This window comes from Frigoribacterium sp. CFBP9029 (assembly GCF_034045305.1).
In the GTDB taxonomy this organism is placed as follows: domain Bacteria; phylum Actinomycetota; class Actinomycetes; order Actinomycetales; family Microbacteriaceae; genus Frigoribacterium.
In genome coordinates, this window is record NZ_JAXCWB010000005.1 from 1 (window position 1) to 56,533 (window position 56,533).

General features: G+C 72.0%; 53 protein-coding genes (1 of these 53 cut by a window edge). 32 read left to right on the forward strand and 21 right to left on the reverse strand.

From position 1 onward, the window contains the following. Nucleotides 1–2,051, forward strand: a 2,051-nt coding sequence (locus tag SOM11_RS08065) for a hypothetical protein (protein WP_320477716.1), incomplete at its 5' end; no start/stop codon positions are given. Nucleotides 2,052–2,120: 69 nt separating this feature from the next. Here SOM11_RS08065 and SOM11_RS08070 read toward each other — a convergent pair. Continuing rightward, nucleotides 2,121–3,407, reverse strand: a complete 1,287-nt coding sequence (locus SOM11_RS08070) for an Nramp family divalent metal transporter (protein ID WP_192059170.1) — start codon at nt 3,405–3,407, stop codon at nt 2,121–2,123. A 155-nt stretch (nt 3,408–3,562) separates the two neighbouring features. Further along, nucleotides 3,563–4,279 (reverse strand): hypothetical protein, encoded by a 717-nt coding sequence (locus SOM11_RS08075; RefSeq protein WP_320477717.1) that lies wholly within the window; start codon nt 4,277–4,279, stop codon nt 3,563–3,565. Between the two features lie 249 nt (nt 4,280–4,528). Here SOM11_RS08075 and nadE point away from each other — a divergent pair, with 249 nt between their 5' ends. Beyond that, nucleotides 4,529–5,353 (forward strand): ammonia-dependent NAD(+) synthetase, encoded by an 825-nt coding sequence (nadE, locus tag SOM11_RS08080; RefSeq protein ID WP_320477718.1) that lies wholly within the window; start codon nt 4,529–4,531, stop codon nt 5,351–5,353. A gap of 3 nt (nt 5,354–5,356) precedes the next feature. Here the strand turns inward: nadE and SOM11_RS08085 are convergent, their stop codons facing one another. From SOM11_RS08085 to SOM11_RS08100, 4 genes are all read right to left on the reverse strand, one after another. Beyond that, nucleotides 5,357–5,926, reverse strand: coding sequence for a manganese efflux pump MntP family protein (locus SOM11_RS08085; RefSeq protein ID WP_320477719.1), 570 nt, complete (start codon nt 5,924–5,926; stop codon nt 5,357–5,359). A gap of 210 nt (nt 5,927–6,136) precedes the next feature. Then, nucleotides 6,137–6,952 carry a hypothetical protein gene (locus SOM11_RS08090; RefSeq protein WP_320477720.1) on the reverse strand — a complete coding sequence of 272 codons (816 nt, stop codon included), beginning with the start codon at nt 6,950–6,952 and terminating at the stop codon, nt 6,137–6,139. A 92-nt stretch (nt 6,953–7,044) separates the two neighbouring features. Continuing rightward, nucleotides 7,045–7,704, reverse strand: coding sequence for a GntR family transcriptional regulator (locus SOM11_RS08095; RefSeq protein ID WP_192059158.1), 660 nt, complete (start codon nt 7,702–7,704; stop codon nt 7,045–7,047). Between the two features lie 155 nt (nt 7,705–7,859). Further along, a complete protein-coding gene (locus SOM11_RS08100) occupies nt 7,860–9,611 on the reverse strand; it encodes a glycerol-3-phosphate dehydrogenase/oxidase (RefSeq protein ID WP_320477721.1) in 1,752 nt (583 codons plus the stop codon). 188 nt (nt 9,612–9,799) lie between these two features. Here SOM11_RS08100 and SOM11_RS08105 point away from each other — a divergent pair, with 188 nt between their 5' ends. From SOM11_RS08105 to SOM11_RS08120, 4 genes are all read left to right on the forward strand, one after another. After that, nucleotides 9,800–10,699 (forward strand): sugar-binding transcriptional regulator, encoded by a 900-nt coding sequence (locus SOM11_RS08105; RefSeq protein ID WP_192059324.1) that lies wholly within the window; start codon nt 9,800–9,802, stop codon nt 10,697–10,699. Nucleotides 10,700–10,843: 144 nt separating this feature from the next. Further along, complete coding sequence (locus SOM11_RS08110) at nt 10,844–11,422, forward strand: type 1 glutamine amidotransferase domain-containing protein (protein WP_320477722.1); 579 nt, start codon at nt 10,844–10,846, stop codon at nt 11,420–11,422. 148 nt (nt 11,423–11,570) lie between these two features. Next, nucleotides 11,571–12,170: a hypothetical protein gene (locus SOM11_RS08115; protein WP_320477723.1), complete on the forward strand. Its 600-nt coding sequence runs from the start codon at nt 11,571–11,573 to the stop codon at nt 12,168–12,170. 103 nt (nt 12,171–12,273) lie between these two features. Continuing rightward, a complete protein-coding gene (locus tag SOM11_RS08120; RefSeq protein WP_320477724.1) occupies nt 12,274–13,476 on the forward strand; it encodes a GAF domain-containing protein in 1,203 nt (400 codons plus the stop codon). Here the strand turns inward: SOM11_RS08120 and SOM11_RS08125 are convergent. From SOM11_RS08125 to SOM11_RS08140, 4 genes are read right to left on the reverse strand one after another with little or no spacing between them, the layout of a single operon-like run. Beyond that, complete coding sequence (locus SOM11_RS08125) at nt 13,454–13,801, reverse strand: helix-turn-helix domain-containing protein (protein WP_192059148.1); 348 nt, start codon at nt 13,799–13,801, stop codon at nt 13,454–13,456. The genes SOM11_RS08120 and SOM11_RS08125 overlap by 23 nt on opposite strands. Beyond that, on the reverse strand, nt 13,798–14,634 hold the full coding sequence (locus tag SOM11_RS08130) for a ferritin-like domain-containing protein (RefSeq protein ID WP_192059146.1): 837 nt from the start codon (nt 14,632–14,634) through the stop codon (nt 13,798–13,800). Before SOM11_RS08130 ends, SOM11_RS08125 begins: the two co-directional genes overlap by 4 nt. Before the next feature lie 23 nt (nt 14,635–14,657). After that, entirely contained in the window at nt 14,658–16,994 is a 2,337-nt protein-coding gene (locus tag SOM11_RS08135) for an SDR family oxidoreductase (RefSeq protein ID WP_192059143.1), read from the reverse strand. Next, nucleotides 16,991–17,812, reverse strand: a complete 822-nt coding sequence (locus SOM11_RS08140; RefSeq protein ID WP_320477725.1) for a hypothetical protein — start codon at nt 17,810–17,812, stop codon at nt 16,991–16,993. The genes SOM11_RS08135 and SOM11_RS08140 overlap by 4 nt, the downstream gene beginning before the upstream one ends. Nucleotides 17,813–17,897: 85 nt before the next feature. On the opposite strand from SOM11_RS08140, the gene SOM11_RS08145 reads away from it, so the two are divergent. The 6 genes from SOM11_RS08145 (at nt 17,898) to epsC (ending at nt 24,177) form a co-directional block, all read left to right on the forward strand. Further along, nucleotides 17,898–18,677 (forward strand): SDR family NAD(P)-dependent oxidoreductase, encoded by a 780-nt coding sequence (locus tag SOM11_RS08145; RefSeq protein ID WP_192059139.1) that lies wholly within the window; start codon nt 17,898–17,900, stop codon nt 18,675–18,677. Continuing rightward, the gene (locus SOM11_RS08150) at nt 18,674–19,648 is read left to right on the forward strand and encodes a lysophospholipid acyltransferase family protein (RefSeq protein ID WP_320477726.1); all 975 of its coding nucleotides are present in this window, start codon (nt 18,674–18,676) and stop codon (nt 19,646–19,648) included. The genes SOM11_RS08145 and SOM11_RS08150 overlap by 4 nt, the downstream gene beginning before the upstream one ends. Beyond that, on the forward strand, nt 19,645–21,342 hold the full coding sequence (locus SOM11_RS08155; protein WP_308196191.1) for an FAD-binding oxidoreductase: 1,698 nt from the start codon (nt 19,645–19,647) through the stop codon (nt 21,340–21,342). The genes SOM11_RS08150 and SOM11_RS08155 overlap by 4 nt, the downstream gene beginning before the upstream one ends. 499 nt (nt 21,343–21,841) lie before the next feature. Next, on the forward strand, nt 21,842–22,576 hold the full coding sequence (locus tag SOM11_RS08160; protein WP_320477727.1) for a hypothetical protein: 735 nt from the start codon (nt 21,842–21,844) through the stop codon (nt 22,574–22,576). A 112-nt stretch (nt 22,577–22,688) separates the two neighbouring features. Next, the gene (gene cysK / locus SOM11_RS08165; protein ID WP_320477728.1) at nt 22,689–23,627 is read left to right on the forward strand and encodes a cysteine synthase A; all 939 of its coding nucleotides are present in this window, start codon (nt 22,689–22,691) and stop codon (nt 23,625–23,627) included. A 1-nt stretch (nt 23,628) separates the two neighbouring features. After that, nucleotides 23,629–24,177, forward strand: a complete 549-nt coding sequence (epsC, locus tag SOM11_RS08170; RefSeq protein ID WP_192059131.1) for a serine O-acetyltransferase EpsC — start codon at nt 23,629–23,631, stop codon at nt 24,175–24,177. Between the two features lie 117 nt (nt 24,178–24,294). Here the strand turns inward: epsC and SOM11_RS08175 are convergent, their stop codons facing one another. Further along, nucleotides 24,295–25,059, reverse strand: coding sequence for an ABC transporter permease (locus SOM11_RS08175; protein WP_320477729.1), 765 nt, complete (start codon nt 25,057–25,059; stop codon nt 24,295–24,297). A 35-nt stretch (nt 25,060–25,094) separates the two neighbouring features. Beyond that, a complete protein-coding gene (locus SOM11_RS08180) occupies nt 25,095–26,036 on the reverse strand; it encodes an ABC transporter ATP-binding protein (protein ID WP_192059129.1) in 942 nt (313 codons plus the stop codon). Between the two features lie 131 nt (nt 26,037–26,167). Here SOM11_RS08180 and SOM11_RS08185 point away from each other — a divergent pair, with 131 nt between their 5' ends. Both SOM11_RS08185 and SOM11_RS08190 read left to right on the forward strand, forming a co-directional pair. Further along, the gene (locus SOM11_RS08185; RefSeq protein ID WP_320477730.1) at nt 26,168–27,349 is read left to right on the forward strand and encodes a sensor histidine kinase; all 1,182 of its coding nucleotides are present in this window, start codon (nt 26,168–26,170) and stop codon (nt 27,347–27,349) included. Beyond that, the gene (locus SOM11_RS08190) at nt 27,346–27,948 is read left to right on the forward strand and encodes a response regulator transcription factor (RefSeq protein ID WP_192059124.1); all 603 of its coding nucleotides are present in this window, start codon (nt 27,346–27,348) and stop codon (nt 27,946–27,948) included. Before SOM11_RS08185 ends, SOM11_RS08190 begins: the two co-directional genes overlap by 4 nt. 102 nt (nt 27,949–28,050) lie before the next feature. On the opposite strand, the gene SOM11_RS08195 is transcribed toward SOM11_RS08190, so the two are convergent. Then, nucleotides 28,051–28,800, reverse strand: coding sequence for a FadR/GntR family transcriptional regulator (locus SOM11_RS08195; protein ID WP_320477731.1), 750 nt, complete (start codon nt 28,798–28,800; stop codon nt 28,051–28,053). Between the two features lie 161 nt (nt 28,801–28,961). Here SOM11_RS08195 and SOM11_RS08200 point away from each other — a divergent pair, with 161 nt between their 5' ends. The 6 genes from SOM11_RS08200 to SOM11_RS08225 are packed head-to-tail and all read left to right on the forward strand — an operon-like array spanning nt 28,962 to nt 35,121. After that, entirely contained in the window at nt 28,962–30,341 is a 1,380-nt protein-coding gene (locus tag SOM11_RS08200) for an MFS transporter (protein WP_320477732.1), read from the forward strand. Beyond that, nucleotides 30,338–32,080, forward strand: coding sequence for a dihydroxyacetone kinase family protein (locus SOM11_RS08205; protein WP_320477733.1), 1,743 nt, complete (start codon nt 30,338–30,340; stop codon nt 32,078–32,080). Before SOM11_RS08200 ends, SOM11_RS08205 begins: the two co-directional genes overlap by 4 nt. 39 nt (nt 32,081–32,119) lie before the next feature. Next, nucleotides 32,120–32,611 (forward strand): ribose-5-phosphate isomerase, encoded by a 492-nt coding sequence (locus SOM11_RS08210; RefSeq protein WP_192059116.1) that lies wholly within the window; start codon nt 32,120–32,122, stop codon nt 32,609–32,611. Next, nucleotides 32,608–33,423, forward strand: a complete 816-nt coding sequence (locus SOM11_RS08215; protein WP_320477734.1) for a triose-phosphate isomerase family protein — start codon at nt 32,608–32,610, stop codon at nt 33,421–33,423. Before SOM11_RS08210 ends, SOM11_RS08215 begins: the two co-directional genes overlap by 4 nt. Next, nucleotides 33,420–34,223, forward strand: a complete 804-nt coding sequence (locus SOM11_RS08220) for a sugar phosphate isomerase/epimerase family protein (RefSeq protein ID WP_320477735.1) — start codon at nt 33,420–33,422, stop codon at nt 34,221–34,223. Before SOM11_RS08215 ends, SOM11_RS08220 begins: the two co-directional genes overlap by 4 nt. Beyond that, on the forward strand, nt 34,216–35,121 hold the full coding sequence (locus SOM11_RS08225) for a phosphogluconate dehydrogenase C-terminal domain-containing protein (protein ID WP_320477736.1): 906 nt from the start codon (nt 34,216–34,218) through the stop codon (nt 35,119–35,121). Before SOM11_RS08220 ends, SOM11_RS08225 begins: the two co-directional genes overlap by 8 nt. Nucleotides 35,122–35,223: 102 nt before the next feature. On the opposite strand, the gene SOM11_RS08230 is transcribed toward SOM11_RS08225, so the two are convergent. After that, nucleotides 35,224–36,729, reverse strand: coding sequence for a DHA2 family efflux MFS transporter permease subunit (locus tag SOM11_RS08230; RefSeq protein WP_192059107.1), 1,506 nt, complete (start codon nt 36,727–36,729; stop codon nt 35,224–35,226). 190 nt (nt 36,730–36,919) lie between these two features. Here SOM11_RS08230 and SOM11_RS08235 point away from each other — a divergent pair, with 190 nt between their 5' ends. Both SOM11_RS08235 and SOM11_RS08240 read left to right on the forward strand, forming a co-directional pair. Next, nucleotides 36,920–37,081 (forward strand): hypothetical protein, encoded by a 162-nt coding sequence (locus SOM11_RS08235; RefSeq protein ID WP_192059105.1) that lies wholly within the window; start codon nt 36,920–36,922, stop codon nt 37,079–37,081. A 150-nt stretch (nt 37,082–37,231) separates the two neighbouring features. After that, entirely contained in the window at nt 37,232–38,368 is a 1,137-nt protein-coding gene (locus tag SOM11_RS08240) for an AI-2E family transporter (protein WP_192059103.1), read from the forward strand. A gap of 32 nt (nt 38,369–38,400) precedes the next feature. Here SOM11_RS08240 and SOM11_RS08245 read toward each other — a convergent pair whose 3' ends face one another. The 3 genes from SOM11_RS08245 to SOM11_RS08255 all read right to left on the reverse strand — a co-directional run bounded on the left by SOM11_RS08245 (nt 38,401) and on the right by SOM11_RS08255 (nt 40,857). After that, entirely contained in the window at nt 38,401–39,045 is a 645-nt protein-coding gene (locus tag SOM11_RS08245) for an MOSC domain-containing protein (RefSeq protein WP_320477737.1), read from the reverse strand. A gap of 64 nt (nt 39,046–39,109) precedes the next feature. Then, entirely contained in the window at nt 39,110–39,835 is a 726-nt protein-coding gene (locus tag SOM11_RS08250; RefSeq protein WP_192059099.1) for a TSUP family transporter, read from the reverse strand. Next, the gene (locus SOM11_RS08255) at nt 39,832–40,857 is read right to left on the reverse strand and encodes a DMT family transporter (RefSeq protein ID WP_320477738.1); all 1,026 of its coding nucleotides are present in this window, start codon (nt 40,855–40,857) and stop codon (nt 39,832–39,834) included. Before SOM11_RS08255 ends, SOM11_RS08250 begins: the two co-directional genes overlap by 4 nt. Nucleotides 40,858–40,930: 73 nt before the next feature. Between SOM11_RS08255 and SOM11_RS08260 the strand changes: the two genes are divergently transcribed. Next, complete coding sequence (locus SOM11_RS08260) at nt 40,931–41,488, forward strand: CGNR zinc finger domain-containing protein (protein WP_320477739.1); 558 nt, start codon at nt 40,931–40,933, stop codon at nt 41,486–41,488. Between the two features lie 69 nt (nt 41,489–41,557). Here SOM11_RS08260 and SOM11_RS08265 read toward each other — a convergent pair whose 3' ends face one another. Beyond that, nucleotides 41,558–41,890, reverse strand: a complete 333-nt coding sequence (locus SOM11_RS08265) for a DUF3140 domain-containing protein (RefSeq protein ID WP_192059093.1) — start codon at nt 41,888–41,890, stop codon at nt 41,558–41,560. Nucleotides 41,891–41,924: 34 nt separating this feature from the next. After that, nucleotides 41,925–42,707: a type I methionyl aminopeptidase gene (gene map / locus SOM11_RS08270; protein ID WP_243213927.1), complete on the reverse strand. Its 783-nt coding sequence runs from the start codon at nt 42,705–42,707 to the stop codon at nt 41,925–41,927. Between the two features lie 145 nt (nt 42,708–42,852). On the opposite strand from map, the gene SOM11_RS08275 reads away from it, so the two are divergent. From SOM11_RS08275 to SOM11_RS08300, 6 genes are all read left to right on the forward strand, one after another. Next, nucleotides 42,853–43,131 (forward strand): helix-turn-helix transcriptional regulator, encoded by a 279-nt coding sequence (locus SOM11_RS08275; RefSeq protein WP_320477740.1) that lies wholly within the window; start codon nt 42,853–42,855, stop codon nt 43,129–43,131. Between the two features lie 270 nt (nt 43,132–43,401). Then, on the forward strand, nt 43,402–44,355 hold the full coding sequence (locus SOM11_RS08280; RefSeq protein ID WP_320477741.1) for an NAD(P)-dependent oxidoreductase: 954 nt from the start codon (nt 43,402–43,404) through the stop codon (nt 44,353–44,355). Between the two features lie 108 nt (nt 44,356–44,463). Further along, on the forward strand, nt 44,464–45,072 hold the full coding sequence (locus SOM11_RS08285; RefSeq protein WP_320477742.1) for a hypothetical protein: 609 nt from the start codon (nt 44,464–44,466) through the stop codon (nt 45,070–45,072). Between the two features lie 257 nt (nt 45,073–45,329). Next, nucleotides 45,330–47,096, forward strand: a complete 1,767-nt coding sequence (locus SOM11_RS08290; RefSeq protein WP_320477743.1) for a lipopolysaccharide biosynthesis protein — start codon at nt 45,330–45,332, stop codon at nt 47,094–47,096. Then, nucleotides 47,093–48,451, forward strand: a complete 1,359-nt coding sequence (locus tag SOM11_RS08295) for a glycosyltransferase family 2 protein (RefSeq protein WP_192059082.1) — start codon at nt 47,093–47,095, stop codon at nt 48,449–48,451. Before SOM11_RS08290 ends, SOM11_RS08295 begins: the two co-directional genes overlap by 4 nt. Then, a complete protein-coding gene (locus tag SOM11_RS08300; RefSeq protein ID WP_320477744.1) occupies nt 48,448–49,686 on the forward strand; it encodes a glycosyltransferase family 4 protein in 1,239 nt (412 codons plus the stop codon). Before SOM11_RS08295 ends, SOM11_RS08300 begins: the two co-directional genes overlap by 4 nt. Here SOM11_RS08300 and SOM11_RS08305 read toward each other — a convergent pair. Then, nucleotides 49,674–50,696 carry a family 16 glycosylhydrolase gene (locus SOM11_RS08305; RefSeq protein ID WP_192059078.1) on the reverse strand — a complete coding sequence of 341 codons (1,023 nt, stop codon included), beginning with the start codon at nt 50,694–50,696 and terminating at the stop codon, nt 49,674–49,676. The two genes, SOM11_RS08300 and SOM11_RS08305, sit on opposite strands and share 13 nt — an antisense overlap. 407 nt (nt 50,697–51,103) lie before the next feature. On the opposite strand from SOM11_RS08305, the gene SOM11_RS08310 reads away from it, so the two are divergent. Continuing rightward, nucleotides 51,104–53,413, forward strand: coding sequence for a hypothetical protein (locus SOM11_RS08310; protein ID WP_320477745.1), 2,310 nt, complete (start codon nt 51,104–51,106; stop codon nt 53,411–53,413). Beyond that, on the forward strand, nt 53,406–55,268 hold the full coding sequence (locus SOM11_RS08315; RefSeq protein WP_320477746.1) for a PIG-L family deacetylase: 1,863 nt from the start codon (nt 53,406–53,408) through the stop codon (nt 55,266–55,268). Before SOM11_RS08310 ends, SOM11_RS08315 begins: the two co-directional genes overlap by 8 nt. Before the next feature lie 68 nt (nt 55,269–55,336). Here the strand turns inward: SOM11_RS08315 and SOM11_RS08320 are convergent, their stop codons facing one another. After that, the gene (locus tag SOM11_RS08320; RefSeq protein WP_192059071.1) at nt 55,337–55,690 is read right to left on the reverse strand and encodes a PRC-barrel domain-containing protein; all 354 of its coding nucleotides are present in this window, start codon (nt 55,688–55,690) and stop codon (nt 55,337–55,339) included. A 299-nt stretch (nt 55,691–55,989) separates the two neighbouring features. On the opposite strand from SOM11_RS08320, the gene SOM11_RS08325 reads away from it, so the two are divergent. Beyond that, nucleotides 55,990–56,533 carry the beginning of an MFS transporter gene (locus tag SOM11_RS08325; RefSeq protein ID WP_320477747.1) on the forward strand. The gene runs 806 nt beyond the window's last position, so only the first 544 of its 1,350 coding nucleotides appear in the window; it begins with the start codon at nt 55,990–55,992; its stop codon lies off the right edge, out of view.

The window sequence follows — 56,533 nt, forward strand, 5'->3', positions numbered from 1 at the left end:
CGATGGCTCCCGTGGAGTTGGAGCGCGGTGAGACCACGGAGGTGCTGTTCGAGGCTACGGCCGTCGACGAGCTCCTGAACCGGCCCGCTGCGTCGGTGACCGTCACGGCCCCGGAGGGGACGACGTTCGCCGAGGGGCAGGACGTCATCGCAGGGGCGTTCATCCGCGACGGTGCCCCGTCGTCGGCGGGGATGCAGCTGACGGGCGGAGTGCGGTCGGATGACGGTCGCACCTACACCTACACCTGGGACACCGCGGCGAACGGTGCGACGGGGTGGCAGATCCGGAAGGACGAGGTCCTGCGGTGGAAGATCGCCGTGGTGACCCCTGCCGATGCCGGGGATGTCGAGGGCAACGCGATGGGTTACACGTTCGTCGGGACGAGCGTCCAGGGCGGATTCCAGGCCACGGGTTCCGCTCCGGTGACGTTCGTGTCGTCGTATGCGGGTGTGACGCTGGACAACCTCGCTGATGGTGACACGTTCACTCCGGGTGATGTGACGTTCTCGGGCACCGGTCAGCCTGGTGCGACGGTGACGGTGTCGCCGTCGACGGGTGCGGGTGTGTCGACCGAGGTGCGTGCCGATGGCACGTGGAGTGCGGTCCGGTACTTGGGCAACGCGTCGTACACGATGTCGGTGACCCAGAAGGCCGCCTCGGGTGAGAACAAGCTGGAGAACATCCGCTTGTTCTCGAACGCGGTCGTCGAACAGGACTTCTCGGTCACGGCCCCTCGGAACGACGACGGTCACACGCAGCAGGGCTGGGTGACGTTCACCGGTGTGGGTACGACGTGGTCGACGGTGTCGATCAGCGACGGCTCGGCGGTCGCCCCCTCGACCGCGACGGTCCAGTACGACGGCACGTGGAGCACGCGTCGGTGGGTTGGCACGGAGAAGACGACCTTCACGGTGACCTCGTCGCGCGCTGATGTGCAGAACGGTTCGCAGACCATCGAGTTCAACACGGGTGTCTCGGGTCAGGCGTTCAGCCTCGACAGCCACACCGATGGCGGCACCTTCACCCCGGGCAATGTCACGTTCCGGGGCAAGGGGTCGACCGGTGACAAGGTCACGTTCACGGCACCGGGTCTGGCGCCTCTGGAGGCGACGGTGAACGCGGCGGGTGAGTGGTCGATCCCGCGCTGGCTGGGCAACGGGTACATCACGTTCACGGTGACCCACACCCCGGTCACGGGTGACGAGACCAAGCAGACGCTGCGTCTGTTCTCGGACCAGGTCGCCCAGGGTGACCTGATCGTCACCGCGCCGATCGACGGTGCGGGCCACGACCAGCCGGGCTGGGTGACCTTCACGGGCACCGGCACGACCTGGTCGAAGGTCTCGGTCAGCGACGGCACGTCGGCTGCGCCGTCGACCGCGACCGTTCAGATCGATGGTTCGTGGACCGTGCGTCGCTGGGTCGGCACGGCGGCGACGACGTTCACGGTCTCGAGCGAACGAGGCGGCGTTTCCAACGGCAGCGAGACGATCGAGTTCAACGTCGGCGACGTCGTGGGTGACTTCACGATCGGCAGTCACACCGATGGTGGCACCTTCACCCCGGGCAACGTCGCGATCTCGGGCACGGGCACGACCGGTGACAAGGTCACGATCGCGGCACCGGGTCTGGCGCCGCTGGAGACCGAGGTCGACAGCCGCGGCCGCTGGAGCATCCAGCGGTGGCTCGGCAACGGGTTCATCACCTTCACGGTGACCCACACCCCGGTCACGGGCGACGAGACGAAGCAGACGCTGCGTCTGTTCTCGGACCGGGTCGCCCAGGGTGACCTCGTCGTCACGGCCCCGCTCGACGGTGCCAGTCACGACGTCGCGGGCTGGGTGACCTTCACCGGCACCGGCACGACGTGGTCGAAGGTCTCGATCAGCGACGGCACGAACGCCGCGCCTTCGGTCGCGACCGTGCAGTACGACGGTTCGTGGACGGTCCGCCGCTGGGTCGGTACCGCCCCGGTGACCTTCACGGTCACCAGCGAGCGTGCCGACATCGAAAACGGCAGCCAGACGATCCGCTTCAACACCGCGGAGTAGTCGCACAGAGAGACGGGGAGGCGCGGGTCATCTCGACCCGCGCCTCCTCGGCTTCCCGGGGGCAGCCGCTCAGGCGAACAGCTTGCCGACCTCGGTCACGAGCTGCTGAACCCCGAGCACCACGAACAGCACGGCGCAGATCGTCATCATCGTGTTGCTCAGCCATCGGCTGCGCCATTCGGCGGGAGTCCGCGACGAGTTCAGCAGCCAGAGCAGCGTGATCGCGAGGAACGGCATGAACAGGGCGCCCAGCACGCCGTAGAGCACGATCAGGCCGATCGGCCGGTCGAGGAAGAGGATCGCCATCGGGGGCACCGTCAGCCAGATCACGAAGGCCCGGTAGTACGTGCCTCCGATGCGGCGACGCGGGTCGTCGGCGTCGAGACCGCGCAGGGTGCCCACGAAGTCGGCGAACATCAGCGAGACGCCGTTCCACACCCCGAGGATCGACGAGAACGACGTCGCGAAGAACCCGATCAGGAAGAACCACGTCATGAACGTGCCGTACCGCTCGCCGAGCACGGCCGCGAGTTGCACGAGCCCGCCCTCGCCGTCGGCCAGGGCGATGTCGGCCGAGTGCAGCAGCTCGGCGCCGACGACCAGCATCGAGAACACGAAGACCCCGCTGACGACATACGCGACCCCGTTGTCGAGGCGCATGACGCGCATCCACCCGGGGCTGTTCCAGCCCTTCTCGCGCAGCCAGTAGCCGTACGCGGCGAGGGTGATCGTGCCGCCGACGCCACCGGTGACGCTGAGGGCCACGACGAGCCCGCCCTCGGGGATGGTCGGCACGAGACCGGTGAGGATGTCGCCGAGGTTGGGCAGGGTCACGATCGCCGACCCGACCACCGTGACGAACATCACGCCCACGAAGAACGCGATGACCTTCTCGAAGAACGAGTACCGGCCGAACCACACCATCACTCCGCCGAGCACCCCGGCCCCGATGGCGAAGACCTTCAGATCGACGGCGGGGAACAGCGCCTGCAGGGGCAGGGCCGACGAGCTCATCGCGGCCGCACCGTAGACGAACCCCCAGACGACGATGTAGACGCCGAAGTAGACGCTCGTCCACCGGCCGAGCGACCGCCAGCCCTCGAAGATCGTGCGGCCCGTCGCGAGCGACCAGCGACCGGCCCCCTCGACCAGCGCGATCTTGATCACGACGCCGATCACGACCGTCCAGGCCAGCGCGTAGCCGAACCGCGACCCGGCGACCAGGGTGGCGACGAGGTCGCCCGCTCCGATGCCGGTGGCCGCGACGACGAGGCCGGGTCCGATGATGCGCCACCGCTTGGCGGAGACGGGGGTGGTCAGGTCGTCGGTGCGCGGGATGTCCGGGCTGGCGGCCATGGGGTTCCTCTCGGATCGTTCGTCATCGAACGTCGAGCAGTGCCTCCGGTCCGGGCGTCGCTGCTCGACCTGGGCGACACGCGTCGCGCGTCGTCCACCCCAGTCAAGCGGGTGCGCGTGTCTCGCGCCACCCGGGCGCGACGGCGTCGAGCGCTTCAGGAGGCGCTGGTCGCCACCGACAGATCGACCAGACGGGCGAACGCGGCCGCGTCGAGCGCCTCGCGGTCGGTCGGCGCCAGCACCCACGACAGCGTGACGAGATCGCCCTGCGCCACCTGGCAGGCGTGACCGCGGGCGGGGGCGCCGCCGAACGACGCGGCGTAGCCGAAGCAGACGGCGTCGGACTCGTCGGCGGCGAGCGGCTCGTCGAACGGGGTCAGCGTGAAGCTGCTCTCCGTGCCGCTGACGCCCGCGGTCGTCGTCGCAGGGCAGCCGGCCAGCTCGTCGCGGAGAGCCGCGATGTACGCAGCCGCGTCGTCACGCGAGACGACGCCGGTCGTGAACTGCTGACGCTCGCGGGTGAACACCGCCGAGGCGGACGGCAGGGTCTCGGCCGCCGTGAAGCTCCGGAAGTCCATCGCGCAGATCCCGAGGTCGCCGTCACCCGCGCCCGATGCCGCCTCGGAGCCCGCCGCAGGGTCGGGGGCCGAGGTGCCGTCGGCCGAGGTCGCCTGCTCGAGCCGCCACGCGCCTCCCTCGTCGTCGGTGGCGGCGGAGACCTCGTCGGCACCTGGCAGGAGCCCCTCGAGCTCGGCGGCCGCGACCGTGCCGCGGGGCCCCTCGGGGGCGGAGCAGCCGGCCAGCCCGACGGCGACCGCGACGACCGCCACGAGCCCGAGCGACGAACGGAAGGAGGTGCGGGTCGACTGCACAGAAGCCTCTCGGTGGTCCGACCACCGTTCTACCATGCGGCCCGTGACAGGATCGTCCGAGACCCCGCACCCGATCGGACGGAGACCCCCATGACCGAGCTCTTCTTCACCATCCTCATCAGCGCGATGACCGTCGCCGGTCTCGGCCTGGTCGCGGCCGCGTTCATCGCGATGGGCCGCTCGAGCTGACCCGCGCCTCCTCGGCTCCGGGGCTTCACGAGTGTCGGCGGTGATGGGTATCGTTCTGGCATGAGAGCACTCCAGGCCGAGATCGTCGCCGAGCTGTCCGTCCGTCCCGTGATCGACCCGGCCGCCGAGGTCGAGGCGCGTGTCGCGTTCCTCCGCGATTACCTCGCGAAGACCGGCGCGGCCGGCTTCGTGCTCGCCGTCAGCGGTGGTCAAGACTCGACGCTCGCCGGGCGCCTCTGCCAGCTCGCGGTCGAGGCCGTCCGGGCCGACGGCGGCTCCGCCGGGCTCGTCACCGTGCGGATGCCCTACAAGGTGCAGGCCGACGAGGCCGACGCGCAGCTCGCGCTGCAGTTCATCGCCGGGTCCGACGGCGTCACCGTCAACATCCAGCACGGTGTCGACGGCATCGCCCGCGACTACGCCGACGCCACAGACGTGGCGCTCAGCGACTTCACCAAGGGCAACGTCAAGGCCCGCACCCGCATGGTCGCGCAATACGCCCTGGCGGGCGAGCGCAGGCTGCTCGTGGTCGGCACCGATCACGCGGCCGAGGCGCTGACCGGGTTCTTCACCAAGTACGGCGACGGGGGGGTCGATCTCGTGCCGCTCACCGGTCTCAGCAAGCGCCAGGGCAAGGCGCTGCTGGCCCACCTCGGCGCCCCCGCCCGTCTCTACGAGAAGGCGCCCACCGCCGATCTGCTCGACGAGACCCCCGGTCAGACCGACGAGGCGAACCTCGGGCTGACCTACGACGACATCGACACCTATCTCGAGGGCGGCGACATCGCCGACGACGTCGCCGAGCTGATCGAGGCGCGCTACCTCGCGACCGAGCACAAGCGCCGGGTGCCCGCCTCGCCGTTCGACACCTGGTGGCGCCGCTGAGCCTCAGCCGAAGACGCCGAGGTGATCGAGCAGGATGTTCAGCCCGATCAGAATCAGGATGACCCCGCCGGCGATCTCGGCGGGCTTGCCGAAACGCGAGCCGACCCGACGACCGACGACGACGCCGACGAACGCCAAGACGGTCGTCGTCACGCCGATGACGGCGATGGCCCCGCCGATCGACACCGGCAGGAAGGCCAGGGTCACGCCGACGGCCAGTGCATCGATGCTGGTCGCCAGGGCGAGCACCAGCAGCTCGCGGAGCGGCAGCCGGTCGGTGTCCTCGTCGACGTCGTCCTTCGTCGAGAACGCCTCGTGGAGCATCTTGCCGCCGATCAGCGCGAGGAGACCGAAGGCGATCCAGTGATCGATGTCGGCGATGTACGACGCGAACGCCGAACCCAGCAGCCAGCCGATCAGCGGCATGAGCGCCTGGAACGCGCCGAACGTGAGGGCGATGACGACGGCGTTCCGGGCCGAGAACCTCCGCATGTGCAGCCCCTTGCCGAGTGCCACGGCGAAGGCGTCGGCGGAGACGCCGACGGCGATGAGGAGGAGGGTCCAGAACGACACGAGGGTGACGACCTTTCAGCGGGCGCGCGCGAGCGCGATCGCGCAGCACGGCGCGATGAGACGAGGAGGCGCGGCTGCGGTGCCGACGAACCCCCCGATCCTGCCATGCCCCAGAGGGCCGGAGCACCGAAAAAGCCCTGATCAGAGATGTTCGGGAGTCCGAATTCGCGGCTTCACCCCGCCGAGAGGCGGCCTGCCGCGAGGCGAACCTCAGTCGGTGCCGTCGATGCCGCCCAGTCGCTCGAGCACGCCGGTGAGGATGGTGCCCGCCGGGTCGGGCAGCACGTGGTGGTTCAGGTAGATGCCCTCGAGCCACGCGAGGACCTCGTCGGCCGGCCAGCCGATGGCCTCCCAGTCGATGCCGGGCAGCGCCCTGGTGACGGGCTGCTCGGTGCCCGGCGTGAGCCAGGCCTCGGCGATGGCCCTGTCGGGGCTCGAGTTCGGGTCGGCCGCCCAGAGCAGGGCGATCGGGTGCTCGCGGTCGTCGTCGACGGAGCCGTCTCGGGCCCCGAACACCGACTCGTCGACGTGGTCGTGCTCGACGTGCCCGGCCCCGAGCCAGGGGAGGGTGAGCAGCTCGCCCTCGATGTCGACCTCGATCAGATCGAGCTTGGCGGGCTCTTCGACCTCGCAGACCCAGAGGTCGAGCCCGACGTCGTGCCAGGCCGCGGCGTCGTCGACGTCGTCGAGCAGCCCGGGCAGCAGGCGGTGGAAGTCCTGCAGCAGCTGGGTCGACCACTGGACGAGCATCGCGGTGTCGGCGGTGTTCCACGGGCTGATGTCGGTGTCGTCGCCGGCGGCGTCGTGATAGTGGAACGCGAGGTTCGAACCGTCGGACTCGAGATGGATCTGCCCGGTGCCGAAGCCGACGTAGAGAGTGCTCTGGCCCGTCTCGTCGTCGAACTCGCCGTAGAGGTTCGGCTTGCCCAGCAGTGTGGGCACCGGCAGAGCGGCGGCGGGTCGGTTGCCCAGGGCGAACACGGCCCGGAACCGGGTCGTCGGGAGCCGGAGGCTCATGTCTGTCACGGCGAAGGTGTCCAATCGGTCGGAGCAAGCGTAGTAGGCCCGGCCCATGCCGATCACCCGGTCGGACGCACGGGCCGCGCAGCGCCGGGGTGCTATTCGACGGGTCGTGCGCCCGGCAGCTCGTGCAGCGCCTCGGCCGCCAGCTCGGCCTTGATGGGGTCGCGATCGATGGTCGCCTGACGCAGCAGACGGAACGCCGCCGGCATCTCGGACCAGTTGAGCACTTCGACGATGTTCGGCACCCGCAGTTTGTAGGCGAGCCCGTCCGTGACGTCGCGGCTGACCTTCTGCAGCGACGCGTTGCCGCACTGCTCGACGTAGAGGGCGAACAGGGCGACGGCGTGCGCGTTGAGGGCCGGGCCGTCTTCGTTCTCGAGGTCGACGAGGCAGCCGTCGATGGCGGTGACGATCTGCTTCAGCACGGTGGCCGACAGGCGGGGGACGGCGAGTCGGACCGCGCCGCCGTAGAGCACGCCCAGGGTCTGGATCGACTCGACGGCCTCGTCGGCGTTCGGGGTCGCGACGCGGGTGTAGCGGTTGGGGGCCATCTCGACCAGGCCGGCGCGGACCAGATCGCCGAGCGCCTCGCGGATCGGCGTGCGTGAGACCTGCAGCCAGGCGATCAGCTCTTCGTCGTGGAGTCTCTCGCCGGGCTCGAGCGTGCCGTCGACGATCGCGTCACGGATGCGCGCGCGGACCGTGTCGCGCAGCAGCTGCCGTTCGGCGGCCGGGGGCGTGCTGGGGATCGGCATGCGGGCTCCATTCATCACGGGTGTGTGGGAACGACTCTAGACGAGTCCTCCGACACCGGATGCCGAGAACCCACCCGCCGCAGGGCTGCGGGGGTGGGTTCTCGGGGGAGTGCGGGTCGCGGTCGGTCCGGCTCAGGGGGCCCGACGCTCATCGGTCACGAGGCGGCGGGGGTGCCCGTCGCGCTGGGGACGTGCTGCGAGCCGACCTCGACGCCGTGCGACGTGCGGAGCACCTCGAGCGTGTCGGCGATCTCGGCCTCGTGGCGGTCGGCGTCCCAGCCGAGGGCCTCGCCCAGCACGTCGGCGATCTCGGTCAGCAGCTCGATCGTGACACCGCCCACGAACGCGAGGTTCGTGCGGCGCAGGACGACGTCGGCCAGGTGCACGGCGTCTTCGTGCTGAGCGAAGTACGCGATCTCGGCGCGGGTCAGCTCGGGGTGGCTGGCCAGCGACTCCGACGGCTGGTCGAGCAGCACGTCGATCACCGAGGAGGCGCGGGTGCCGTAGCGGGTCAGCAGCCGGTCGACCTGCGCCCGGTCGAGACCGTCGGCGTGGGCGGCGATCCACGTGGTGCGCGCGGAGTCGGTGGTGGGGAAGCCCTTGCCGCCGCCGATCTCCATGCCGGTCGTGTCGACCGTGCGCGTGACGCCCAGGCGGTTCGTGGCCTCGGTCGACAGGTGCGCCGACAGGGCGCGGAACGTCGTCCACTTGCCGCCGACGAGGCTCAGCACCGTCGAGGAGGGGAGCCCCTGGATGGGGGTCTCGACGATCCGGTAGTCGCGCGAGACGAAGCCGGGGGCGGTGTCCTCGTGACGTGGAAGCGGACGGATGCCCGAGTAGCGGTAGACGATGTGCTCGCGGGTCACGTCGATCTGCGGGAACACGTGCTTGACGAGATCGAAGAAGTAGTCGACCTCCTCCTCGGTGCAGACGGCCGGCTGCGACGGGTCGGCGTCGATGTCGGTCGTGCCGATCAGCACGCGGCCCTTGAGCGGGTAGATGAGCACGATGCGGCCGTCGTTGTTCTCAAAGAAGATCTCGCGACCGCGGGTCGCCTCGAGCAGCTCGGCGTTGTCGACGACGATGTGCGAGCCCTTGGTGCCGCCCATGTAGGCGGACTCCCCGCCGAACGCCGCGTTGGTGAGGTCGGTCCAGGGGCCGGAGGCGTTGATCACCACGTCGGCCTTCACGACGAACTCGGCGCCGCTCACGACGTCGCGCAGCAGGACTCCGCCGTCGCGCGATCCGATCGCCTCGACGTAGTTGGCGCTGCGCGCGTGGTCGCCGGCGGCGAGGCCGTCCTTCAGCACGTCGAGGGCGAGTCGCTCGGGCTCGTGCACGGACGCGTCGTAGTAGGTGCCGGTGTACTTGACGCCCTTGTTGAGCGCGGGCATGTCGTTCAGCGCGGCCTTGCCGGTGCGGAACTGGTGACGGGGCACCGAGCCGCCGTCGCGCGAGAAGGAGTCGTACAGGGTCATGCCGACCTTGATGAGGAGCGCGCCGCGCTCCTTCGTCGAGCGCTGCTTGTGCGTGAGCATGCGCAGCGGGGCGTTCAGGATGCCCGAGAACGTCGAGAAGATCGGCATCGTCGTCTGCAGGGGCTTGACGTAGTGCGGCGCGATCTTCAGCAGGCCGTTGCGCTCCTCGACGCTCTCGCGGACGAGTCGGAACTCGCCGTTCTCGAGGTAGCGGATGCCGCCGTGGATCATGTGCGACGACGCGGCGGAGGCGCCCGAGGCGTAGTCGTTGCGCTCGACGAGCACGACGTCGACGCCCTGCAGGGCGAGGTCGCGGAACGTGGCGATGCCGTTGATGCCGCCGCCGACGACCAGGACCTTGGCGGTGGGGCGGTCCATGATCCGGGCGACGTTGGGCCGTGCGGGTTCAGTCTTCTTTGACGCAGTCACAGGGAGCTTCTTTCGCGTTGCGTGTGTCCGACGGGGTCGGCCGGCGGCTCGCGCCGGTATCGTCTATCGTCGACCCGTGTTCCCATGGGTGCAACGTATCTGCACAAACGTGCACGGAGGCCGTCGTGACTGATCTGCTCTCGCCCGACAAGACGCAGGACGCCCTGCGGGCGGCGCACCTGTACTACATGCAGGACCTCACGATGGAGGCGATCGCCCACGAGCTGGGGACGTCCCGCTCGTCGGTCTCGCGCCTCCTGAAATCGGCCCGCGACACGGGTCTGGTCGACATCCAGATCAAGTCGCCGCTCGACCAGGCGACCGTCGTCGGCGAGGCCGTGCAGCACCGCTTCGGCGTGGTCGCCCATGTCGTGCCGGTGCCCGACCAGGCCAGCGACGTCGATCGTCTCGACCGCGTCGCCCTGTCCGCTGCACGGACGCTCACGCCGTACGTCGACTCGAACATGGTGATCGGCGTCGCCTGGGGCTCGACGCTCAGCGCCATCAGCCGCTACCTCGTGCCGAAGGCGACCCACAACTCGCTGATCGTGCAGCTGAACGGCGCGGCCAACACGCGCACCACGGGCATCGAGTACGCGAGCGAGATCCTCCGCCGCTTCGGGCACGCCTACGGCGCGGTCATCCAGCAGTTCCCGGTGCCGGCGTTCTTCGACGACCCGGCGACGAAGCGCGCGCTCTGGCGCGAGCGCAGCACCCGGCGCGTGCTCGAGCTGCACGAGCGGATGGACCTCGTCGTCTTCGGCGTCGGCGCGCGGGGCGCCCTCGTGCCGAGCCACGTCTACTCGGGCGCCTACCTCGAGGACAGCGACCAGTCGAGCCTCGAGCACGACCGGGTCGTGGGCGACGTGGCGACGGTGTTCTTCCGGGAGGACGGCTCGTCGGTCGACATCGCGCTGAACGCGCGGGGCAGCGGGCCGGACCTCGCGACCATCCGCCGAGTGCCGAGACGGGTCTGCGTCGTCGCCGGCACCGCCAAGGTGGCGGCCGTCCGCGGGACGCTCGCCGCCGGTCTGGTGACCGACCTGATCATCGACGAGGGCACTGCGCGGGCGCTGCTGGCCAGCTGACCGGGCCGAGGAGGCGCGGGTCGACGACGTCGGGCAGCGCGCGTGATCCCGGGGGACACCTCGCAGAGCGGCGGCTCAGCCTCGGGGCGTAGACGGGACGGGTCATCGATCGGCCCGCCGCAGCGGGCCTGAAGGAGGAGCCCCATGGCCAGCACGGATCTCACCGGACGTCGCGTACTCGCGATCGTCACCAACTACGGCGTCGAGCAGGACGAGCTCGTCGTCCCGACGCGCGCGCTCCGCGACGCGGGCGCCACGGTCGTGGTCGCCGCCCAGTCGACCGCGCCCGTCGAGACGCTCGTCGGCGACAAAGACCCGGGCGAGGCGGTCCGGCCCGACACGACCATCGAGGAGGTCGACGCCTCCGAGTTCGACCTGCTGCTCGTGCCCGGCGGCACCATCAACGCCGACACGCTCCGGCAGGACGCGGGGGCGGTCTCGATCGCCTCGTCGTTCGCGGCCTCGGGCCGGCCCATCGCCGCGATCTGCCACGGCCCGTGGCTGCTCGTCGAGGCCGACCTGGTCAAAGGCAAGCAGCTGACGTCGTTCCCGTCGCTCACGACGGACATCCGCAACGCCGGAGGGTCGTGGACGGACGCCTCGGTGATCACCGACGTCGAGGAGGGCTTCACCCTCGTCACGTCGCGGACCCCGGACGACCTCGACGACTTCGTCCGCGAGCTGACGACCGCCGCGTCGTCGGAGCGACCCGCCGACAGCTGAGCCCGGTCGGCCGACGTCTCGCCCCGCGGCCGTCCCGTCGACCTCCCGCCCCGAACCGGTCCGCCGGCCCGGGGCGGGAGGTCTTTAATGAGGGAGGTCGACTCTGCTCGACTCGACGCCAGTCCGCACGACGAGAGGGAGTCCCGCCATGAAGTGGGGGAAGACGCGCAGCGAGACGGCGACGTCGACGCCGGCACCGGTCGACCAGGGCGCGCTCGATCGTGCCGTGGGCGAGGCCCTGCTCATCGCCCGGGCCGCCGCCGTCGTGACGGTGGCGAACCGCATCGTCGTGCACGCGCTCCGCGACGGCGAGACCTTCGACCACGACGAGACGGCCGCCGCCGTCCGCCGCACCCTGCACCGCCTCGCCGAAGAGCAGCGGGCGCAGAACACCCGCATCGCCGGCGAACGGTCGAAGGCCCTGCGGGCCCGTGGTCGCTCGCGTCACCAGCACGACTACCGACCGGGCGACGACGGCACGCTCTGGTTCCGTGAGAACGCCTACGTCGGCGTGGCCGACCGCCTCGACGAGCTCCGCGACGACGCCGACTACGTCGACGGCATCGTGGCGTCCGCCGTCGAACGCGCCTGGGGCGACGTCGGGTCGGCCGTCGTGACCCGCGTCAGGGCGCGGCAGGTCGTCGTCGACGACGACTACCGCGACGACAGGGCCTCGCGCCTCGCGGGGCTCGGCGACGACCTCGCCGCTCTGGGCGACCGGCGGTATGCGCCCCCGACTGGGGGTTGAGTCGTCTGCGCTGGGCGCGGATAGTCGTTAGCTACGAATGCAGGGTCACCGCCCTGCCGCGAGGAGACCGACCCGGTCGCTCCGGGTGTCGGAGGAGCAGAGAATGACGAGCATCCTCGCCCGTGCGCTCCGACCGTTCTTCCGCGGTCGATACCGGGTGGTCGACGACCTCACGACCCGCCCTCGGCCCGACGACTCTCCGCACGTGCACGCACCGGGCGTCGACCCCGACCGGGTGCTCGTCTTCGGCAACGGCCCGGCCGTCGGCTGGGGTGTCCGCTGCCACGACCTCGCCATCCCCGGGCATCTGGCCCGGAGCCTGTCGGCGTTGACCGGTCGCGGCGTCGACGTCGACGCGTTCGCCGACGCCGACATGACGGTCGCGACCGCCGCCGACCACCTGCCGGACCGCGAGCTCTGCGGCTACGACGTCGTGGTCGTCGTGCTGGGGATGAGCGACGCCCTGAGACTGCTGCCGCCGGAGAAGTGGCGTCGGGGGATGTCCCGACTGCTCGACGCGGTGGATCGCGCGACCGGTCCCTCCACCGGGGTGATCGTGACGGGCATCCAGCCGCCGAGCACCGTCCCCCGCTTCGGCGCCGCGCCCGGCGGTGTCGTCGACCGGCACGCGCGGCTCCTGAACGAGACGACCCGGGCCCTCTGCGCGGAGCGACCCGCTGTGCGCGTCATGCCGGCCCCCGAGATGCCCGGCGGAAGCGACGACCGTTCAGGCGACACCGCTCGGTATCAGGCGTGGGGTGCAGCCCTCGCCGAGGTCGCGGCGCCGATCGTGGACATCGGCGTGGCCGACGGACAGGGGGCCCGTGCCTCCCGTCATGCACCGCAGAGCGTCGATCGCCGCGTCGAGGCGATCCGATCGCTGGGGCTGCTCGACACGCCCGCCGAGAAGAGATTCGACGACATCGTCGAGCGGGCTCGGACCCTGCTCGGGGCGCAGGGCGCCGCCTTCTCGCTGATCACCGAGGACCGGCACTGGAACAAGGCCGTCTCGGGGTCGTCACTCACCGAGATGCCCGTCGTCGACTCGTTCTGCGCCCACACGATCCGCAGCGGGCGACCCCTTGTCGTGCCCGACGCGTGGCGCGACGACCGCTTCGTGTCGCACCCCTCCGTCCGGTTCTACGCCGGGCATCCGATCGAGACCGACGACGGGGTCCGCATCGGAGCGCTGTGCGTGGTCGACGCCGAGCCCCGGGGCGTCGAAGGCGTCGATCTGGTGCTGCTGCGCGAGCTGGCTCTCGCCGTGCAACGCGAACTGCGCGTCAGCGCCCTTGACGCTTCTTGAACGGCTTGGGCTGACCCTTGACCGCGGGGGTCCGACCCTTGCCCTTGCTCGCCTTCGCCTTGCCGCCGCCGGGGGGAGCAGGCGGCGGCGGCGGGGTCGAGGGGCTGGCCAGCTCCTCTTCGGCGACGACGATCGCCGCCTGCCCCGCCTTCGTCAGGCGGTAGGGCGACGCGTCGCGGTCGAACAGCTTCTGACCGAACTCGAGCTCGAGCGCCTCGATCGACGACTCGAGCTTCTGCCGCGAGATGCCGAGCTTGTCGGCCGCGACCGGGAAGTGCAGCACCTCGGCGGCCACGAGGAAGTGCCTCAGGTGACTGGTCTTCACGCGGTGGCGACCGAACCGGCACCGGTCGAGGCACCGGCGTCCGCTCGGACCCCGAGGCCGTCGAGGGCCTTCTGGAAGATCGTCAGCCCGCTCATGCCGGGCAGGTTCGAGATGTTCTGGTCGAGCTTCGCGGCGGCCTTGCGACCGTCGACGCCGCTCATCAGCTGACCGAAGACGAACTTGACGTCGTCGAGCTCCATGATCGACGAGCCGACGGGAGCCCAGACCTTCGACAGCAGGAACCGGGTCAGCTTCTGAGCCTTCTTGCTCTTGAGCAGGCGCTCTCGGGCCTGCGAGACGTAGAAGGCCACGTGCCGCGCCTCCTGCTTGGCGATGCGACGCAGCAGCTCGGCGAGCACCGGGTCCTGTTCGAGCTCGGCCATGCGCTTGTAGGCCGCGACGGCGGAGTACTCGTTCGCGGCGCCCCACGACATGTGCACGGCGACGAAGTCGGAGCCGACGAACTTGCCGAGCAGACCCTGCTTGACGGGGTCGAGGCGGTCGCGCCAGCCGAGCTTCAGACGGTTGGCGCGCAGCTGGTCGTAGTCGACCTTGACGCCGTGCACCTCGAGGATGGCGGCGAGGGCCTCGCCGTGCCAGAACTCCTCGCGGTTCCACATCGTCATGAAGGTCGAGACGTCGTCCTCCTTGTGCGAGGGGGTAGTCAGCAGATCACGCGTGTAGCAGACCGTGTGGTACTCGACGTCGGCCATGTACCGGAGCGTGCGCAGCGAGTCGGCCGACAGCGGGTTCTGCTTGAAGTGGTCGAGGTCGAGGTCGTCCCACGTGATCCGCTCGCTCGTCGCGGCGAATTTGTCGATGTCGAATGCCATGCCGTGTTCAGGAGGCGCGGGCGTCAGGCCCTGCCTCCATCTCCTTTCGCTGAGTTGCCGCCACGATTCCAATCGCGGATGCTCCATCTTCTTCGGAGCGCTTCGCGTGCGAGATTGGCGTCGGGATTCACAGCGGACGGGTTGCCGAGGAGCTCGAGCCAGACGAGGTCGGCGTGAGAGTCACCGTATCCGTACGAGCCTGCGAGGTCGATTCCGAGTTCGCTCGCGTACTGCGAGAGCCAGGCCGCCCGGGCCTCGTCGACGAGCGGCGGCTGGGCGAGGTAACCCGTGTAGACGCCGTCGCGCGAGTGCATCGTGCTCGCGACGACCTCGTCGAAGAGCGAGGCGAGCGGCGCCGCGAGGCTGCCGATCGACCCCGTGACCAGCACCGTGCGGTGACCGGCGGCGCGGTGCTCGGCGATGCGGGCCAGGGCGTCGGGCAGGGTGTGCCGGCGGACGGTCTCGGCGTAGCCGGTCGACGACACGACGTTCTGCAGACGGGAGACGGGCATGCCGCTGTACCGCCGGAGGAACGAGCGGATGAACTCGCCGCGGTCGCGGGCGTCGGCCCGGAGGTACGCGGGCAGGCCGGTCAGCAGACTCGCGACCTCGCCCGGCCAGGCCGCCTTGCGGAACCCGTTCGAGCGCACCCACAGGTACTGCTCGACGATGTTCGAGTCGAGCACGGTGCCCTCGAGGTCGAAGACGGCGACGACGTCGTCGCGGCGGGGGAGCGCCTTCGTGTCGGCGACCGCCCCGGTGGCGGCGGGGCGCACCGAGAAGGCTCGCGTCATCGCCGTGATCGACGGGAAGTGCACCGTCTGGAAGTAGTCCTCCCAGTCGATGTCGGTGACGTCGAAGCCGATGCTCTCGGGCGACCCCGCGGGCAGACCGGCGTGCAGGGCGCGGGTGCGGCGGTCGTCGAAGATGATCTCGGACTGCACGTAGTGCCGGTAGAGATCGGTCAGGCTCTGCAGCGACTCGAGGTCGGCGCGGCGCGTCTGCACGGCCGTCAGGGCCGTGCGCGTGCGGGCGTTCGACGGCAGCCGCGTCAGCACCTTCTCGCGCAGGTCGTTCGTCCGCTGCTTCATGCGGATGGCGCCCTCGACCTTGCGCACCCCCGGGAAGTTCCAGGTCGGGACCGGGATCGAGGTGTGCTCGTCGCGCGGCAGCGGGTTCGCGGTGAAGAACGTGTTGAGGTTCTCGAACATCCGCAGGATCGGGAACGGGTTGCTGTTGCCCGACGCGACGTGGAAGTACTGGGCGTCGCCCGCGGGTGCGTCGCCGGCCGCCGACTCGACCGGCACCGAGGAGGCGCGGGTCGGGTTCGCCGCGACCGTCAGGATCACGTTCACGACGAAGTCGACCGGCACGATGTCCAGCACGCTGTCGGGCACCCCCGGGAACTCGGGCAGCAGCCCGCGGGCGTACGACATGATCAGCGGGTCGGCGACCTTGAAGCCGTCGATCCAGCCGGGGAACGGGTGCCGGAGGGCGCTCTCGACGATGGCCGGCCGCACGACCGACAGGCGGTGGCCCTTCTCGGCCCAGAGCTCCTCGGCGGCGCGCTCGGCGAAGGCCTTGGTCAGCGTGTAGACGTCCGTCCAGCCGAGGGTCTCGGCCCGGGTGCGGCCGTAGTCGACGAGACGGGCGGCGACCCAGGCGACCCGCGCCTCCTCGGCTGCGGTCGACACGGCCTGCGGGCCGGTCTTGCCGTGACCGATGCGACCCTCGGCGAGGAACCGGCGCAGCGTCTCGGGCTGACGCGAGGCCGCCTCGACCCGGGCGCGGGCGTCGCGGGCGGCGGCGTACTCGGCACGCCAATCGACGTCGTGGGTGAGCGCGGCCTCGGGGAACACGCCCTTGCGGATGCCACCGACGTACGCGGTCGAGACGTGTACGACGTGCGGGTCGCCACCTGCACGGCCGAGCGCCTCGTAGAGACCGACGGCTCCGCCGACGTTCGTGTCGAAGGCCTGGTCGATCGGCGGGTCGAACGAGACGGTCGACGCGCTGTGGATGACGACGTCGAGGTCGGCGGGCAGCTCGGGCAGCGAGCCCAGTCCGCTCTCGATGACGCGCAGGCGCTCGGTCAGCGCGCGCTCGACCTCGGCCGGCCCGACGCGGTCGCGCCACGTCGCGAACACCGGCTTCTTCAGCAGGTGCCGCAGTCGACCGAGCGCCGGGGTGCCCGCCTTGGGCCTGATCAGCAGTGTGACGGTGGTGTCGGGGTGCGTCGAGAGCAGTCGCTCGAGGATCGCCTGGCCGACGAAGCCGGTGCCGCCGGTGAGCAGCACATGGGCGGAACCCAGGCTCGCCTCGGTCGAGCCGGGGACGGACGGGGGCAGTGCGGTGGTCATGCGGTGAGCTTTCGTGTGACGGCGGAACCGATCGTGGAGTCGAGGCCGGGCAGTGCTGCGACCCGCTCGCCGACGGCGTCGGCCCTGAGGTGCCCCTCGGCCCCGCCGTAGACGAGCGCGTCGAAGAGGGTCCGTTCGGAGTCGGCCCGCTCGATCGCGCCGATCGGCAGCACCGCGGTGGACAGGGAGGCGCGGGTCTGCTTGACCGCGCGGGGCGAGTCGTCGAGACGCCACCGCGACTCGATGCCGAAGAAGCGCTCGTGCCGCGACTTGATGGCGCGGATGCGGTCGACGACGGCCGTCAGAGCCGGGTCGGAGGCGCGCTCGACCAGGACGTCGTAGGCGTCGGCCATGACCCACTCGTCGACGAGGCCGGTGGTCATGTGCACGGCGACGATCGGAACTCCCTTGCCCATGGCCTCGATGGCGCGCGTGATCGGGCCGCGGCGCTCGACGGCCTCGGACGGGCTGTGCCGGCGGGGACCCTCGTCGACCTCCTTGAGGCGGGGCTGCCCGTGCGACTCGAGCACAGCGTCGATCGCGTCGGCGATCCAGAACTTCTCGAAGGCCCAGGTGACCAGGAAGGCCGTGACGCGGGCGTCCTTGTGGGTCGCGGTGACGAGCAGGTTGCGCAGGTGCTCCATCGTGGCGCTCTCGAGCCGCCCGACGTGGCGCAGCAGGCGGAGGGTGTCGTCGCCGAGGGGCGCCGTGGCGAACGAGTCGAGCTCGAGCTCGCCGCGGAAGGCGCCCTGGGCCGTGAGGGTGAACTCGCGGATGTCGAAGTCGGTGGTGTCGTAGGGGTCACTCGGGGTGGACAAGGCCTGCGATCCTCTCGTGACGCTCTCGTGTGGTGGTTCGGGCACGATGCACGTCGCGAGCCCTACAGACCGTATCGTAAGCGGCATGGCAACAGCGCTCGTCACCGGGGGCACGTCCGGCATCGGAGCCGAATTCGCCCGCCAACTCGCCCGTCGCGGCTGGGACCTCGTCCTCGTCGCGAGAGACCTCCCACGACTCGACGCCACGGCGACCGAGCTGCGGGCGCTCGGTCGTCGCGTGGAGGTCCTCGCGGCCGACCTCGGCGACCGCGCCGACGTCGACCGGGTCGCCGCCCGACTCGAGGACGAGGCGGCGCCGATCGACCTCCTGGTCAACAACGCCGGCTTCGGCGTGCACACGCCGCTGTCGTCCACGGACGTCGCCGCGCACGACGCCGCGTTCGAGGTCATGTGCCGGGCCGTGCTGGTGCTGTCGGGCGCCGGCGCCCGCGCCATGCGCGGTCGCGGACGCGGTCGCATCGTGATCGTCTCGAGCACGGCCGGCTTCATGACCATGGGCGGGTACAGCGCCATCAAGGCGTGGGCGACGTCGTTCGGCGAGAGCCTCTCGGTCGAGCTGCAGGGCACCGGCGTCGGCGTCACGACGCTGCTGCCCGGCTGGGTCCGCACGGAGTTCCATCAGCGCGCCGGCATCAGGTCGTCGTCGATACCCAACGCGTTGTGGCTCAGCGCCGAACACCTCGTGACCGCGTGTCTGCGCGACGTCGACAAAGGCAAGGTGGTCTCCATGCCCACGGTTCGGTACCGGGCGCTCTTCTGGTTGGTGCGGCACGCTCCGCGGAGCGCCGTGCGCGCGGCGTCGGCGAAGATCTCGTCCAGTCGTCGGAAGCCCGTCGAGCCGTGAGCCCCCGCGACCGGCAAGATCGCCCGCGCGACGACGAGCCGCAGCAGGACGCCCCGCGGCAGGACGCCCCGCGTCCGGAGCGCCCGCGTCTCGACGCCGTCGCCCAGCGGGCGGACGCCGTCGCGCAGCGCGCCGGCGACGTGGCCAGCGACGCGCGCGACCGCTTCAGCTCCCGACGGCACGCCATGGCGCGCTACGTCGCGCAGCGGATGGTCCTGAAGCCGACCATCTGGTCGATCACCGATGTCACCGTCATCGACCGCGACCGCCTCGACGGGCTCTCGGGCGGCTTCGTCGTCGTCGCGAACCACTCCAGTCACCTCGACGCCCCGCTCATCCTCGGCGCGCTGCCCCGACGCCTCGCCCGCTACCTCGCGACCGGCGCCGCGGCCGACTACTTCTTCGACGTGCCCTGGCGGCGTCAGCTGACCGAGCTCTTCTTCAACGCGTTCCCGGTGCAGCGGGGCTCGGGGACTCCCGCCTCCGCGGCCGACGCGACCCGCGCCTCCTCGGCCGGTGCCTCCGCGGGGTCGACGCCGCAGAGCTCGGCCCGCCGCCGGGCCGCCGCCCGAGCCGCTGCCCGCGGTCGGTCGGGCCAGCCGACCGTCAGCGCGAAGTCGCTGCTGCAGCGGGGCTACCCCGTGCTGGTGTTCCCCGAGGGGACGCGCTCGAAAGACGGCACGGTGGGGCACTTCAAGCCAGGTGCCGCGGCGCTCGCGGTCGCCTGCGACGTGCCGGTCGTGCCGCTCGCGCTGATCGGGGCGCACATCGCGCACCCGCGCGGGGCGAACTGGCCGCGACCCGGCCGGCTGCCCGTGGGCGTCGCGTTCGGCGACCCCATGCTGCCCGCCGAGGGCGAAGGCGCGGCGGCCTTCTCGCTGCGCGTCCGCGCCGAGGTCCTGCGTCTCCGCGACGCCAACACGGCCCGTATCCTGGGGCCTGACAACCCGTCCGAAGGAGCACACCGGTGACCGACGTCCAGCAGCAGAAGAGCGACACCGTCGTAGACGTGAAGCACATGAAGTGGTGGGGCTGGGGCGTCGAGGGCGTCGCCTTCCACCACCACGACAAGCCGGGCTTCGCCCCCTTCGTCAAGAAGATCGTGGGCGTCGAGCTGTCGCAGGGCCACGACACCGGGCTCGACTTCGCCGACCTCGTGGTGCCCGCGTCGATCGCCGCCCCCGAGGTGGTCGAGTCGCTCGAGCAGATCGTCGGCCCCGGCGCCGTGGCCCGCGACGACCACGACCGCGTCGTGCACACCTACGGCAAGAGCATCCGCGACCTGATCCGCATCCGCGCGGGGATCCTCGAGCGGGTGCCCGACGTCGTCGTCTACCCGGCCGACGAGGCCGAGGTGCAGAGCATCGTCGACCTCGCCGTCGCCTCCGACCTCGTGCTCATCCCGTTCGGCGGCGGCAGCAACATCGTCGGCAGCCTCGAGCCGCTGCCGGCCGAGACCCGCACGGTCATCTCGCTCGACATGGGGCGCCTCGACAAGGTGCTCGACATCGACGAAGACAGCGGACTCGCGCGCATCCAGGCCGGCGGCCAGGGCCCCGACCTCGAAGAGCAGCTGAACGCCCGCGGCTGGACCCTCGGGCACTTCCCCGACAGCTTCACCCACTCGACCATGGGCGGCTGGGTCGCCACCCGCTCGTCCGGCATGCAGAGCGACAAGTACGGCGACATCGCCGACATCACCAAGGGCCTGCGGGTCGTCCGCCCCGGCGGCATCCTGTCGATCCGCGCCGTGCCGAGCGCGTCGACCGGGCCGTCGCTGCGCGAGATGATCATCGGGTCGGAGGGGCGTCTCGGCGTCATCACCGAGGTCACCGCGCAGGTGCACCGCCTGCCCGAGAAGCGCGAGATCCTCGCCTACCTGTTCCCGTCGTGGCACGACGGCCTCGCGGCGATGCAGGCGATCGCCGAGAGCGACGCGCACCCCTCGGTCACCCGCGTCAGCGACGCGCACGAGACGGCGTTCTCGTTCGCCACCTCGAAGGCGAGCACGGGCATCTCGAAGATAGTCAACGACGCACTGCCGAAGGTGCTGAAGGCCAAGGGCTGGGACGTCGACGCGATGTGCCTGTCGTTCATCGGCTACGAGGGCAGCCCCGAGCACGTCGCCCAGACCCAGAAGACGGTCGCGAAGATCGTCAAGGCCAACCGCGGCATGAGCGTCGGCAAGGGCCCCGGCAAGCTGTACGACCAGAAGAAGTTCGACACGCCCTACCTGCGCGACTTCTTCATGGACCACGGAGGCGCGGCCGACGTCAGCGAGACCGCCGCACCCTGGTCGAAGCTGCGCGACGTGTCGTCGCGCGTGTACGCCGCTGCCAACCAGGCCTTCGACCAGATCGGCAAGCAGGGCTGGATCATGGGCCACCTGTCGCACTCGTACCACTCGGGGGCGTGCCTGTACTTCACCTTCGCCTTCGAGCACGGCTCCGACGCAGAGGCCGAGTACGACGTCGTCAAGCACGCCATCCAGCAGGCGTTCATCGACACCGGCGCGACGGTGTCGCACCACCACGGCGTGGGCCTCGAGCACCAGCCGTGGATGTCTCAGGACGTCTCGCCCGAGGGTGTCGCCGTCATGCAGGGGCTGTTCGACTCGGCCGACCCGGGGCGGGTGTTCAACCCCGGCAAGGTGACCGGCGCCTAGCCGCCGCCGCGCTCGACGCCAGGAGGTGGACACGACGCCAGGTTTAAGACCGGCGTCGTGTCCACCTTTTGGCGTGGTGGTGCTAACAGGTCTCGTAGACGCGTCCTCCCCTAGCTGATCCGGGTGGGGTGCTCGTCCCCGAGGAGGAGCGGTGCACGTGTCGTCCGGACGGCGCCCGGGCAGGCTGGCCGGGTGACCGACCCCCTGCCTCCGCTGATCTTCGCCGCGACACACGGCTCGCAGAGTCGCGAGGCCGCGGCCCTGCGTCGTGACGCGCGACGCGGACACCTCGAGACCCTGCACCCCGGGGTGTTCGTCGAGTCCGCGGCGTGGCACGCGCTCGATCCGCGTGCACGGCATCGCTTGACCGTCCACGCCGTCATGTCGCGACTAGCTCCGGGCGCGATCGCCTCGCACTCGTCGGCCGCCGTCTTGCACGGGCTGCCCAGTGCCACGTGGCCCCGTCCACGTCATCGACCCGCGGCGGACCCGGACTCAGGTGAGCGAGCGAGTGGTCCGCCATGCGGGGCCCGTCGCCCCCGGCGACGTCGTCGAGATCGACGGGCTCCTCGTCACCTCCGAGCACCGGACCGCCATCGACGTCGCACGCCGCGCCTCCTTCGCCGACGCCGTCCTCTGCGTCGACGCGCTCCTGCGACGAGAGGCGCTCCGAGCGGGGGCCTTCTCGCCGGGGCCTGCAGCGTGGCCTCCGAACCGAGAGCAGCGACGGGAGCGGGTCGAGGCGGCCGCCGATCTCACCCGAGGCGTCCTGCTCGAGAGGATCGAGGCGTCTCGTGGCACCCGCGGTCTCGTCGCAGCCCGGAGGGTGGTCGAGTTCGCGACCCCCTGGGCCGAGAACGGGGGCGAGTCCCTCTGTCGACTGGCGCTCTTGACGGTCGGCGCGCCCGAGCCGCTCATGCAGGTCGAGTTCTACGACGGTCAGGGCCTCGCGGGCAGGTGCGATTTCGTGCTGGGCGACGTCGCGCTCGAGTTCGACGGCAACGTGAAGTACGACGACGAGGCCATGCGGGGCGGAAGGGCTCCGTCGGCCGTGATCCGAGCCGAGAAGATGCGAGAGCGACGGGTGCTGCGCACGGGCGGGGTCAGGGCCATCGGGCGGTGCGACTCGGACGACGTCGCCCTCCTCGCTCCGCTCGCCTCGACGCTGCGCGACATGGGGGTGCCGCTGCGTCCTCGCCATAACGCCAGGATGTGGGCACGACGCCAGAAGTAAAGATGGCGTCGTGTCCATCACGTGGCGTCATGGTGGGGCGGTGGCGCAGGGGGCCGACCTAGGATGAGGGTTCGATCCGCACGCACAGACATCGCTCACGGAAGAGGCTCGCATGCCCGGAATCCACGCCGACATCACGTCCGCATTCGGCGACACGCCGCTCGTCAAGATCAACCGTCTCGCCGACGAGGGCGGTGCCGAGATCCTCGCGAAGCTCGAGTTCTACAACCCGGGCGCCAGCGTCAAGGACCGGCTCGGCGTCGCCATCGTCGATGCGGCCGAGAAGTCGGGAGCGTTGAAGCCCGGCGGCACGATCGTCGAGGGCTCGAGCGGCAACACCGGCATCTCGCTCGCCCTCGTCGGCGCGGCTCGCGGCTACAAGGTGATCGTCACGATGCCCGACACGATGAGCGTCGAGCGCCGCACCGTCATGAAGGCCTACGGCGCGGAGATCGTGCTGACCCCCGGGCCCGAGGGGATGCGCGGCGCCGTCGAGCGCGCCAAGCAGATCGTCGACGAGACCGAGAACGCCATCTGGGCCCAGCAGTTCGAGACCGAGGCGAACGCCGAGATCCACCGCACGACGACCGCGCCCGAGATCCTCCGCGACACCGACGGGCGCATCGACTTCTTCGTCGCCGGCGTCGGCACCGGCGGCACCATCACCGGCGTCGGCCGCGTGCTGCGCGAGCAGGTGCCCGGCGTGAAGGTCGTGGCCGTCGAGCCCGCCGACTCGCCGCTGCTCAGCGAGGGCAAGGCCGGGCCGCACAAGATCCAGGGCATCGGCGCGAACTTCGTGCCCGAGGTGCTCGACCGATCGCAGATCGACGAGGTGTTCCCCGTCGAGCTCGACGACGCCCTGCGCGTCGCCCGCGACCTCGCGACCCAGGAGGGGATCCTCTCGGGCATCTCGTCGGGCGCGATCATGCACGCCGCACTCGAGATCGCGAAGCGCCCCGAGAACGCCGGCAAGCGCATCGTCGCGATCGTCTGCGACACCGGTGAGCGGTACCTGTCGACGGTGCTCTTCCAGGACCTCGCAGGCGCCTAGCATGCACCTGGTCGCCCGCCTGCGGGAGGACCTCGACACCGTCCGGCGACGCGACCCCGCGGCTCGGGGGCGGCTCGAGACCGCCCTCGTCTACTCGGGGCTGCACGCGGTGTGGGCGCATCGCGTGACCTCGCGGCTGTGGCGTGCGGAAGGTGCGCCGCGCCTCCTCGGTGCACGGTTCGCTGCCCGCGTGCTGTCGCAGCTCGCCCGGACCGCGACCGGGGTCGAGATCCACCCCGGTGCGCTGGTCGGTCGGCGGCTGTTCATCGACCACGGCATGGGAGTCGTGATCGGCGAGACCGCGGTGGTCGGCGACGACTGCACGCTGTTCCACGGCGTGACCCTGGGGGGCAAGGGCCGAGGAGGCGCGCTCGGTCGCCGGCACCCCACCCTCGGTCGGGGCGTGATGGTCGGTGCCGGGGCCGCCGTGCTCGGTGGCGTCACGGTGGGCGACGACAGCATCGTCGGCGCCAACGCTGTCGTCACGCGCGACGTGCCGGCCGGCTCGATCGCGGTCGGGGTGCCGGCCGTCGCGCGCGCCCGGGTCTGAGCCCGGCCTGCACCCGGCTCCGCGCGCCCGTGCCCGGTGATGAGTCACGACACGCCGCGGGCTCGGGGGCGGCGCGGCGTGTCTCGACTCACGGACGCGGGGGAGCGGGGAGCGGGCTCAGCGGCGGGGCTCCCAGCGGAACATGCGCACGGCGGCCGCGACGGCCACGGCGGCCCAGAGCAGCGTCGGGGCGAGCAGCACCGGCAGCAGCCCGAGGTCGCCGCCGTTCCAGGCGAGGACGATGAGCTCCATCAGTCCACCGCCCGGCAGGATCCTCTTGAGCCAGAGCAGGTCGTCGGCGCCGGTGATCGTCCACCAGATGGCGACGCCGAGGGTGATGAGGTAGATCGGCATGGTCGTGTACTGGGCGTGCTCGGGCGACGTGCTGAAGCCGGCCGTGGCGAGGGCGAACGCGGCGAACATCACCTCGGCGACGAGCACGGCGACGACGAGCAGACCGAGGTGGGCCGGGGGCTCTTGGACGGCCAGCACCCCGAGCACGATGACGAGCTGCGCGAGGCTGACGGCCACGATCGGCAGGACGAGTCCGCCGATGATGCCCGAGTCCGAGACGGAGCCGCTGCGCAGCCGCTTGAGGTGGAGCGACTGCCGCCGGGCGGCGAGGGTCGTCGTCGCCGTGACGTAGACGCCGAGTCCGAGCATGCCGATGATCTGCACGCCGGCCAGCATGCCCCCGGTGCCGTACGAGCCGAACGCGAAGGTCAGCGCCCCGAAGGCGAGGGGCAGGAACAGCGCGCAGAGCGCGACGGTGCGGTTGCGGACGAGCATCCGCAGCTCGGCGACGGCGATGGCGACCGGGCCCGAGCGACGCGACGGCGTCGCCGGGGACTCGGACGGACGGGCGGTGGTGGCGGTGGTCATGAGGGGTCCTTTCGGGAGGGTCGGTCGGAGGGGGCCTAGGAGGCGCGGCTCAGCTCGCGGAACACCTCGTCGAGTCCCGACTGGTGCACCGTCAGCCGCTCCAGACGCCGATCGGCCTCGGCCGCCCAGGTCATCAGCCGGGTGAGATCGCGCTGCGGCGAGTCGGTCTCGACGACGACGAGGTCGTTCTCGGTGCGGGCGACCCGCAGGGGGAGCTCGTCGAGCGGGCCGGGGGCGACGAAGCGGATGCTGGTCGTGCTGCCGGCGGTGAGATCGGCCACGGTGCCCTCGCGGCGTATCGTGCCCGCGTGCATGAGTCCGATGCGGTCGGCGTTGTCGGCGGCCTCCTCGAGGTAGTGCGTGGTCAGCACGAAGGTGACCCCCGCCTCCCGCAGCTCGGTGACGACGTCCCAGAGGGCGTCGCGGGCCGCCGGGTCGAGCCCCGTCGTCGGCTCGTCGAGGAAGACCAGCTCGGGGGTGCCCCAGACGGCGGCCGCGAAGTCGACGCGACGGCGCTCGCCCCCCGAGAGCTGGGCGACGCGCGACCGCGCCTTGTGGTCGATGCCGACGAGACCCAGCACGCGGTCGACGTCGTCGTCGCGGCCCGAGATCGCCCCCGTGAGCAGCACGCTCTCGCGGACCGTGAGCTCGGGGGCCAGGCCGCTGTCCTGCAGCATCATGCCGAGGCGGCGTCGGGTACGGGAGCGGTCGGTCGGGTCGCCTCCGAGCACCTCGACGGTGCCGCCGTCGGCCGCCCGGTGGCCCTCGAGCACCTCGAGGGTGGTCGTCTTGCCGGCGCCGTTCGTGCCGAGCAGAGCGTAGAGCTCGCCGCGCCGCACCGTGAGGTCGACGCCGCCGACGGCCGTGAAGTCGCCGTACGTGCAGGTCAGACCGCTGGTCGAGATCACGACGTCCGACCCGTCACGGGGGTCGTGCGTCACGGCGGGCCGGGGCGTGGTGTCGGTGGAGTTCGTCATGACCTCGACGATGCCGGGAGGGGCGGGCGCCCGGTAGTGCCGACCTGCCACCCTCTCGGCGTGACATCCGTCACGTCGGGGCATGACATCGCGTGCTGACGGGTGTCGGGGGCTGTCGCTACCGTGGACCCATGCCCCGCCGCACCCCCGACCGCCTGCCCGCGCTGACGCGGATGCGGCGGTACGTCACCGGGTCGTTCGTGGCGCTGGTCGCGTTCATGGCCGTCTTCTACGTCGCGGCGCTGACGACCGAGGGGGCGCCGGCCTGGCTGGTCGTCGCCGTCGTCGCGGTCTCGGTCGCGGTGGCGGCGCACTCCGTCTTCTGGGAGCGCGGGGCGCCGTGGTGGCTCGCGACCCTGTCTCTCGCGTCGTCCGCCGCGCTCTGGTGGGCCGCCCACCTCGCCGAGCAGAACCTGACGCTCCTGCTGTTCTTCGGCGTCTCGGTCGGTCTCGTGACCACGACCCCGCCCTTCACCTCGTGGCGGTGGCTGGCCGCCGCCGTGGGCGTCGCGGTGGCGCCGCTGCTCGTCGCGGGCCCCGGCGCGCGACCCGTCGTCCTGCCGGTCTCGATCGCGGTCGTCGTCGTGACGATGGCGGCGATCTACCTCGTCTACCGCCTGAACCGGTACGGATTCGACCTGTACCTCGAGATCGAGGCCGCCCGCGAGACGACGGCCGAGCTGGCCGTCGTGCGAGAGCGCTACCGCTTCTCGGTGGATCTGCACGACATCCAGGGTCAGGCCCTGCACGTCAGCCGCCTCCAGCTGCAGCTCGCCGACAAGACGCTCGACCGCGACCCGGCCGAGGCGCGGCGCCACCTCCGCGAGGCCGAGCAGCTGATCGTGCAGACCATCGCCGAGACCCGGCGCCTCGCCTACGGCCAGCGCACCCTGACCCTCGCCGGCGAGCTCGCCAACTCGACCGAGCTGATCCGGGCGGCGAGCATCGACCTGGTCGTCGACGGCGCCCCGCCCGTCGGGCACCCCGCCGACGACCTCTTCGGGCACGCCGTCCGCGAGGCGACGACGAACCTGCTGCGCCACGCCCAGCCCGAGCACGTGACCATCCGACTGCGAGACGACACCGTCGTGGTCGAGAACGACGGCGCCGGCGAGGCGCCGCGTCTGCTCAGCGGACTCGCCCGCCTCGGCGAGCGCTTCGCGGAGATCGGGGGCTCGGTGACCACGAGCCACCACGACGGGGTGTTCCGACTCGAGGCGAGGGCGGCGTCGGCGGGGGCGGGCGGTCTCGCGGGGGCGACCCGCGCCTCCTTCGCTCCCGGGCCCGGCGTCGCCACCGGGGGGCGCGCATGATCCGGGTGCTGCTCGCCGACGACGAGACGCTGCTGCGGCGGTCGATCGCCGCGCTGCTCGACCTCGGCGACGGCATCGAGGTCGTCGCGCAGGCCGGCGACGGGGCCGAGGCCGTGCGTCTCGCCGGCGAGCACGAGCCCGACGTCGTGCTGCTCGACCTCGAGATGCCGGGCATGGACGGCATCGACGCCGCGACGGAGATCCTCGCCCGTCGCCCCGAGCAGGCGGTCGTGCTGCTGACCCGGCACGCGCGACCCGGTGTGCTGCGGCGGGCGCTGAGCGCCGGCGTGCGCGGGTTCGTGCCGAAGTCGATCGACCCCGACGAGCTCGAGCGGGTCATCGTGCAGGTGCACGGCGGGCGTCGGTACATCGACGCCGACATCTCGGCCGCCGCCATGATGGACGACTGCCCGCTCACCGAGCGCGAGCTCGACACCCTGCGGCTGACGGCGGAGGGGCTGTCGGTGCGCGAGATGAGCGCCCGCCTGCACCTCGCGTCGGGAACGGTGCGGAACTACCTGTCGGCGGCGATGCAGAAGACCGGCAGCTCGTCGCGGCACGGGGCCGCCCGGGTGGCACGCGAGCGCAGCTGGCTGTAGCCGCCGGTAGCGGATCCGGGCGCGGGCGCGGTAGCGGGCGACTCGTCGCGGCGGTCGGCGGCGGGCGCGGTACCGGGCGGGGGGACGCTCGGCCGCGTGGCGTCAGGAGGCGGGGTCGTCGACGTCGGCGTGCCCGACGCGCTCGCCGGCCGTCGACATGTGCCGTCGCATCGCGGCCTCGGCGGCGGCGGGGTCGCGGGCCGCGATGGCCTCGAACACGTCGAGGTGCTCGAGGTAGGCCGCCTCGGCCTGAGCCCGGTCGCGGAGCCCCCGTTCGACCCAGAGCCGCAGCAGCGACCGCGTGCTCTGCAGCAGATCGCGCAGCACGACGTTGTCGGCGCTGATGGCGATCTGCAGGTGGAACCGGATGTCGGCCTGCAGGAAGGTGTCGAGGTCGTCGCGGCTGTCGCGCATCGTGTCGACGAAGCCGCGCAGCTTCTCGACGTCGGCGTCGTCGACCCGGGTCGCCGCGAGCGTCGCCGCCTGGGTCTCGAGGCCGCTGCGCACCTCGATCAGCTCGCGGGTGCGCGCGGCGTTCAGCATCATGCCCCAGCTGAGCGTGGTCGGCAGGAGCTCCGAGGTGTTGTCGCGCAGGTACGTGCCCGAGCCGGGTCGGACGGTCACGATGCCGAGGATCTCGAGCGCCGCGAGGGCCTCGCGCACCGCCGACCGGCCGACGCCGATGCGCTCGGCGAGCTGGCGTTCGGGAGGGAGGCGCGAACCGGGCACGAGCTCGCCCGCCGTCAGCAGGCCGATCAGCTGTTTCACGACCTCGGAGACCGCCGTGCCCCGGGGCACGAGTTCGAGCTCGAGCCGGAGCGAGGTCGGGTCGTCGTCGGGATAGGCGGGCACGGCGCAATCCTACCGACCGCTATGCCACGTGTCGTGGACGGTGATTGGTCAACCGGTTGACAAGTCGAGCGGGAAACGGCACGATGTTCGAGTACGCGAAGCGGGCCTCCCAGGGCCAGGCGGCGTCCATCCAACAGAGTCGTTAGATAAAAGGAGTCGATGTGGACACCCCCACCCGCTCTGCGGAGCCGCAGAGCGCCGTCGAGAAGTCCGCCATCCGCAAGGTCGCCATCCGGCTGGTGCCGTTCGTCGCGTTGATGTTCTTCATCAACTACCTCGACCGCACGGCCATCGGCTTCGCCGCCCCAAACGGCATGGAGTCCGACCTCGCCCTCTCGGCCGCTCAGTTCGGCTTCGCCTCGGGCGTGTTCTTCATCGGCTACATCCTGCTCGAGGTGCCCAGCAACCTCGCTCTGCACCGCTTCGGCGCCCGCCGCTGGCTCGCTCGCATCATGGTCTCGTGGGGCATCGTGTCGCTGCTCTTCACCTGGGTGCAGAACTACGAGCAGCTCGTCGTGCTGCGGTTCCTGCTCGGTGTGATGGAGGCCGGGTTCTTCCCCGGCGCGATCCTGTTCCTCAGCCTGTGGGTGCCCGCGCGACACCGCGGCAAGATCCTCGCGCTGTTCTACCTGGCGCAGCCCCTCACCTCGGTGATCGGCGCACCGCTGGCCGGCTGGCTGATCAGCCACGACGGCATCCTCGGTCTCGAGGGCTGGCGCTTCATGTTCCTCGGCGTCTCGATCCCCGCGATCGTCATCGGCGTGATCGCCTGGTTCTACCTCAAGGACAAGCCCGCCGACGCGAAGTGGCTGACCCGCGACGAGCAGGTCTGGCTGACGGAGGCGCTGAAGAAGGAGTCGGCCGGCAAGACCGGGTCGACCGCAGCCGGCAAGCACCCCAGCATCCTGAAGGTGTTCGGCAACGGTCGCGTGTGGATGCTCGCCTTCATCTACTTCGGCTTCGTGTACGGCCTCTACGCCCTCGCGTTCTTCCTGCCGACGATCATCGGTGGGTTCCAAGAGCAGTTCGGCACCGAGTTCAGCGTCACCGAGCGCGGCTTCATCACCGCCATCCCGTACGTGCCCGCCGCGATCGCCCTGTACTTCTGGTCGCGTGACGCCTCGCGCCGTGGGCTCCGCACCTGGCACATCGTCATCCCGGCGATCGTCGGCGGTCTGAGCATCCCCGTCGCGCTGTTCACCGGTTCGCCGGCCGCCACGATCGCGGTCATCGCGGTCACCGCCATGGCGATCTTCGCGGCGCTGCCGAACTTCTGGACGCTCCCGACGCAGTTCCTCACCGGAGCGGCCGCCGCCGCGGGCATCGCGCTGATCAACACGATCGGCAACCTCGCCGGGTTCAGCGCCCCGTACATCACGGGCGCCGTCACGGATGCGACCGGCAACTACGAGGTGCCGATGTTCATCGTCGGATTCTTCCTGCTGCTGTCGGCGGTGCTGATGACCGTGCTGAGCCGGCTGAAGAAGCCCGCCGGCGCCGAGACGTCCGACGACGCCGAGCTCGCCGAGGCCCCGCGATGACCCGCCTCTTCAACGAGCCGAGCGACTTCGCCGACGAGATGATCGACGGCTTCGTCGCGGCCAACCAGCGCTGGGTGCGCCGGGTGCACGGCGGCGTGGTGCGCGCGACGCGCAGCGCGCCGGGCCGGGTCGCCCTGGTGGTCGGCGGCGGCTCGGGTCACTACCCGGCCTTCGGCGGACTCGTCGGTCAGGGGCTGGCGCACGGCGCGGCCCTCGGCAACCTCTTCGCCTCGCCGTCGTGGCAGCAGGTCCGCTCGGTGGCGCGCTCGGCGCACACCGGCGGCGGCGTGCTGCTCAGCTACGGCAACTACGCGGGCGACGTGCTGAACTTCGATCAGGCGCAGGCCAAGCTCGTCGCCGAGGGGATCGAGACACGTTCCGTCGCCGTCACCGACGACATCTCGAGCGCCTCGCTCGCCGAGAAGCACCGGCGTCGCGGCATCGCCGGCGATCTGACGGTCTTCAAGACCGCCGCCGCGGCCTCCGACGCCGGCTACCCGCTCGACGAGGTCGTGCGGGTCGCCGAGAAGGCGAACGAGCGCACCCGCAGCTTCGGCGTGGCCTTCTCGGGCTGCTCGCTGCCGGGCGCCGCCGAACCGCTCTTCACCGTCCCCGAGGGCCGCATGGCCGTCGGCATGGGGATCCACGGCGAGCCCGGCATCGGCGAGACCGACGTGCCCACCGCGAACGAGCTGGCCGAGCTGCTCGTGACCTCGCTGCTGGCCGAACTGCCCGAGGGCGTCGAGGAGGCGCGGGGCCAGCGGGTCGCGGTCCTCCTGAACGGCCTCGGCTCGGTCAAGTACGAAGAGCTCTTCGTGGTCTACGCCCGGGTCGACCAGATGCTGCGCGACGCCGGCCTGGTCGTCGTCGAGCCGGAGGTCGGCGAACTCGTCACCAGCTTCGACATGGCCGGCGTCTCGCTGACCCTGTTCTGGCTGGACGACGAGCTCGAGGGCTTCTGGGCCGCGCCGGCCGACGCACCCGCCTACAAGAAGGGCTCGATCGAGGCGGCCGACCGCATCGACCCGGTCGAGCTCGAGGCCCTCGCGGCCGAATCGATCCCGCCGGCCTCGGCCGAGTCGCAGGCCGCCGCCCGGGTCGTCCACGCCACCCTCGTCGCCGTCAAGACGGCGATCGACGACAACGCCGACGAGCTCGGTCGCATCGACGCCGTGGCCGGCGACGGCGATCACGGCATCGGCATGCAGCGCGGCGTCACCGCGGCCGTCGCGGCCGCCGACGTCGCCCTCGCCGGGGGCGCGGGCGCGGGCACGCTGTTGGATCTCGCCGGCGACGCGTGGTCGGACCGGGCCGGCGGCACCTCGGGCGCCCTCTGGGGTTCGGCGCTGGCCAGCCTCGGAGCAGCCCTCACCGACGACGCCGCGCCGACCCGGCACTCCGTCGTCGCCGGTGTCGCGGCCGCGACCGACGCCATCCTCGAGTTCGGTGCCACGGTCGGCGACAAGACCATGGTCGACGTGCTCGTGCCGTTCTCCACCGCCCTCGGCTCGGCCGTCGAGGCGGGCGGCGACCTGCCGACCGCCTGGGCCGCCGCCGCCGAGACGGCCGTCGAGGCCGCCGCCGCCACGGCCGACCTGCTGCCGAAGATGGGCCGCGCCCGGCCGCACGCCGAGAAGAGCCTCGGCACGCCCGACGCGGGTGCGACATCGCTCGGTCTCATCACCCGCACCGTCGCGCGGGTGCTCGACGAGCACGCCTCCGTGCACCGCGCCTCCTGAACTCCCGCTCGCTCCTCCGCTCTCTCGAAAGGCATCACCATGGTTGACCAGCTGCGCATCGTCGTCGGATCGGACGACGCCGGATTCGACTACAAGGAGATCCTGAAAGCGGATCTCGCCGCGAACCCCGGTGTCGCGAGCGTCGTCGACGTCGGGGTCGACGCCGACGGTGGCACCGCCTATCCGCACGTCGCCGTCGACGCGGCGCGCATGGTGGCCGCGGGCGAGGCCGACCGGGCCATCCTGATCTGCGGCACCGGTCTCGGCGTCGCGATCGCGGCGAACAAGGTGCCGGGCATCCGCGCCGTCACGGCGCACGACTCGTTCTCCGTCGAGCGCAGCGTGCTGTCGAACGACGCGCAGGTGCTCTGCATGGGTCAGCGCGTCGTCGGCGTCGAGCTGATGCGCCGCCTGGCGAAGGAGTGGCTGACCTACCGCTTCGACACGAGCAGCGCCTCGGCCGACAAGGTGCGGTCCATCTGCGAGTACGACGGCTCGGCGGAGACCGTGGGGCTCGACGGCCGGTCATGAGCACCGCGCGCGCGACCCCCCGGTTCACCATCGGGGTGAGTCTCAAGATGTACTTCACGCACACGCGTACCATCGAGTGGTCGACGGCGGTCGGCGAGCTGGCGAAGCGTCACCCCGCGGTGCGCTCCGGTCTCGTCGAGCTGTTCGTCGTTCCGTCGTTCCCGGCCCTGGTGCCGGTGCGCGACGCCCTCGACGGGGCTCCTGTGCGGCTGGGTGCACAGGATCTCGCGTCGGCGGACTCCGGTGCCTTCACCGGCGAGGTCAGCGGGGTCGAGCTCGCCGAGATCGGCTGCACCCTCGCCGAGATCGGTCACGCCGAACGCCGCAGCCTCTTCTTCGAGGACGACGCCGTCATCTCCGCCAAGACGGCGGCCGCCCTGCGCAACGGCATCACCCCGCTGCTCTGCGTCGGCGAGATCGAGCAGGCGCCGGCCGCCGTGGCCGCGCTCGAGGTGACGCAGCAGATCGACGCCGCCCTCGCCGCCTCGGCCGCCGCCGGTCTGACCGGCCCGCTGCTCGTCGCCTACGAACCCGTCTGGGCCATCGGCGCCCCCGAGCCCGCCGCCGCCGAGCACATCGTCGCCGTGGTGCGGGCGATCGGCGCGCATCTCGAGTCGCTGCCCGCCTGCACCGGCAGCCGCGTGGTCTACGGCGGCAGCGCCGGGCCCGGTCTGCTGACGACGCTGGGCGGCGAGGTCGACGGGTTGTTCCTCGGACGGTTCGCGCACGACGTCTCGGCCGTCGAGAGCATCCTCGACGAGGCGCTGGCCCTCGACGAGGCGCTGGCACTCGGCGAGGGGGCGCGCGCATGATCGGCCTCAGCACCTACGCCTACTTCTGGCGCGGCTCCGAGCGCGTGCCCGAGCCGATGACGCTCGACGACATGCTCCGCGACACGGCCGCGCAGGGCGTCCGGCTGTTCCAGATCTGCGACCATGCGCCGCTCGCCGACTACGACGACGACCGGCTCGCCGCCCTGCGCGCCCTGGCCGACGAGCTCGATCTGACGCTCGAGCTCGGCACGCGGGGGACGGACCCGGCCGTGCTGCGGACGTATCTGCGCCTCGCGGTCGCGCTCCACGCCTCCCTCGTCCGGAGCATGTGGACGGCCGGCGACGACCGGCCCGACGCGATCGAGACCGACCGGCGCCTCCGCGAGGTGCTGCCGGAGTTCGAGGAGGCGCGGGTCACCCTCGCCCTCGAGACCTACGAGCAGGTGACCTCGACGGAGCTCGTGGCCGTCGTGCGCAGCATCGGCAGCGACCGGCTCGGCATCGTGCTCGACCCCGCGAACACCGTCGCGAACCTCGAGCACCCCGCCGACGTGACCGCTCGCTGCGCGCCGTTCGTCAAGAACTGGCACATCAAGGACTTCGCGTTCTCGCGCGAGGACGGCTGGGTCGGCTTCGCCCTCACCAGCACGCCCCTCGGCGCCGGGCGACTCGACTACGACGGCATGCTCGCCCTGCTCGAGCCCGAGGCCCGCGGCATCAACCAGGTCGTCGAGCACTGGCTGCCCTGGCGGAGCGACCCCGAGACCACCACCCGCCTCGAGGCGGAGTGGACGACCCTGACCATCGACCACCTCAGGAAGAAGAACAGCAATGACTGACACCCTCAGCACGCAGACCGTGACCCAGGCCGCCGACCAGGGGACCCCCGACGTCACCGTGGCCGTGATCGGCGCCGGCGGCAAGATGGGCCAGCGCGTCTCGAACAACCTCGAGAAGAGCGGCTACACCGTCTTCTACAGCGAGGCGTCGCCCGCCGGGCAGGAGCTGATCCGCGGCCTCGGGCGCGAGGTGACCTCGACCGACGACGCGATCGCCGACGCCGACGTCGTCATCCTCGCGGTGCCCGACGTCGTGCTCGGCAAGGTGTCCGAGAGCGTCGTGCCCTCCATGAAGTCGGGCTCGATCATCCTCACCCTCGACCCGGCCGCCGCCTACGCCGGCCTGCTCGAGGAGCGCGCCGACATCCACTACGCGGTGGCGCACCCGTGCCACCCGTCGGTGTTCCTGGAGCGTCGCACCGACGCCGAGTACGCCGACACGTTCGGCGGCATCGCCGCCCCGCAGGAGGTCGTCGCCGCCCTCGAGGGCGAGCCGGCCGACGCCGTCCGTCAGCTCGCGACCGACGTCATCACGACGATCTACGCACCCGTCATCCAGGTGCACTGGGTCACCGTCAAGCAGCTGGCGATCCTCGAGCCGACGCTCGTCGAGACCATCGCGTGCATGATCGGCGAACTGCTGCAGGAGGCGCTGGAGACGACGGTCGACCAGGCCGGCGTCCCCGCCGAGGCCGCCCGGGCCATGCTCTGGGGTCACACCGGCATCGCGCTGACCAACGCGCTGCGCGGCTCGAACCCGTTCTCGGACGCCTGCCACATCGCCATGGACTACGGCCGCGAGTCGATCGTCAAGGACGACTGGAAGAAGATCTTCGACGACGACCAGCTCGACCACGTCATCGCGCGCATGCTGAAGATCGACGCCGTCAAGCGCTAGCGAGGCGTCGACCGGCGTCGATGAGTCACGACACGCCGCGTCCTCGGGAAGAGGCGTGGCGTGTCGTGACTCATCGACGCTGGGGCGCGGGAGCGCCGGCGGCTAGCCGGCGTCGGGCGCGCTGGGCGCCCCGCGGTGCTGGTCGACCCGGCGCGGCAGCGCGAACACCAGCGCGAACGCGAGCACCGCGAACGCCGCGCTCACGCCCATGGCCGCGGCCGCCGCGTCCGTGAAGCCCGTGGCGCGACCGGCCGCCGTGGCCAGCTCGCGGCCCCCGGGCAGCGACCCGAACAGCACGCTGCCGATGATGGCGATGCCGACGGCCGAGCCGATCCGCTGGATCGCCGAGATGACGGCGCTGGCCGAGCCGGCGTCGCGGGGGTCGACGGTGGCGACGATGAACTGCACGTTCGGAGCGATGAAGAACCCGTTGCCGAGCCCCGCGACGAGCAGCGGCACGAGCAGCAGCCAGTTGGTGAGGTCGGCGGCGTCGGTGAGCATCAGGATGATCCACATCGAGCCGAGCCCGATCGCGACCAGGGCGGTGCCGAGCACGAGCACGTTGCGACCGAGGCGCTGGGCGATCCGGTTGCTCTGCGACGAGCTGATGATGCTGCCCACCGCGAACGGGATGGCCACGGCGCCCGAGGCGAGCGCGCTGTGCCCGAGGCCCGACTGCCAGAGCAGCGAGATCGTGAAGAAGATGCTGGTGAACGCGGCGAAGTAGACCAGGGCGAGGACGACGCCGCCGGTGAACGAGGGGTGCGAGAACAGCGTCGGGGGCACGAGCGGGGTGCGACCGGAGCGGGTGTAGCGCACCTCCCACAGCCCGAAGGCGGCGAGGAGGACGAGGCCGGCGGCGATCGTGAGGTACGTCCAGAGCGGCCAGCCTTCGTCCTGCCCCTGGATGAGCGGCACGAGCAGGGCGACGAACGCGGCCGAGACGAGCACGAGGCCGACGACGTCGAGGCCCTTGTCGGGGCGGGGCACGGACTCGTCGCGCTTCGGCAGCAGGATGGCCGCCGCGATCAGCGTGATGACACCGAACGGCAGGTTGACGAAGAACACGAGTCGCCAGCCGTTCTCGTCGCCGAAGGCCTGGATGATCAGCCCGCCGATGATGGGCCCGAGGGCCGACGAGACGCCGATGACGGCGCCCATGATCGCGAACGCCTTGCCCCGCGAGCGACCGGGGAACAGCAGCTGGATGAACGCCGTCACCGCGGGCACGAAGATGCCGCCGGCCAGACCCTGCACCACGCGGAACACCACGAGCTGGACATCGCTCGTCGCGATGCCGCAGGCGAGGCTGGCGAGCGTGAAGAGCAGCACGCCCGTGAAGTACACCCACTTGTGCCCGATGCGGTCGCCGATGCGGCCGGCGGGGATGAGCGTGAGGCCGAAGGCGAGGGCGTAGCCCGAGATGATCCACGACAGGGTCGCCTCCGACGCGTCGAGCGTCGTGCGGATGGTCGGCAGCGCGACGTTGACGATCGTCGTGTCGAGCAGCGCGATGAACATGCCCAGCAGGAGGGCCACCAGGGCCAGCCAGGACTGCCGGGGGATGGCGGGCGCGGGGGCGGTCGCCCGGGCGGTGGCGTCGGTCATGAGGGGCCTTTCGTGCGGCGCGGGGCCGGACAGGAGCAGAAGGAGGAGAGGAGGCGCGAACGTGCGGCAGGGGAGTCGCCGAGACCGGACGGCCAGAAGCATCGATGGTACCCGAGCCCGCCGAGAATAGTTCATGGTCTGCATCTTCTCGGTGGACACGACCCCGGAGTCGCGGCGTATCGTCCCGGACATGAGCACACCAGAAGAGACCACCGCCCCCGACGGATCGACCGACATCACGGACGAGCAGGCGAAGCGCACCGAAGGGCTGCCCGACGGCTCGAAGCCCGGCCTCGTCGACGATTCGGAGGAGAGCGACGACAGCGAGATCTCCGACGGGTCCGCGAACTAGCGACACCCGCACCACCGGCCCCGCTCGGGCCTCGACCGCACACCGCTGCGGCCGGCGACCGGGCGGGGCCGTGTCGTGCCCGGCGGCCCCGGCCGCGGCGGCCCCCGGTGCCGGCGGCCCCCAGCCGCGGCGGCACGCCAGGATGGTCGCATGGCTCTCTCCTCACGCGCCCGCTCCGTCCGTCGTTCGGCGACGGCGACCGGGCCGACGGGCGCGACGCACCCCGCGCCTCCTGACCCCGCCCGTCGCACGGGGGCGTTCCGCTTCGGTCTGATCGCCACGCTCGGCGGCGGACTCGGCGTCGGCATCATCGTCTCGCTGATGGCGCTGTCGACGATCCTCGTGTACATCGGGCTCGCGTTCTTCCTCGCGCTGGCGTTCGAACCGGTGGTCCGCCGACTCGTCCGCGCGGGCGCCCCGCGCTGGGTCGGGGTGGTCGTCGCCGTCGTGCTCGTGATCGGGGTCGTCGTCGGCATCGTCGCCGCCGTGGTGCCGGCTCTGGTCGAGCAGATCGGCTACGTGATCCGCGAGACCCCGGCCACCCTGCAGCAGCTGTCGCGCGAGCCGTGGGTGCAGCAGGCCGTCGAGACCGTCGGCTTCGACTTCGACATCGACGACGCGGTGGGCGCGGTGTCGTCGTACCTGCTCGACCCCGATCAGCTGCTCGCGCTCGGCGGCGGCATCCTGGCCGTCGGTCAGGGCATCACCTCGGCGATCACGGCGGTCATCGTCGTCGCCATCCTGACGCTGTACTTCGCGATCACCCTGCCGCAGATGCTCCGCTCGCTCAGCCGGGCCGTGCCCCGCAGCCACCGCGAGCGCGTGATGGACATCTCGGACGAGATCTTCCTGTCGGTCGGCCGCTACGTCGCCGGTCAGGTCGTGCTCGCCGCGGTCAACGCGGTGTTCGTGTTCATCGTGCTGTCGATCGCCGGCGGCCCCGTGCCCGTGCTCTTCGCGACCCTGGCGTTCCTCGGGGCGCTGATCCCCGTGGTCGGCACGGTCGTCGCGTACGCCGTCATCGTGGCGGCGACGATCACCGTCTCGCCCGTCACCGCGCTCGTGGTCGGCGTCGTGCTGCTCGTCTACGCGCAGATCGAGGCGTACGTGCTGACCCCGCGGGTGATGTCGAAGGCGGTGGCGGTGCCCGGCGCCCTCGTGATCGTCGCGGCGTTCGGCGGCGGGGCCCTCGGCGGCGTGCTCGGGGCGCTCGTCGCCATCCCGATCGCGACGGCGGGCGTGCTCGTCTTCGAGCGGGTCGTCGTACCGCGGCAGCAGCGCGTCTGACCCCGGGGCCGAGGAGGCGCGGGTCGGCCTGGTCAGGCGCCGACGGCTGCGCGGGTCAGCGCCTTCTCGGCCAGGCCGTGCACGATCTCGCTGAGCCGGGGCGCGGGCGAGGCCAGGAGCGCCGACGCCTGCTCGGGCTCGAGACCCGCGAAGACGTCGCCGATGGTGACCCCGTGCGCGGGGCGCGAGACGACCTCGATCGGATCGCCCGCCCGGATCGGGCCGGCCTTGACGACGGACAGGTACGCGCCGGGGCGTCCCTCCGCCTGAAACCGCTTGACCCAGCCGCTCTCGCCGAGCCGGCGGGCGAAGGTCGCGCACGGCGTGCGGGGCATGGTCACCTGCAGCACGAGCGTCTCGCCCACGGCCCAGCGCTCGCCGATGACGGCGCCGGTGACGTCGAGCCCGTCGACCCGCAGGTTCTCGCCGAAGAGCCCGGGAGTCACCTCGTAGCCGAGGATCCCCGCGAAGTGCTCGGCGTCGGAGTCGGCGTACGCGTAGACGGCCTTGTCGGGGCCGCCGTGGTGGGCGCGACTCGCCTGGACGTCGCCGCGGACGCCGAGCCGCTTGACCTCGACCGGGCCGTCGACGGGTCGCTTGTCGATGGCCGTGACGCCCACCGAGCCCGAGTCGTCGAGGAGGGCGTGGACGCGGCAGACGGCGGTCAGCGAGGGCATGACGCCATGCTGCCGCACGGGGCGGCCCGGCGACAAGCGCCGCGAGACCATCCGCCTTCGACCCTCAGAGCAGCAGAACGCCCCGGACGACCGCGGCCGCGCTGCCGACCGCGGCGAGCACGAGCACGAGGATGCGCCCCACGCGGGCCGACACGTGCCGACTCAGGCGGTGGCCGGCCACGGCGCCGATCAGGAGGGCGGCGAAGGCGCCGACCCAGACTCCCCAGGGTTCCGACGGCACGCCCTTCGACAGCACCGACGCGAGGTTGACCGAGAGGAGGAACACCTGCCCCGTGCCCACGAAGACGTCGCGCGACCACCGCTCGCTCGTCGCGTGCACCGTCAGCGCTGGGCCGCCGACCCCGGCCGTGACGTTCATGAAGCCGCCGAGCGCGCCCGCCGCCACCGCGCCTCCCGGGCCGGGCAGCAGCCGCACTGTCGACGAGAACGCCATGACGAGCACGCCGACCAGGGCGAGCACCCCGACGGCGACGGTCAGGGGCCCGGTCGGGGCGGTGCGGACGACCCACGCCCCGATCGGGACGGCGACGAGAGCCGGTGCCACGAGCAGCAGGGCGCGCCGCCACCGCACGGTGCGCCACGTCTGGGCCAGCAGCACCGCGGCGAGGGCGGCGGCGAGCACGTTGCCGACGGTGACGCCGGCCTCGGGGCCCAGCACGATGACGAGCAGGGGCGCGGCGGTGAGGGCGAAGCCGATCCCCGAGATGCGCTGGGTCAGCGCCCCCAGCATGATCGCGGCGGCGGCCAGGCCGAGGGTCAACGGGGTCACCGTTCCACGCTAGCCCCCGGGGGAGCCGCGTCCGGCGTGCCGACGGCGGGCGCGGGTGCCGCCTGGGGCACGGGGCCGATGTCGGACGCGGCCTCGGCCACGGCGTCCTCAGGTCGGCCCTCGCGATCCGAGCGCACGAAGGCGATCCCCGCGAGGATCGCCGCGCCGCCGAGCCCCTGCAGGAGGGTGAGCGACTCGCCCAGCAGGATCCACGCCCACAGCGCGGCGGCGGCGACCTCGAGCAGGCCGACGAACGACGCCAGTCGCGACCCCAGCATCGTGGTCGCGGTGATGCTCGCCGCGTACGAGATCGCGGTGGCGACGACGCCGACGGCGAGCATCGGGACCCACCACGCGGTCGTGGCGCCGAAGAGCTCGACCGGTGCCGTCGACGCCGTGTAGGGGACCAGGCCGGCCAGCCCGACGATCGCGAGCACGACGACCCCGAGCAGCAGCCCGGCGCAGGCCAGCGCCACGGGAGGGAGCCCCTCGGTCGGTCGGGCCGCGATGACGAAGTAGGCGGCGCAGCAGACCATCGCGACGGCCGCCGAGGCGAGGCCGATGGGATCGAGACGACCGCCGCCGCTCGGCGACACGACGAGCAGGAGTCCTCCGGCGGCGACGGCGGCGCCGATCAGGACGACCGCGGCCGGTCGGCGACGGGTCACGACCCAGGCGACCGCGACGAGGAGGAGCGGTGCCATGTACTCGATCAGGATCGCGGTGCCGACGGGGATGCGCCGGACGGCTGCGAAGTAGAAGACCTGCGTGCCGACCACGCCGACGACGGCCATGCCGAGGATGCGCCACCGGGCCGTCCAGAGGGTGCGCCTGCGACCGCGCAGGGCGCGGAGGGCGAAGGGGACCAGCACGAGACCGCCGACGAGGGCGCGAATGGTGACGGCCGCGGCGGGGCTCCAGCCGCCCTCGAGGAGGGGCTTGACGAGGGCGCCCGAGACGCCGAACGAGGTGGCGGCGACGAGGGCGACGAGCAGGCCCCGCGTGGTCGGGTGATGCGACATGGGACGCCTTCTGGTCAGGGGCTGGAGGAGGTGGTGGTCCTGACGCTAGGGTGTCTGCGGATAAGGAGTCAACTTGCATTTCGCCCCTGACACGACCGACGTCCTCGCCTTCGACGTCGTGCTGCTCAACACGTCCGCCTCGGCGTCGAGGTCGGGTGCCGACGAGCTCGCGACGATCGAGCAGCTCGGCGGGCTGCTGGCCGAGAGCGGCTTCTCGGGGCGCATCGACCACGACGAGCGCGAGCTGCGCGAGGTGCACGAGGCACGGACCGAGCTGCGACGACTGTGGTCGCTCGATCGCGAGACCATGGTCGGCGAGGTCAACGCCCTGCTCGCCGCCGCCGACGCGACACCGCGCCTCGTGCGGCACGACGACTTCGACTGGCACGTGCACGCGACGGCCGACGACGCTCCGCTCGCCGTGCGCATCCGCGTGGAGGCGGCGCTGGCCCTCGTCGACGTCATCCGCTCCGACGAGGTCGGGCGCCTCCGGGCGTGCGAGGCGCCCGACTGCGACGGCGTGCTGGTCGACCTGTCGCGCAACGGCTCGAAGCGGTTCTGCAGCGTCCGATGCGGCAACCGCATGAACATGGTGGCGTTCCGGGCCCGTCAGTCGACGGACGGCGCCTAGCCGCGCCTCCTCGGCTCCCGTCGACCCGGTCGGGTCCGCTCGGCCCGACCCGCCCTGACGGAGCCGGGACTACTTCAGGGGGTCGTTGCCCCAGTTCATCAGCGACCAGCGCCAGGGCGTGTCGGTGACGTCGCCGTCAGGGCGCTGCTTCGAGTGGCGGGCGACGTAGCCGACGACCTTGCGCATGTGGGCGTAGTCGTCGTCGGTGCAGTCGGCCTGCTTCTTCTTCAGGATGCCGACGATGCGCCGACCGCTCGCGTGACCGGTCGACTCGTGGCCGTCGGTCTTCTGGCCGACCTCCTTCGACTCGTCGGTGTCGAGCCAGCGCTCGAGCTCGGAGGCGGTCATGTTGACGGCGTCGCCGAACTCGTCGCGCGTGGCCTTGTCGTCGTGGTCGGTCATGCGCCCATGCTGCTCCCGCGGGGCGCCCGGGGGTTCAGGCGCGGAGGTGCGCCGGCAGCGTCATGATCTCGGCGCCGGTCTCGGTGATCGCGATCGTGTGCTCGGTGTGCGCCGTGCGGCTGCCGGTCGCGCTTCGGAGCGTCCAGCCGTCGGGGTCGGTGACCAGCTCGTCGGTGTCGGCCATGATCCACGGCTCGAGGGCGAGCAGCAGACCGGGGCGGAGCTTGTAGCCGCGGCCGGCGCGACCGGTGTTCGCCACGTGAGGGTCCTGATGCATCGTCGAGCCGATGCCGTGGCCGCCGAACTCGACGTTGATCGGGTAGCCGTCGGCGCTCAGCACCGCGCCGATCGCCGCCGACAGATCGCCGAGGCGAGCACCGGGGCCGGCCGCCGCGATGCCGGCCGCGAGGGCGCGGCGCGTCGAGTCGATCAGGGCGTCGCTCTCGGGCTGGGGGGAGTCGCCCACCACGAAGCTGACGGCCGCATCGGCCGCGATGCCGTCGAGCACGACCGCGAGGTCGAGGGTCAGCAGGTCTCCGTCGGCCAGCGCGTAGTCGTGGGGGAGCCCGTGCAGCACCGCGTCGTTCACCGCGGTGCAGATGTAGTGCCCGAAGGGACCCCGCCCGAAGGACGGCGCGTAGTCGACGTAGCACGACGTGGCCCCGGCCTCGAGGATCATCTCGCGAGCCCACCGGTCGATCTCGAGCAGGTTCGTGCCGACCCGGGCGCGCCCCGACAGCTCGTGCAGGATGTCGCCGACCAGCGCACCGGTGCGCCGGGCTCGGCGGAGTTCGTCGGGGGTGAGGATCTCGATCACGCGGGGGGCCTTTCGGGATGCGGTGGTCTGGGGGTGCGGGGGGTGCGGGGTGCGGTGGTCTGGGGGTGCGGGGTGCGGGGTGTGGCGGGCGAGCGGCTGGCGATAACTATACCGGCCATGTCGTACCGGTACTACTATCGGCTGCATGGTCCGACTCCCTCTCAGCCCCGCCGAGGTCGAGCGCGGTCGCCGACTCGGTGCGACGCTGCGCCGCGCCCGCGGCGAGCGCTCGATGCTCGAGACGGCGACCGCCGCGGGCGTCTCACCCGAGACCCTGCGGAAGGTCGAGACCGGGCGCATCGCGACCCCGTCGTTCGCGACCGTCGCGGCGATCGCGGGTGTGCTCGGGCTGTCGCTCGACGTCGTCTGGGCCCAGGCCTGCTCGCCCGGCCGACTCGACGAACCGGCGCTGACGGCTTCCTGAGCCGCGCCTCCTCGGCTGGGCTGTCGTGTGCGGATAGCGACCTCGGCGGTGGCAGGCGTGTGCGGATCGCGACCTCGCCAGGCGGTGCCTATGCCGAACCCGACCTGGCAAGGTGGATTCGGCGGGCCGAACCCGACCTGTGCGCGTTCACACACTCTGTGAAACACCCGTTCTGGCCGCGTGAGGCCGGATCTGGTCGCGATTTGCACACACGGGGGAGGGCGGCGGCGGCAGCGGGCAGGCGCGGCGCGGGGCTCGGTAGGTTGACGTATGACCGATCTCGCCGTGACCATCCTGCCCGCCGCCGCCCCTGAGGCCGCCGCCTGGGGAGCGGCCCCGGCCCGGCGCGCGCTCGCCGAGACCGGCGCCCGCGAGGTCGAGCTCGGCGACGAGACCCGCATGATCGTCGTCGCGGGCCGCGTCGACCAGGCCGAGCTGCGCCGCGCCGTCGACGAGCACCCCGGGGTCGCCGTCGTGCAGCTGCCGAGCGCCGGGGTCGACGCGTACGTCGAGACCATGCGCGCCACCCGCCGCGACGGGCTCGTCTTCACCAGTGCGAAGGGCGCCTACAGCGCGCCCGTCGCCGAGCACGCGCTCGCCCTCACACTGGCCACGCTGCGGTCGCTGCAGATCCGGGCCCGCGCCTCGTCGTGGGAGCGGACGCAGCGCGGCATCTCGCTGAACGGCGGTCACGTGCTGATCATCGGGGCGGGCGGCATCGGCACCGAGCTGCTCCGGCTGCTGCAGCCGTTCGACGTCGAGGTGTCGATGGTCGTCCGCACCGCCCGCGAGGTCGAGGGCGCCGCACGCACCGTCACCACCGATCGCCTCGACGAGGTGCTGCCCGACGCCGACGTCGTGGTCGTCGCCGCGGCGCTCACGGAGGGCACGACCAGCCTGATCGGCGCCGAGCGGCTCGCCGCCATGAAAGACACCGCCGTGCTCGTCAACATCGCGCGCGGGCCCCTCGTCGACACCGACGCGCTCGTCGCGGCGCTCGCCGAGGGCACCATCGGCGGTGCCGGGCTCGATGTGGTCGACCCCGAGCCGCTGCCCGACGGTCACCCGCTCTGGAACGAGCCGCGCGCCCTGATCACCCCGCATCAGGCGAACACCGACGTCATGACCGAGCCGCTCTTCCAGGAGCGCGTCCGCGCGAACATCGAGGCGCTCGCCGCGGCGAAGGAGCCCGTCGGAGTCGTCGACGTCGACGCCGGGTACTGACTCCGAGGAGGCGCGGTGCCGTCCCCGAGGACGCGGCCCCGTAGGAGGCGCGGGTCGGCACTCGCGAAGACGGCGCGGCCCCGGCGACGACGGCGTACCGTCGCCCGCATGAGTCGTCGTGCGTCTGCAGCCCGTTTCGAGGGTCGGATCGCCGGCATCGGCACCGCCTCGGGCACGCGTGTCGTGATCGGCATGTGGGAACGTTCGCCGCTCGGCCGCTTCACGGACGTGATGATCGAGGACGTCACCGGCCACCGCCTCCTTCTGGCTCCCTCGCAGGCCGTCGCCGACTACGTCTCGTCGACCTACACGTTCGACGAGGTGCGCGTCGTGCCGGTCGAGACGCGGCGCGTCGACGGCGGCATCGCGGTGACCGCCGGCGATCTCGCCGTGCGGCTGACCGTCGGCGCGGTGTCGCCGCTCGGCATGCTGATGCGCATCGTGCCGCGACGGGTCGCGACCGAGCCGCTGTGGCTCCGGCTGATCGATCCGGTCGCGCGGGTGCTCGTCCGGGGTGCGCGGACGGCCGGCTCGGCGGGCGGCGGCAAGCGCGAGTACTACGGCGTGACGCTCGTCCGCGACGTCTCGGCGGCCGTGACCACGCGGGCGGGCGACGACCTGGGGCCGTTGGCGCCGCTCAGCCCGCCGGTGCGCTTCGGTTTCGGCTCGGCCCCCGCGCGCCCCAGCCTCGTCGACGTCGTCACGACGATCCGCTGACCCGACGATCCGCTGACCCGCAGCTCAGCGGGGTCGCACGGGAGTCAGGGCGCCCGCGGGTGAGACCGGGTGAGCGGGCCGCCACGCGGCGCTCGCGCACCCCGGACGCGGCATTGTCCGACGCTCGACCATGAGATAGCTTCAGTCTTCGACGCTCGACCAGGCTCGCTTACCCCTCGGCCCGGTCGACGACGCCGACGCGCCCCGAAGCGTCCGGCAGGCTGCGTCCAGGACCCGAACCTGACAGGACACCACCCATGCGGTCAGCCCCGCCCGAGAGACCCGACGACCCCGCCGAGACCCGGCTGCCCCCGACCTCGCCCCGACACGCGGCCGAACCCGACCCGCGCCCGTCGGCTGCGTCGCCGGTGGCCGGAATGCCGGTCTTCGACCCGCCGCCGGTCGCCGACCCGACCCGGAGCATCGGGTCGCCGGGCCCGGACGCCGCCCCCGCCGACCCGGATCAGTCGCGGCTCTTCGGGCGCGGCCTGCTGTACGTGATCATCTGGTCGCTGCAGCTCGTCGTCGGCACGGTGGTCTCGCCGGTGCTGGCCCACCTGCTCGGCGTCACCGACTTCGGCGCCTTCTCGACCGCGCAGGCGATCTTCCAGGTGCTCAGCGTGCTGGCGCTGCTCGGTCTCGACCAGGCGCTCGTCCTGCAGCACGCGGAGGACGGCGATGCCCGGAACGCCCGCGGGCTCGTCGCCGTCGGCCTCGTCATCTCGTTCGTCGCCACCGCGGCGGCCGTTCTCACCGTGCCGTTCTGGGCCGGAGCGCTCGGCTTCGGCAGCGAGCACGACCTGCTGCTCGTCGTCCTGCTGTGGGCGGCCCCGTCGGCTGCCGTCCAGGTGATGCTCGCCCTGCTGCTCGCCGAAGACCGCTTCCGGGCGTTCGCCACGACGAGCATCGTGTCGGCCGTGGGCGGCCAGGCGATCGGCTTGACCCTGCTGCTGACCCTCGGCGGCGGCGCGCTCACCTACGCGTGGGGCAGCGTCATCAGCCAGACTCTGGCCATGGTGATCGGGCTCTGCTTCACCCGCCCGCTGATCGGCGGTCTGGTGAACGGGCCGGTCGCGAAGCGCGCCCTCTCGTTCGGCGTGCCGCTCGCCCTGGCGAGCCTGGCGTACTTCGTCCTGAACGCCGGCGACCGCATCGTGCTGCAGCGGCTGATGGGCCCCGACGCGGTCGGTCAGTACCAGGTCGCGTACGTGGTCGGCTCGTCGGTGATCCTGCTGCTCTCGTTCACCAACAGCGCGTGGGCGCCGCACTTCGCGAAGATGCGCGACGAGACGGCCCGGTTCGCGCTCGCGATGACGGCGCGCAACGAGATCTACCGTCTGCTGAACCCGATCATCGTCGCCCTGACTCTCGTGACCCCCTTCGCGATGCCGATCCTCGTGCCGGCGAGCTTCGACCCGTCGAGTCTCACCATCGTCGTCTTCGTCGTGGCGCTGACGGCCTACCCGGCGACGGCGGGCGGCGCGAGCGGCCGCCTGCTGACCATCGAGCGGCGGGCCAAGACCCTCGGCGTCATCACCGGCGTCGCGGCGGCGGCCAACGTCGGCCTGAACCTCCTGCTGGTGCCGCCGCTCGGCATCCTCGGCGCGGCGGTCGCGACCGTCATCGCCTACTCCGTGCTCGCGGGCCTGCAGCTCGTCGTCCTGCCGAAGCGCGTCGCGTGGCACGGCGCCCCGGTCGGACTCCTGCTCACCGTGCTGGCGAGCGTGGTCGTCGCCGCGGCGACCATCGCGCTGCCGCAGACCCTCGAATGGAACATCGGGCGCTGCATCGTCGCGCTGGCCTGCCTGCCGTGGTTCCTCCGCCGTCTCGCCGCCGCCCGCCGCCCCCCGGAGGTCGACGTCGCGGACGACGCCGCGGGTGCCGCACCGGAGGCCCCCGCAGCCGAGGCCCCCGCACCCGAGGCCCCCGCACCCGAAGCTCCCGCCCTCGACGACCCAGCACTCGACGACCCCGTCGCCGCCATGCCCGCGCACCGATCACGCCACGACCAGGAGACCTCATGACCCGCCGCCCCCAGGTCGTCGAACCGGCCCCGCGCCGGGTCGTCGTCCTCGACCTCGCCGAGCCGCTCCCCGACCTGGTGGCCGACGACCGGTACGACTCGGCCATGGTGTTCGGCACCTGGCGGGGTCTCCCCGTCGGCGTGGCCGACGTCATGCTCACCGACGACCCGGCCGCGGCGCGCACGGCCCTGACGCCGCTCACCGATCTGCGCGACGACTCGGTCCGCTACGAGGCGTCGCGCCCGCCGCGCCTCCCGGACGACCGCCTCCCCGCCGTCACCGTCGTCGTGTCGACGATCGTCGGTCGGCGGGAGGACCTCGAGCTCATGCTCGACGGCTTCGCGGACGTCGACTACCCCGACGTCGAGTTCCTGATCGTCGACAACCGGCCCGTGCTCCCGTCCGACGACGTCCTGCCCGGGCTCGTGGCGGGTCGCGACCGGGTCCGTGCGATCCACGAGCCCCGCAAGGGCATCTCGGCCGGGCGGAACGCCGGCGTCGCCGCGGCCCGGGGCGACATCATCGTCTTCACCGACGACGACGTGCGGGTCGAGCCGAACTGGCTGCGCGAGCTCGCCCAGCGCTTCGTCGACGACCCCCGGGTCGACGCCGTCACCGGTCTGATCCTCCCCGCCGAGCTCGACACCCCGGCCCAGATCTGGTTCGAGCGCTACTACGGCGGCTTCAGCGGCGAGCGGACCTGGCGACCGCTCGTGCTCGACGCGGAACGCCCGGCGTCGCGCCTGGTGCGCGGGGCGCGGATCACGGTCGTCGACGACGGCGAGGTGGTGCGCCGCTTCGCGGTCTACGGCGTCGGCGCGTACGGCGCCGGGGCCAACATGTCGTTCCGGCGGAGCGCGCTCGAGCGGATCGGCGGCTTCGACCTGGCCCTCGGCACGGGCACGCCCGCCCGCGGCGGCGAGGACCTCGCCGCGTTCATCGGGGTCCTCTGGACGGGCGGCCGCATCGCCTACGAACCGGCCGCGATCGTGCACCACCGTCACCGTCGCGGCACCGACGAGCTGCTCAAGCAGCTGCGGGGCAACGGGCTGGGCTTCACCGCCATGCTCACCTCGCTCGTGCTCGGCGACCGCCGTCACATCGCGGGGCTGGCCTGGCAGCTGCCCCTCGCCGTGCGGTCGATGGCGGCGCAGAGTCTCTCCCGCATCGGAGGAGGCGCGTCCGACGCCGCCGAGAGCCGCCCCGCCGGACTCGAAGACGAGTACCCCCGGTCGCTCGTGCTGAACGAGCTGCGGGACTACCCCAAGGGGCCGCTCGCCTACCTGCGGAGCCGGCGACTCGCACGTGCGATCGCCGTGCGCCCGGCCGATGCGCCGGTGGCCGTGCGATCGTGACCGCGCCTCCTCGGCTCCGCACGGGTCGGACGGGACCGCGAGCCGGGTCGTCGACGCCCCTGAGGGTGCTGACGACCGCCGAGCGGCTGCGACCGGTCGGCGGCGTCGAGCTCTGCATGCTGCAGGACACCGTGGGCCTCGTAGGTCGCGGTCACCGCGTCGACGTGCTGTTCCACCACGACGGCGTGCAGCGTGCCGAGTACGCGTCCGTCGGGGTCGAGCCGATCGGGCCGTACCCGTTCGACGTCGACCGGTCGAGCGTGCTCCGCGATCTGCGGCGCTTCGCACCGTCGATCGCACGGGCGCGGAGCCTCGCCTCCGACGTGCTGTGGCTGAACCGCCCCGAGCAGATCGTCTGGGCGCAGCTCGCCGCGCGCTGGGCCGGGCTGCCGATCGTCTGCCACCTGCACCACGCGCCGAACTTCCACCGCACCCGGCTGGTGATGACGGGGGTCGCGCACTTCGTCGCCGTCTCCGAGTTCATGAAGACCCTCTGGGTCGCCGCCGGGATCTCGCCCGAGCGCATCACCGTGGTGCACAACGCCGTCTCCGCCGACGAGTACCCCCGAGGAGGCGCGGCGGAGCTCGAGAGCGCCCGTCGCGACCTCGGACTGGGCATCGCCCCCGGAGCCCGCGTGGTGCTCAGCTACGGGAGGCTGTCGGTCGAGAAGGGCGTGCTGACGCTCGTCGAGGCCTGGCGCGGGCTCGCCCTCGACCCCGAGCGCGCGGTGCTCGTGCTGGCGGGGCCGGCACCGGTCGAACCCGAGGTGCTCGACGCTCTGGCCGGTCTGCCCGAGGGGTCGTACCGCCTGCTCGACGCCCGGCGCGACGTCGTCCCGCTGCTGCACGCCGCCGACCTCGTGGTCATGGCCTCGCATCTGCCCGAGGCCTTCGGTCGCGTGCTGATCGAGGCGATGTCGACGGGGCGACCGGCCGTCGGCACCGACGTCGGGGCGGTCTCCGAGGTGCTCTCGGGCGAGTTCGCCGGCCTGCTCGTGCGCCCGGCCGACCCGCTCGACCTCGCCGCCCGCATCGCGGCGGTGCTCGACTGGCGGCACGACGACCCCGGTCTGGGCGAGCGCTGCCGTGACCGGGTCGCCGAGGGGTTCCCCCACGAGCAGCACATCGACGCTCTCGAGGCCGTGCTGACGGCGCACGCCCGCCTCCGGGGCCCGGGGCGGCGAACCCGCCGTCGAAAGGGCGAGATCAGCCGGGGAGTCGCTCAGCCGTCGTAGCGGTAGATCGTGGCCCAGTCGATGTGGACGGCGCCCTGCGCGCCGTCCGGCGGGGCGCTCTTGAGGGTCTCGATCTGCATCACCCAGTGCATCTTCGCCGTGGGGATGTCGCTGCGGGTGGTGCCGATGGTGACTCCGTCGATCTGGAAGGCGATCTCGTCGGGGCCCCACTCGATCGTGTAGGTGTGCCATTCGCTGAACGGCACGGCCGTGCGGCGGTCGAACGAGTTCTCGGACGGGTCGCCGAGCTTGTGGTTGTAGGCCCTGACCTCTTTGTCGAGGTGACCTTCGGGGAAGTCGATCTCGCCGTCGTCCCAGTCGTTCTCGTCGCTCCAGAGCAGGAACGCCGCGCTGTAGCCCTCGACGGGGTCGGCGCGCAGGCGCACGCTGTAACGGCCGTGGGTCTGCCCGCCCCATTCGCCGTCGACCAGCGGCACGACGGCCGACGACGTCACCTCGTCGCCGAGGGCCGAGACGCCGAGCGACAGCATGCCGTCGGCGACGGAGATCGCGCCGGCCCGGTACGTGCCGTTGTCGTTGGTGTCGGTGAAGCCGTCGTACGGCAGCCACGAGTCCGCGTACGGCCCGGGGAACGACCCACGGGCGACCGGGGTGTCGAAGTCGTCGACGAAGATCTGCCTCCACCCCGGCAGGTCGCCGACGGGTGCGGCCTCGCCGCTCGGGGACGCCGTGTCGGCGGTGGACGCCGAGCCGGGGGCGTCGGCCGACATGTCGAGGTGCGGGGCGGATGGCACCCCGCCCGCCGGAGGCGCGGTGCCCGTGTCGGACGGGTCGGCGGGGGAGTACGACGTCGGCGCGTCGCTCGGCACCGGGGCCACCGGGGCGGACGCCCCGTCGGTGCTCCACGGGGTGACGGCGCCGGAGTCCTCGCCGAGGACGATCATCGGCAGCCCGACCAGCGCCACGACCGAGAGGACGACCACCGTGGTGACGGCGACGCGCGTCCGCCGTCGTCGAGAGGACGCTCGGGTTCTCTCGGTGGTCGGCACGTCGTCGGTTCCTTCGGGTAGCGATCGTCGCCGAGGCGGGCGCGGGTGAACCCGACGCGTCGGAACGATCGAACGATCATCGCCCGCGACGTCGCGCGGGTCAAGGCGAACCCCGTCGAACGAGGCACCCCCCGATCGAGGGGCACCCGCCGGGAGGTCGACGCGTAGTCCACTGTTCACCCTGTCGATGTCCGGCCCCTGCGTATCGCGGGGAGCAGAGCGCAAGTTACTCTGAACGGACCCGCCACGCCCGACACCCGAGGGCGAGGCGGCAACCCGAATCACGCCGACCCGAACCCGGCGCTCTTCCACCCCGCCGACGAGGCGACCCCCACCCAGGGTCAGACGGCTCCGTCGGTCGAGCGCGCCGCCCGTGATGGTCGGCGGCTACCCACTGGAGATCACTCGTGACCCGAGCTGACTCTGCCCCCGCGAGTGCGCGCCCCGACAGCGCCGATCCCGACCTCGCGAGCCGCAGTCACCCGACCCTCGTCCCGACCCGCGACGCCTACGCGGTGATGTCGCCAGGCCGGCGGCTCGCCGCGGCCGGCCTCGTCTGGCTGACCCTGATCGTCATCGGGATCGGCTTCGCCACGCCGGCGACGGCGCTCCGCGAGCTGGCGGTGCCGGTCTTCCTGCTGCTCGAGCTCGGCATCGCCCCCGTGCTGCTGGCCGCTCCGATGCGGTTGTCGCGGTTCACGCTGATCGCCGTGGTGACGAGTCTGTCGGCGACGGTGCTGATCGGCACCGCCATGGCCCGGACGCACGTCTGGCAGCCGGCCGAGACGATGACCACGGTCGTCATGGCGACGATCGTGCTGCTCGCGACGGCGACCGTCCGCGAGATCATGGCGATCGGCCTCGACCGCGCGGCGAGACTCGACGGCCTCGTCGAGACGGTCACCGACTCCGTCGACGCCGAGGAGGCGCGGCCCGGCATCGCGGACCGCCTGCCCTGGGTGCCCCTCGCCACGGCCGTCGCCCTGGTGCTCGTCGTCGGATCGTCGCTGCTCGTGCGGGGCGACCCCACCCCCGGCGGTCTCTTCTCGCTCGAGGGCCCGGGCTGGTTCGCGGGTCTGGCCCTGCTCGTGGCGGCGACCGTCTTCGCCCTCGTCACGCACCGGAGCCCCGCTCTGCCGCTGCTCGCGCTCAGCGGCGTGGTCGTCCTGTCGCAGGCCATCGTCTACGGCACCCCGACGATGGTCAGCGCCGCCCGCCACGTCGGCGTGATCGAGTCGATCCGGGCCGACGGCGGAGTCACCCTGGGGCGCGACATCTTCCAGTCGTGGGCGGGTCTGTTCTCGGGCGTCGCGTGGGTGGCCGACGTCGCCGGCATCCGCGACGTGATGGTCGTGGCGACCTGGTGGCCGGTGATGATCACCCCCATGATCGCCCTCGCGGCCACCGTGCTGGCGCGCCGGTTCCTCGCCGACGACGGCCGCGCCTGGCTCGCCGGGGGTCTCTTCGCCCTCACGCTGACCCTCAACACCATCTACTTCTCGCCGCAGTCGCTCGGCATCGTCCTCTCGCTGTGCATCGCGGCCCTGGCGCTCGGCGCCGGTCGCCCCGCGCGCGAGACGTCGTTCGCCGTCACGAGCCGACCCGCCGCACCCGGCGAGCTCGTCGCCTCGGGCGACCCGGCCCACTCGGCCCGGCCCCGCGCCTCCGGAGTCCTCGGCTGGTGGTCGCTCGCGGCCATCCTCGTGCTCGGCTCGACGCTCGCGGTCACGCACCAGATCTCGCCGTACCTGACCACGGCGGCGCTCGGCGTCTTCGTGGTCTTCCGACTCGTGCGACCGTGGTGGACCCCTCTCCTGGTGCTGGCGCCCGCCGTCGTCTGGGCCCTGGCCAACCGGTCGGTGCTCGGCACCTTCCTGGTCCCGGCCGCCGCCGGCAACGTGATCGACAACGCGGCACCGCCGGTGCACGACGGCGCAACCCTCGGCAAGCCGCTGGTCAACACGCTCGCGTTCGGTCTGCCGGCCGTCGTGCTCGTGATCATCGGGCTCGCCGCCCTGGCGTCGTTCCTGCTGCATCGCAAGAGCCGCCAGCAGTGGGCGCTCGTGCTCGCCGCAGCCAGCCCGGTGAGCCTGATCATCGCCACCAACTACGGCGCCGAGGGCATCTTCCGGGTGACGCTCTTCGCCGCCCCCTGGCTGTGCATCCTCGCGGTCATGCTGCCCTGGCCCCGCCGCCTCCCTCGCCGTCTCGGCACGACCGCCCTCGCCGTGGCGCTCGTCGGCGTCGTCGCCGTCAACGTGTTCGGCAACACGGCCCTCGACTGGAACCGGGTCGCCAGCGTCGACACCACCCGCGCCACCCTCGCCTTCGAGGACGAGGCCGAGTTCGGCGCCGCCCTGCTCGTGCCGGGCAACGGCAACGCGACCCCGGGCGCACGGACGGCCAAGTACGACGAGGTGCAGTACGTGCCCCGCGAGTCGCTGGGCGGCTACGCCGACACGGGCCCCGACTACGACGCCGTCGCGGACGAGCGCGAGCTCACCAGCCAGTTCGCCCTCGGCTGGCAGGCGTCGGAGTACTACGTGCTGGTGTCGGACGTGCTGGGCGCCTACGACGAGCGCTATGGGTTCCAGACCTACGCCGACTACCAGGAGCTCGGGCGGGCCTTCGCCGACGACGACCGCTGGCAGGTCGTCTACTCGAGCCCCACCGCCGTGCTCTACCGTCTCGCCGACCCCGAGGCCGTCCGTGGCTAGTCGGCGCGGCGTGGTGGGCCGTCCGTCGTCGCCTCCCGTCGCCGGGGTCGTCGTCGCGCTGACGCTGGCCGGCGCCCTCCTCGCCGCCGCACCGGCCGTCGCCGGCGACACCGGGCACGCCCCGCATCCGCTCACCCCGACCGGCTGCGGCGCAGGCACCACGCTGAACGTCGTCGCGCACCAGGACGACGACCTGCTGTTCCAGAGCTCGACGCTCGTGGCCGATCTGCAGGCCGGGCGCTGCGTGACGACGGTGTTCGTCACGGCCGGCGACGGCGGGCACGTCGAGCAGTACTGGCGCGAGCGCGAGCTCGGGCCGCGAGCCGCCTACGCCGAGATCCTCCACGTCGACGACGCGTGGACGACGTCGAACGTCGACGTCGACGGCCGCGCCGTCGCCGTCGCCCGCCTCGATGCCGACCCGCGTGTGCAGCTCGTCTCGCTGCGACTGCCCGACGGGGGCACCGACGGCGCCGGGTTCCCGAGCACGGACGACACCAGCCTCACCGCGCTCTACACGGGAGCGATCGACTCCCTCACGACCGTCGACGGGTCGTCGTCGTACACCCTCGCCTCGCTGCGATCCACGCTCCTGGCTCTGATGACCGCGGTCCAGCCGACGAACGTGAACACGCTCGATCACCTCGGAACGATGCACGACGGCGATCACCCCGACCACCACGTCGTCGGCTATCTGACCGACGCCGCCCAGCGGCTCTACGCGACACCGCACGGGTTCGCCGGGTATCAGGGCTACGGCATCCGCGATCGCCCCTCGAACCTGACCATGCCGCAGGTGCTCGACAAGGCCGACGTCTTCTTCCGCTACGCCGAGCACGACCCGGCGACCTGCGGCGGGTGGGACGCCTGCTGGAACCGGTCCGAGCGCGAGTGGTTCAGCCGCCAGTACACGGTCGGCACCGTGACCACCACGCCGCCCACGCCGGTCGTCACCGTGCCGGTCGACCCGCATGCGCCGCTCTCGGCGTACGACGTCACCTCCGGGGCGACGGTCACCGCGAGCTCCGAGAACACCGCCGACTCCCAGACCGCCGTCAGGGCGATCGACGGCGTGGCCGACGGATATCCGGGCGACCACCGGGCCGAATGGGCCACCGCGGGCGGTCGAGACGGCAGCCGGCTGACCCTGACCTGGCCGTCGGCTCGCAGCATCGACCAGGTCGTGCTGCACGACCGGCCGAACACGAGCGACCGCATCACCGGGGCGACCCTCTCGTTCTCGGACGGGTCGACGGTGGCGGTGCCGGCGCTCGCCGACGACGGGACGGCGAGCACGGTGACGTTCCCGGCCCGCACCTCCTCGTCCGTGGTGCTGACGGTCACCTCGGTGTCGAGCACGACCCGCAACGTCGGGCTGGCCGAGATCGTGGTGCGCTCGGCGACGGCGGCGCCGGTCGTCACCCCGCCCGTGGTGACCGACGTGACGACCGGGGCCGTCGCCACCGCCAGCTGGGACGACGCGGCGGGCGGGCAGACCGCCGCCAAGGCGATCGACGGCGTGGCGGGCGGTTATCCCGACGCCCCTCAGAACGAATGGGTCGCGCCCTGGGGGCGCGTCGGGGTGACGTTGACGCTCCGCTGGTCGACGCCGGTGACGATGGACACGATCGTGCTGCACGATCGCCCGAACCTCGCCGACGACGTGACGGGCGGCACGCTCACCTTCTCGGACGGCAGCACGGTCGCCGTGCCGGCCCTCGATGCCGCAGGAGGCGCGACCACGGTCCGATTCGCCTCGCGCGCCTCGACGTCGGTCGCCTTCACGACCACGTCGGTCAGCGCGAGCACGCGGAACGTCGGACTCGCCGAGCTGCGGGTGCAGCAGACCAGCTGAACGGACGGACGGGGTCGACACCGCCTCGTGGCGACGTCGACCCCGTCGGATCGTTCGGCGGATGCCGGTCAGCGGCGCCCGAGGCGGCGCTCGCCGGTCGAGCCGACCGAGTAGGCGAGACCGTAGTGCTCGAACACGGCGGGCTCCCGCGACGCCTCGAGCTCGCCGTCGGTCTCGATCGAGGGGGCGTCCTTGACGATCTTCTTGTCGAACTGCACCTTGAGGTGCTTCGGGGCGACGACCGCGCCCTGCAGCGGCACGAACAGCAGCTTCTTGCCGACGATCCCGGCCTGCACGGTGGCGAACGTGGCCAGCTCGGTCGAGGTGTCGAAGTAGATGCTCTCGAGCGTGCCGACCTTGTCGCCGTTCGGGTCGACGACGGGCATGCCGATCCAGTCGCGCAGGTTCTCGGCTTCGAACATGGAGTCCCTCTCTGTCGACGGGGGTCAGGGCCGCCGCGACGACTCCGACGCTAGTCGCCCCCGCCCGCGGCAGCCTCTGAGAAAGACGGTCTCGGGCCTTGCGGCCGGGGGAGGGGGATATGTCACACTGGACGGAGCGCCCTCGTCGTGGAGTGGCAACATCCCATCCCCACCCGTCAGCAACGATCGCGGCGAGTGCGCATCGCCCCCGCGACCCGTGCCTCAGCACGCCTCGCGGCGGCGTCCTCCCGGCGAGTCCTCTCGTCGTGCGCGCTCTCCGCCCGAACGGAGGCACGCCCGTGACCGACACACTCGCCCGTCCATCCACCGGTCGGAGCCAGACCGAGCAGCCGCACACCCTCACCGCCTCGGCGGTCGTCGGCATCGCCGTGCTGGGGCTGTCGACCTTCTTCGCGATCACCACCGAGCTGATGCCCGTCGGGCTGCTCTCGACCATGAGCGCCGATCTGGGCGTGGCCGAGTCGCGCATGGGCGTCGTCGTCACGGTGTACGCGCTCGCCGTCGCCGTGCTCGCGCTGCCGCTCACATGGGCGACGGCGCGGGTGCCCCGCAAGGCCGTGCTCGTCGCGACCCTCGTCGGGTACACGGTGTCGAACCTGATGGTGGCGTTCGCTCCGAGCTTCGAGTTCCTCTGCGCCGGGCGCATCGTCGGCGGCGTCGCCCACGCGCTCTTCTTCTCGGTCGCGTCGGCCTACGCGACCCGCATCGTGCCTCCTCGGCTGGCGGGGCGCGCGATCGCGTTCGTCTACTCGGGCAGCTCGCTCGGCTTCGTGATCGGCGTGCCCGTCGCGACGACCGTCGGCGACCAGGTCGGCTGGCGTC

What these genes read in the sequence shown, in the direction of transcription:
- SOM11_RS08070 (WP_192059170.1), bottom strand. Translation starts at nt 3,407, where the DNA reads ATGGCCGCCAGCCCGGACATCCCGCGCACCGACGACCTGACCACCCCC.
- nadE (WP_320477718.1), top strand. Translation starts at nt 4,529, where the DNA reads ATGAGAGCACTCCAGGCCGAGATCGTCGCCGAGCTGTCCGTCCGTCCC.
- SOM11_RS08095 (WP_192059158.1), bottom strand. Translation starts at nt 7,704, where the DNA reads ATGCCGATCCCCAGCACGCCCCCGGCCGCCGAACGGCAGCTGCTGCGC.
- SOM11_RS08105 (WP_192059324.1), top strand. Translation starts at nt 9,800, where the DNA reads ATGCAGGACCTCACGATGGAGGCGATCGCCCACGAGCTGGGGACGTCC.
- SOM11_RS08110 (WP_320477722.1), top strand. Translation starts at nt 10,844, where the DNA reads ATGGCCAGCACGGATCTCACCGGACGTCGCGTACTCGCGATCGTCACC.
- SOM11_RS08115 (WP_320477723.1), top strand. Translation starts at nt 11,571, where the DNA reads ATGAAGTGGGGGAAGACGCGCAGCGAGACGGCGACGTCGACGCCGGCA.
- SOM11_RS08120 (WP_320477724.1), top strand. Translation starts at nt 12,274, where the DNA reads ATGACGAGCATCCTCGCCCGTGCGCTCCGACCGTTCTTCCGCGGTCGA.
- SOM11_RS08130 (WP_192059146.1), bottom strand. Translation starts at nt 14,634, where the DNA reads ATGGCATTCGACATCGACAAATTCGCCGCGACGAGCGAGCGGATCACG.
- SOM11_RS08135 (WP_192059143.1), bottom strand. Translation starts at nt 16,994, where the DNA reads ATGACCACCGCACTGCCCCCGTCCGTCCCCGGCTCGACCGAGGCGAGC.
- SOM11_RS08145 (WP_192059139.1), top strand. Translation starts at nt 17,898, where the DNA reads ATGGCAACAGCGCTCGTCACCGGGGGCACGTCCGGCATCGGAGCCGAA.
- cysK (WP_320477728.1), top strand. Translation starts at nt 22,689, where the DNA reads ATGCCCGGAATCCACGCCGACATCACGTCCGCATTCGGCGACACGCCG.
- epsC (WP_192059131.1), top strand. Translation starts at nt 23,629, where the DNA reads ATGCACCTGGTCGCCCGCCTGCGGGAGGACCTCGACACCGTCCGGCGA.
- SOM11_RS08175 (WP_320477729.1), bottom strand. Translation starts at nt 25,059, where the DNA reads ATGACCACCGCCACCACCGCCCGTCCGTCCGAGTCCCCGGCGACGCCG.
- SOM11_RS08180 (WP_192059129.1), bottom strand. Translation starts at nt 26,036, where the DNA reads ATGACGAACTCCACCGACACCACGCCCCGGCCCGCCGTGACGCACGAC.
- SOM11_RS08185 (WP_320477730.1), top strand. Translation starts at nt 26,168, where the DNA reads ATGCCCCGCCGCACCCCCGACCGCCTGCCCGCGCTGACGCGGATGCGG.
- SOM11_RS08190 (WP_192059124.1), top strand. Translation starts at nt 27,346, where the DNA reads ATGATCCGGGTGCTGCTCGCCGACGACGAGACGCTGCTGCGGCGGTCG.
- SOM11_RS08205 (WP_320477733.1), top strand. Translation starts at nt 30,338, where the DNA reads ATGACCCGCCTCTTCAACGAGCCGAGCGACTTCGCCGACGAGATGATC.
- SOM11_RS08210 (WP_192059116.1), top strand. Translation starts at nt 32,120, where the DNA reads ATGGTTGACCAGCTGCGCATCGTCGTCGGATCGGACGACGCCGGATTC.
- SOM11_RS08215 (WP_320477734.1), top strand. Translation starts at nt 32,608, where the DNA reads ATGAGCACCGCGCGCGCGACCCCCCGGTTCACCATCGGGGTGAGTCTC.
- SOM11_RS08220 (WP_320477735.1), top strand. Translation starts at nt 33,420, where the DNA reads ATGATCGGCCTCAGCACCTACGCCTACTTCTGGCGCGGCTCCGAGCGC.
- SOM11_RS08225 (WP_320477736.1), top strand. Translation starts at nt 34,216, where the DNA reads ATGACTGACACCCTCAGCACGCAGACCGTGACCCAGGCCGCCGACCAG.
- SOM11_RS08230 (WP_192059107.1), bottom strand. Translation starts at nt 36,729, where the DNA reads ATGACCGACGCCACCGCCCGGGCGACCGCCCCCGCGCCCGCCATCCCC.
- SOM11_RS08235 (WP_192059105.1), top strand. Translation starts at nt 36,920, where the DNA reads ATGAGCACACCAGAAGAGACCACCGCCCCCGACGGATCGACCGACATC.
- SOM11_RS08240 (WP_192059103.1), top strand. Translation starts at nt 37,232, where the DNA reads ATGGCTCTCTCCTCACGCGCCCGCTCCGTCCGTCGTTCGGCGACGGCG.
- SOM11_RS08245 (WP_320477737.1), bottom strand. Translation starts at nt 39,045, where the DNA reads ATGCCCTCGCTGACCGCCGTCTGCCGCGTCCACGCCCTCCTCGACGAC.
- SOM11_RS08255 (WP_320477738.1), bottom strand. Translation starts at nt 40,857, where the DNA reads ATGTCGCATCACCCGACCACGCGGGGCCTGCTCGTCGCCCTCGTCGCC.
- SOM11_RS08265 (WP_192059093.1), bottom strand. Translation starts at nt 41,890, where the DNA reads ATGACCGACCACGACGACAAGGCCACGCGCGACGAGTTCGGCGACGCC.
- SOM11_RS08275 (WP_320477740.1), top strand. Translation starts at nt 42,853, where the DNA reads ATGGTCCGACTCCCTCTCAGCCCCGCCGAGGTCGAGCGCGGTCGCCGA.
- SOM11_RS08280 (WP_320477741.1), top strand. Translation starts at nt 43,402, where the DNA reads ATGACCGATCTCGCCGTGACCATCCTGCCCGCCGCCGCCCCTGAGGCC.
- SOM11_RS08285 (WP_320477742.1), top strand. Translation starts at nt 44,464, where the DNA reads ATGAGTCGTCGTGCGTCTGCAGCCCGTTTCGAGGGTCGGATCGCCGGC.
- SOM11_RS08290 (WP_320477743.1), top strand. Translation starts at nt 45,330, where the DNA reads ATGCGGTCAGCCCCGCCCGAGAGACCCGACGACCCCGCCGAGACCCGG.
- SOM11_RS08295 (WP_192059082.1), top strand. Translation starts at nt 47,093, where the DNA reads ATGACCCGCCGCCCCCAGGTCGTCGAACCGGCCCCGCGCCGGGTCGTC.
- SOM11_RS08320 (WP_192059071.1), bottom strand. Translation starts at nt 55,690, where the DNA reads ATGTTCGAAGCCGAGAACCTGCGCGACTGGATCGGCATGCCCGTCGTC.